57 protein-coding genes (1 of these 57 running past the window's edge) are annotated in these 55,769 nt (G+C 63.2%); 39 read left to right on the top strand and 18 right to left on the bottom strand.

The window, feature by feature from the left end; translation table 11 throughout:
* Positions 1–768, bottom strand: partial view of a GntR family transcriptional regulator gene (locus tag AC07FD_RS18305; protein WP_478350991.1) — the 5' portion only. Its footprint begins 135 nt before the window's first position; the window shows 768 of its 903 coding nt (coding positions 1–768); the start codon lies at positions 766–768; its stop codon lies off the left edge, out of view.
* Between the two features lie 228 nt (positions 769–996).
* Between AC07FD_RS18305 and AC07FD_RS18300 the strand changes: the two genes are divergently transcribed.
* The 6 genes from AC07FD_RS18300 (at position 997) to AC07FD_RS18275 (ending at position 8,746) form a co-directional block, all read left to right on the top strand.
* Positions 997–2,502: a UxaA family hydrolase gene (locus AC07FD_RS18300; protein ID WP_478350990.1), complete on the top strand. Its 1,506-nt coding sequence runs from the start codon at positions 997–999 to the stop codon at positions 2,500–2,502.
* A 147-nt stretch (positions 2,503–2,649) separates the two neighbouring features.
* A complete protein-coding gene (locus AC07FD_RS18295; protein WP_478350989.1) occupies positions 2,650–3,648 on the top strand; it encodes an aldo/keto reductase in 999 nt (332 codons plus the stop codon).
* 336 nt (positions 3,649–3,984) lie between these two features.
* Positions 3,985–4,977 (top strand): ABC transporter substrate-binding protein, encoded by a 993-nt coding sequence (locus AC07FD_RS18290; protein WP_457152183.1) that lies wholly within the window; start codon positions 3,985–3,987, stop codon positions 4,975–4,977.
* 159 nt (positions 4,978–5,136) lie between these two features.
* Positions 5,137–6,690, top strand: a complete 1,554-nt coding sequence (locus AC07FD_RS18285) for a sugar ABC transporter ATP-binding protein (RefSeq protein ID WP_478350988.1) — start codon at positions 5,137–5,139, stop codon at positions 6,688–6,690.
* Positions 6,687–7,655 (top strand): ABC transporter permease, encoded by a 969-nt coding sequence (locus AC07FD_RS18280; RefSeq protein ID WP_478350987.1) that lies wholly within the window; start codon positions 6,687–6,689, stop codon positions 7,653–7,655. The genes AC07FD_RS18285 and AC07FD_RS18280 overlap by 4 nt, the downstream gene beginning before the upstream one ends.
* A gap of 74 nt (positions 7,656–7,729) precedes the next feature.
* Positions 7,730–8,746, top strand: a complete 1,017-nt coding sequence (locus AC07FD_RS18275) for a zinc-binding alcohol dehydrogenase family protein (RefSeq protein WP_478350986.1) — start codon at positions 7,730–7,732, stop codon at positions 8,744–8,746.
* A gap of 101 nt (positions 8,747–8,847) precedes the next feature.
* On the opposite strand, the gene phnF is transcribed toward AC07FD_RS18275, so the two are convergent.
* Positions 8,848–9,597 carry a phosphonate metabolism transcriptional regulator PhnF gene (gene phnF, locus AC07FD_RS18270; protein ID WP_478350985.1) on the bottom strand — a complete coding sequence of 250 codons (750 nt, stop codon included), beginning with the start codon at positions 9,595–9,597 and terminating at the stop codon, positions 8,848–8,850.
* Between the two features lie 121 nt (positions 9,598–9,718).
* On the opposite strand from phnF, the gene phnG reads away from it, so the two are divergent.
* The 13 genes from phnG to phnE (AC07FD_RS18205) all read left to right on the top strand — a co-directional run bounded on the left by phnG (position 9,719) and on the right by phnE (AC07FD_RS18205) (position 20,895).
* Complete coding sequence (phnG, locus tag AC07FD_RS18265) at positions 9,719–10,180, top strand: phosphonate C-P lyase system protein PhnG (RefSeq protein ID WP_478350984.1); 462 nt, start codon at positions 9,719–9,721, stop codon at positions 10,178–10,180.
* A complete protein-coding gene (gene phnH / locus AC07FD_RS18260; RefSeq protein ID WP_478350983.1) occupies positions 10,180–10,791 on the top strand; it encodes a phosphonate C-P lyase system protein PhnH in 612 nt (203 codons plus the stop codon). Before phnG ends, phnH begins: the two co-directional genes overlap by 1 nt.
* A gap of 1 nt (position 10,792) precedes the next feature.
* Positions 10,793–11,905: a carbon-phosphorus lyase complex subunit gene (locus AC07FD_RS18255; RefSeq protein ID WP_478350982.1), complete on the top strand. Its 1,113-nt coding sequence runs from the start codon at positions 10,793–10,795 to the stop codon at positions 11,903–11,905.
* On the top strand, positions 11,902–12,822 hold the full coding sequence (locus AC07FD_RS18250) for an alpha-D-ribose 1-methylphosphonate 5-phosphate C-P-lyase PhnJ (protein WP_478350981.1): 921 nt from the start codon (positions 11,902–11,904) through the stop codon (positions 12,820–12,822). The genes AC07FD_RS18255 and AC07FD_RS18250 overlap by 4 nt, the downstream gene beginning before the upstream one ends.
* Positions 12,815–13,258 carry a hypothetical protein gene (locus tag AC07FD_RS18245; RefSeq protein WP_478350980.1) on the top strand — a complete coding sequence of 148 codons (444 nt, stop codon included), beginning with the start codon at positions 12,815–12,817 and terminating at the stop codon, positions 13,256–13,258. The genes AC07FD_RS18250 and AC07FD_RS18245 overlap by 8 nt, the downstream gene beginning before the upstream one ends.
* Positions 13,255–14,031 (top strand): phosphonate C-P lyase system protein PhnK, encoded by a 777-nt coding sequence (phnK, locus tag AC07FD_RS18240; protein ID WP_478350979.1) that lies wholly within the window; start codon positions 13,255–13,257, stop codon positions 14,029–14,031. Before AC07FD_RS18245 ends, phnK begins: the two co-directional genes overlap by 4 nt.
* Positions 14,032–14,253: 222 nt before the next feature.
* Positions 14,254–14,961, top strand: coding sequence for a phosphonate C-P lyase system protein PhnL (gene phnL / locus AC07FD_RS18235; protein ID WP_478350978.1), 708 nt, complete (start codon positions 14,254–14,256; stop codon positions 14,959–14,961).
* On the top strand, positions 14,958–15,575 hold the full coding sequence (locus AC07FD_RS18230; RefSeq protein WP_478350977.1) for a DapH/DapD/GlmU-related protein: 618 nt from the start codon (positions 14,958–14,960) through the stop codon (positions 15,573–15,575). Before phnL ends, AC07FD_RS18230 begins: the two co-directional genes overlap by 4 nt.
* Positions 15,576–15,661: 86 nt before the next feature.
* Positions 15,662–16,372: a DUF1868 domain-containing protein gene (locus AC07FD_RS18225; protein WP_478350976.1), complete on the top strand. Its 711-nt coding sequence runs from the start codon at positions 15,662–15,664 to the stop codon at positions 16,370–16,372.
* A gap of 134 nt (positions 16,373–16,506) precedes the next feature.
* Positions 16,507–17,355 (top strand): phosphonate ABC transporter ATP-binding protein, encoded by an 849-nt coding sequence (gene phnC / locus AC07FD_RS18220; protein ID WP_478350975.1) that lies wholly within the window; start codon positions 16,507–16,509, stop codon positions 17,353–17,355.
* Positions 17,356–17,503: 148 nt separating this feature from the next.
* Positions 17,504–18,412, top strand: coding sequence for a phosphonate ABC transporter substrate-binding protein (gene phnD, locus AC07FD_RS18215; protein WP_478350974.1), 909 nt, complete (start codon positions 17,504–17,506; stop codon positions 18,410–18,412).
* 55 nt (positions 18,413–18,467) lie between these two features.
* Positions 18,468–19,424 (top strand): phosphonate ABC transporter, permease protein PhnE, encoded by a 957-nt coding sequence (gene phnE / locus AC07FD_RS18210; protein WP_478350973.1) that lies wholly within the window; start codon positions 18,468–18,470, stop codon positions 19,422–19,424.
* A gap of 103 nt (positions 19,425–19,527) precedes the next feature.
* Complete coding sequence (phnE, locus tag AC07FD_RS18205; protein ID WP_478350972.1) at positions 19,528–20,895, top strand: phosphonate ABC transporter, permease protein PhnE; 1,368 nt, start codon at positions 19,528–19,530, stop codon at positions 20,893–20,895.
* 24 nt (positions 20,896–20,919) lie between these two features.
* Here phnE (AC07FD_RS18205) and AC07FD_RS18200 read toward each other — a convergent pair whose 3' ends face one another.
* The 3 genes from AC07FD_RS18200 to AC07FD_RS18190 form a co-directional block, all read right to left on the bottom strand.
* On the bottom strand, positions 20,920–21,771 hold the full coding sequence (locus AC07FD_RS18200) for a sugar phosphate isomerase/epimerase family protein (protein ID WP_478350971.1): 852 nt from the start codon (positions 21,769–21,771) through the stop codon (positions 20,920–20,922).
* A 39-nt stretch (positions 21,772–21,810) separates the two neighbouring features.
* Positions 21,811–22,998 (bottom strand): Gfo/Idh/MocA family protein, encoded by a 1,188-nt coding sequence (locus AC07FD_RS18195; protein WP_478350970.1) that lies wholly within the window; start codon positions 22,996–22,998, stop codon positions 21,811–21,813.
* A gap of 150 nt (positions 22,999–23,148) precedes the next feature.
* Positions 23,149–24,204: a sugar phosphate isomerase/epimerase family protein gene (locus tag AC07FD_RS18190; protein WP_478350969.1), complete on the bottom strand. Its 1,056-nt coding sequence runs from the start codon at positions 24,202–24,204 to the stop codon at positions 23,149–23,151.
* 400 nt (positions 24,205–24,604) lie between these two features.
* Here AC07FD_RS18190 and AC07FD_RS18185 point away from each other — a divergent pair, with 400 nt between their 5' ends.
* The 5 genes from AC07FD_RS18185 to AC07FD_RS18165 are packed head-to-tail and all read left to right on the top strand — an operon-like array spanning position 24,605 to position 28,859.
* The gene (locus AC07FD_RS18185) at positions 24,605–25,492 is read left to right on the top strand and encodes a sugar phosphate isomerase/epimerase family protein (protein WP_478350968.1); all 888 of its coding nucleotides are present in this window, start codon (positions 24,605–24,607) and stop codon (positions 25,490–25,492) included.
* A 60-nt stretch (positions 25,493–25,552) separates the two neighbouring features.
* Positions 25,553–26,722: a mandelate racemase/muconate lactonizing enzyme family protein gene (locus AC07FD_RS18180; protein ID WP_478350967.1), complete on the top strand. Its 1,170-nt coding sequence runs from the start codon at positions 25,553–25,555 to the stop codon at positions 26,720–26,722.
* 2 nt (positions 26,723–26,724) lie between these two features.
* Positions 26,725–27,441: a FadR/GntR family transcriptional regulator gene (locus AC07FD_RS18175; RefSeq protein ID WP_095084786.1), complete on the top strand. Its 717-nt coding sequence runs from the start codon at positions 26,725–26,727 to the stop codon at positions 27,439–27,441.
* A 5-nt stretch (positions 27,442–27,446) separates the two neighbouring features.
* Positions 27,447–28,427, top strand: a complete 981-nt coding sequence (locus AC07FD_RS18170) for a hydroxyacid dehydrogenase (protein WP_478350966.1) — start codon at positions 27,447–27,449, stop codon at positions 28,425–28,427.
* Between the two features lie 42 nt (positions 28,428–28,469).
* Complete coding sequence (locus tag AC07FD_RS18165) at positions 28,470–28,859, top strand: hypothetical protein (RefSeq protein WP_478350965.1); 390 nt, start codon at positions 28,470–28,472, stop codon at positions 28,857–28,859.
* Positions 28,860–28,872: 13 nt separating this feature from the next.
* Here the strand turns inward: AC07FD_RS18165 and AC07FD_RS18160 are convergent, their stop codons facing one another.
* The gene (locus AC07FD_RS18160; RefSeq protein ID WP_478350964.1) at positions 28,873–30,168 is read right to left on the bottom strand and encodes an amidase; all 1,296 of its coding nucleotides are present in this window, start codon (positions 30,166–30,168) and stop codon (positions 28,873–28,875) included.
* Between the two features lie 120 nt (positions 30,169–30,288).
* Between AC07FD_RS18160 and AC07FD_RS18155 the strand changes: the two genes are divergently transcribed.
* Complete coding sequence (locus AC07FD_RS18155; RefSeq protein ID WP_478350963.1) at positions 30,289–30,636, top strand: GFA family protein; 348 nt, start codon at positions 30,289–30,291, stop codon at positions 30,634–30,636.
* A gap of 55 nt (positions 30,637–30,691) precedes the next feature.
* Here AC07FD_RS18155 and AC07FD_RS18150 read toward each other — a convergent pair whose 3' ends face one another.
* Positions 30,692–31,600 carry an SDR family oxidoreductase gene (locus AC07FD_RS18150; protein WP_478350962.1) on the bottom strand — a complete coding sequence of 303 codons (909 nt, stop codon included), beginning with the start codon at positions 31,598–31,600 and terminating at the stop codon, positions 30,692–30,694.
* An 89-nt stretch (positions 31,601–31,689) separates the two neighbouring features.
* Between AC07FD_RS18150 and AC07FD_RS18145 the strand changes: the two genes are divergently transcribed.
* Positions 31,690–32,268 (top strand): TetR/AcrR family transcriptional regulator, encoded by a 579-nt coding sequence (locus AC07FD_RS18145; RefSeq protein WP_478350961.1) that lies wholly within the window; start codon positions 31,690–31,692, stop codon positions 32,266–32,268.
* A gap of 40 nt (positions 32,269–32,308) precedes the next feature.
* Here AC07FD_RS18145 and AC07FD_RS18140 read toward each other — a convergent pair whose 3' ends face one another.
* Positions 32,309–33,523 (bottom strand): MFS transporter, encoded by a 1,215-nt coding sequence (locus tag AC07FD_RS18140; protein WP_478350960.1) that lies wholly within the window; start codon positions 33,521–33,523, stop codon positions 32,309–32,311.
* Between the two features lie 184 nt (positions 33,524–33,707).
* Between AC07FD_RS18140 and AC07FD_RS18135 the strand changes: the two genes are divergently transcribed.
* The 3 genes from AC07FD_RS18135 (at position 33,708) to AC07FD_RS18125 (ending at position 36,357) form a co-directional block, all read left to right on the top strand.
* The gene (locus AC07FD_RS18135) at positions 33,708–34,694 is read left to right on the top strand and encodes an AraC family transcriptional regulator (protein WP_478350959.1); all 987 of its coding nucleotides are present in this window, start codon (positions 33,708–33,710) and stop codon (positions 34,692–34,694) included.
* Between the two features lie 59 nt (positions 34,695–34,753).
* Entirely contained in the window at positions 34,754–35,722 is a 969-nt protein-coding gene (locus tag AC07FD_RS18130) for an AraC family transcriptional regulator (protein ID WP_478350958.1), read from the top strand.
* A 203-nt stretch (positions 35,723–35,925) separates the two neighbouring features.
* Entirely contained in the window at positions 35,926–36,357 is a 432-nt protein-coding gene (locus AC07FD_RS18125) for a DUF4437 domain-containing protein (RefSeq protein WP_478350957.1), read from the top strand.
* A gap of 12 nt (positions 36,358–36,369) precedes the next feature.
* On the opposite strand, the gene AC07FD_RS18120 is transcribed toward AC07FD_RS18125, so the two are convergent.
* The 7 genes from AC07FD_RS18120 to AC07FD_RS18090 form a co-directional block, all read right to left on the bottom strand.
* Positions 36,370–37,455, bottom strand: coding sequence for an ABC transporter ATP-binding protein (locus AC07FD_RS18120; RefSeq protein ID WP_478350956.1), 1,086 nt, complete (start codon positions 37,453–37,455; stop codon positions 36,370–36,372).
* Positions 37,456–37,561: 106 nt separating this feature from the next.
* On the bottom strand, positions 37,562–38,665 hold the full coding sequence (locus tag AC07FD_RS18115) for an ABC transporter ATP-binding protein (RefSeq protein WP_478350955.1): 1,104 nt from the start codon (positions 38,663–38,665) through the stop codon (positions 37,562–37,564).
* Complete coding sequence (locus AC07FD_RS18110; protein WP_478350954.1) at positions 38,662–38,883, bottom strand: hypothetical protein; 222 nt, start codon at positions 38,881–38,883, stop codon at positions 38,662–38,664. Before AC07FD_RS18110 ends, AC07FD_RS18115 begins: the two co-directional genes overlap by 4 nt.
* The gene (locus AC07FD_RS18105; protein ID WP_478350953.1) at positions 38,880–39,839 is read right to left on the bottom strand and encodes a carbohydrate ABC transporter permease; all 960 of its coding nucleotides are present in this window, start codon (positions 39,837–39,839) and stop codon (positions 38,880–38,882) included. Before AC07FD_RS18105 ends, AC07FD_RS18110 begins: the two co-directional genes overlap by 4 nt.
* Before the next feature lies 1 nt (position 39,840).
* A complete protein-coding gene (locus AC07FD_RS18100) occupies positions 39,841–40,746 on the bottom strand; it encodes a carbohydrate ABC transporter permease (RefSeq protein ID WP_478350952.1) in 906 nt (301 codons plus the stop codon).
* A 68-nt stretch (positions 40,747–40,814) separates the two neighbouring features.
* Entirely contained in the window at positions 40,815–42,131 is a 1,317-nt protein-coding gene (locus AC07FD_RS18095; RefSeq protein ID WP_478350951.1) for an ABC transporter substrate-binding protein, read from the bottom strand.
* Positions 42,132–42,490: 359 nt separating this feature from the next.
* Positions 42,491–43,186 (bottom strand): TetR/AcrR family transcriptional regulator, encoded by a 696-nt coding sequence (locus AC07FD_RS18090; protein WP_478350950.1) that lies wholly within the window; start codon positions 43,184–43,186, stop codon positions 42,491–42,493.
* Between the two features lie 110 nt (positions 43,187–43,296).
* Here AC07FD_RS18090 and AC07FD_RS18085 point away from each other — a divergent pair, with 110 nt between their 5' ends.
* From AC07FD_RS18085 to AC07FD_RS18075, 3 genes are read left to right on the top strand one after another with little or no spacing between them, the layout of a single operon-like run.
* A complete protein-coding gene (locus AC07FD_RS18085; RefSeq protein ID WP_478350949.1) occupies positions 43,297–44,493 on the top strand; it encodes a Tm-1-like ATP-binding domain-containing protein in 1,197 nt (398 codons plus the stop codon).
* A 10-nt stretch (positions 44,494–44,503) separates the two neighbouring features.
* Positions 44,504–45,358 (top strand): phosphoenolpyruvate hydrolase family protein, encoded by an 855-nt coding sequence (locus AC07FD_RS18080; protein WP_478350948.1) that lies wholly within the window; start codon positions 44,504–44,506, stop codon positions 45,356–45,358.
* A gap of 3 nt (positions 45,359–45,361) precedes the next feature.
* Positions 45,362–45,781: a cupin domain-containing protein gene (locus AC07FD_RS18075; RefSeq protein ID WP_478350947.1), complete on the top strand. Its 420-nt coding sequence runs from the start codon at positions 45,362–45,364 to the stop codon at positions 45,779–45,781.
* Positions 45,782–45,808: 27 nt separating this feature from the next.
* On the opposite strand, the gene AC07FD_RS18070 is transcribed toward AC07FD_RS18075, so the two are convergent.
* Complete coding sequence (locus AC07FD_RS18070; protein WP_478350946.1) at positions 45,809–46,999, bottom strand: M24 family metallopeptidase; 1,191 nt, start codon at positions 46,997–46,999, stop codon at positions 45,809–45,811.
* A 371-nt stretch (positions 47,000–47,370) separates the two neighbouring features.
* Between AC07FD_RS18070 and AC07FD_RS18065 the strand changes: the two genes are divergently transcribed.
* From AC07FD_RS18065 to AC07FD_RS18040, 6 genes are all read left to right on the top strand, one after another.
* Positions 47,371–48,981 carry an ABC transporter substrate-binding protein gene (locus tag AC07FD_RS18065; RefSeq protein WP_478350945.1) on the top strand — a complete coding sequence of 537 codons (1,611 nt, stop codon included), beginning with the start codon at positions 47,371–47,373 and terminating at the stop codon, positions 48,979–48,981.
* 183 nt (positions 48,982–49,164) lie between these two features.
* Entirely contained in the window at positions 49,165–50,151 is a 987-nt protein-coding gene (locus AC07FD_RS18060; RefSeq protein ID WP_478350944.1) for an ABC transporter permease, read from the top strand.
* A complete protein-coding gene (locus AC07FD_RS18055; RefSeq protein ID WP_478350943.1) occupies positions 50,148–50,978 on the top strand; it encodes an ABC transporter permease in 831 nt (276 codons plus the stop codon). Before AC07FD_RS18060 ends, AC07FD_RS18055 begins: the two co-directional genes overlap by 4 nt.
* Positions 50,975–51,790, top strand: coding sequence for an ABC transporter ATP-binding protein (locus AC07FD_RS18050; RefSeq protein ID WP_478350942.1), 816 nt, complete (start codon positions 50,975–50,977; stop codon positions 51,788–51,790). Before AC07FD_RS18055 ends, AC07FD_RS18050 begins: the two co-directional genes overlap by 4 nt.
* Complete coding sequence (locus AC07FD_RS18045; RefSeq protein WP_478350941.1) at positions 51,787–52,563, top strand: ATP-binding cassette domain-containing protein; 777 nt, start codon at positions 51,787–51,789, stop codon at positions 52,561–52,563. The genes AC07FD_RS18050 and AC07FD_RS18045 overlap by 4 nt, the downstream gene beginning before the upstream one ends.
* Before the next feature lie 86 nt (positions 52,564–52,649).
* A complete protein-coding gene (locus tag AC07FD_RS18040; RefSeq protein ID WP_478350940.1) occupies positions 52,650–53,192 on the top strand; it encodes an L-2-amino-thiazoline-4-carboxylic acid hydrolase in 543 nt (180 codons plus the stop codon).
* Positions 53,193–53,267: 75 nt separating this feature from the next.
* On the opposite strand, the gene AC07FD_RS18035 is transcribed toward AC07FD_RS18040, so the two are convergent.
* Positions 53,268–53,879 (bottom strand): NAD(P)-dependent oxidoreductase, encoded by a 612-nt coding sequence (locus tag AC07FD_RS18035; RefSeq protein WP_478350939.1) that lies wholly within the window; start codon positions 53,877–53,879, stop codon positions 53,268–53,270.
* A gap of 40 nt (positions 53,880–53,919) precedes the next feature.
* Positions 53,920–54,552, bottom strand: coding sequence for a DsbA family protein (locus AC07FD_RS18030; protein ID WP_478350995.1), 633 nt, complete (start codon positions 54,550–54,552; stop codon positions 53,920–53,922).
* 142 nt (positions 54,553–54,694) lie between these two features.
* Between AC07FD_RS18030 and AC07FD_RS18025 the strand changes: the two genes are divergently transcribed.
* Positions 54,695–55,612, top strand: coding sequence for a LysR family transcriptional regulator (locus AC07FD_RS18025; RefSeq protein WP_478350938.1), 918 nt, complete (start codon positions 54,695–54,697; stop codon positions 55,610–55,612).
* Positions 55,613–55,769 lie beyond the last annotated feature (157 nt).

The raw sequence follows: 55,769 nt of genomic DNA, 5'->3' as shown, positions 1-55,769 counted from the left end.
CTCACCAATCGCGACCTCGTTGCGCTCGCGCTCCTGCGCCTTGTTCCATTGGTAGTGATAGTGGAAGATCATGGCGATGACGTCGTAGAAATCGACGATGAAGCGGTTGTGCGACGCCCGGTGGATGAGCCGGTGGAAGCGCTCGTCCAGCTCCGAGAATTCGTTGAAGCGGGTGGCGATTTCGCTGGCCAGCAGGCGATGCTCGTCTTCCAGGCGGTCGAGATCGGTCCAGACCGCGCTGTCCTGCGGCAGAGCGGCGAAGGCCGCCGCCGACCGCAGTTCGAACATCTCGCGGATTTCGGTCAGTTCCAGCGCGAAGGCACGGGTGAAGCCCTTCAGCACCCAATGGCTGTTGCGGCGCTTCTCGATCAGGCCGAAGCGGGAGAAGCGGATCAGGAACTCGCGCACGCTGGTGGTGCCGACGCCGATCTCGCGCGCCAGTTCGAGCTCGTTGATCTGCATGCCGGCCTCGGCGCCGCCGGCGAGCAGCCGTCGCATGAACGACCGCTCGATGATCTCGGCCAGCGTGTCGGTCTCTTCCTCGGGGAAGAAATCATCGGGACGCGGTTCGCGCAGCACCGTCTTGGCGCGCTTGTTCCAGGCGATTAGCCGGGTCTCTTCCATGCGCGCCAGGATGGTGCGGACGGTCGTCCGGCTGACACCAAGCAATGTACCCAGCTCCGGCTCCGAAGGCAGGCTGCGTGTTTCATCGAGCAGCCTGAGGCACCTGTTGTAGGCATCCTTGTAGACGTTGTTGCTCTTCGACATCCCTGACCCGTTGCACGCCGTCGCTTGCGGCTGCTGGCTTGAAGCGCAATATGACGTTCCGATGACCCCTGAAAAGCAAAATCGCTTTCGGAACACCCAAGGACATGCGGGACTCCCCAGCGAAAAAACAATTGACGCAAAACTGTTTTTTCACGATAAAAGACATTATCTTTTAACAGGCGCGTGTCAATCCGCCCGCGCATCCCAGGATCACCCAGGAAACCGCCCGTGAACGCCTCCAACAGCATTCTTCTGTCTCCCGCCGACAATGTGGCCGTCGCCAACGGCCGCATCGAGATCGGCACCACGCTGCCGGGCGGTGCCGTCGCCACTGCGCTGATCGAGCCCGGCCACAAGGTGGCGATCAAGCCGATCGCCACCGGCGAGGCCGTGGTGAAATACGCCCAGGCAATCGGCCGCGCGACACAGGACATAGCGCCGGGCGAGCATGTTCATTCGCACAATCTGGTTTTCGAATCCGGCCGTTTGCCCGTAGTGCCGCCGAGCGAGGCCGAGCACGCAACAGAAGCCGACCGCAGCCGCACCTTCATGGGTTATCGCCGCGCTGATGGTCGTGCGGGTACGCGCAACTTCATCGGCATCATCGCCAGCGTCAATTGCTCGGCCACGGTTTGCCATGCCATCGCGGACCAAGCCAACCGGACCCTGCTGCCGAAATATCCCGGCATCGACGGTTTCGTCCCGATCGTCCACGGCCAGGGCTGCGGCATGAGCGGCACCGGCGACGGCATGATGGTGCTGCATCGCACGCTCGCCGGCTATGCCCGCCATCCCAATTTCGGCGGTGTGCTGATGGTCGGGCTCGGCTGCGAGGTCAATCAGCTCACCCTCTATGGCCAGAAAGGCGCCGCCGCCGGCAAGCGCCACTTCAACATCCAGGACGCGGGTGGCTCGCGCAAATCGGTCGAAAAGGCGATGCTGGTGCTGGCCGAGATCGCGGAGGAAGTCGGCCAACTGAAGCGTGAGCCGATCCCGGTCAGTGAGATCGTCGTCGGCCTGCAATGCGGCGGCTCCGACGGCATGTCCGGCATTACGGCCAATCCGGCGCTGGGCGCAGCCGTCGATATCCTGGCCGGCGTCGGCGGCGTCGGCATCCTTTCCGAGACAACCGAGATTTATGGTGCCGAGCACCTGCTTGCCTATCGCGCGGCAACACCGGAGATCGCGCAGAAGCTCGACGGTTTCGTCAAGTGGTGGGAGGATCACGTCGCCAAGCATGGCGCCTCGATCGACAACAACCCCTCGCCCGGCAACAAGCGCGGCGGCCTCACCACCATCCTGGAGAAGTCGCTGGGCGCGGTCGCCAAGGGCGGCCAGACGCCGCTCAACGGCGTCTTCGGCTATGCCGAAAAGGTCACCGGCAACGGACTGGTGTTCATGGACACGCCCGGCTACGACCCGGTCTCGGCCACCGGACAGGTGGCGGGCGGCGCCAATGTCATCGTCTTCACCACCGGCCGCGGCTCGTGCTTCGGCTGCCGGCCGACGCCGTCGATCAAGGTCGCCAGCAACTCGACCATGTATCAAACCATGGAAGAGGATATGGACGTCAACTGCGGCGTCATCGCCTCGGGCGAGAAAACCATCGCCGGCATGGGCCGCGAGATCTTCGAACTGATCGTCGAGACGGCTTCCGGCCGCAAGACCAAGAGCGAGGATTTCGGCTACGGCGACAACGAGTTCGTGCCCTGGCATCTTGGTGCAACGCTCTAACCCGTTGTTTTTGCATAATTCCCAAGGGAAAGCGCTATGCGCTTTTCCCGGGAAAACCGTTACACGTCTTTCCTGGAATTGCTCTAGATTGAACTGACATCTGAAGGCTGCCAACCGGACAACGGTCGGCAACAGGGAGGTTTTCGCATGAACAAGCGCCGCATCGGTCAGACCGCGCTCGAGGTCACCGAGATCAGCTTTGGCGGCGCCGCGATCGGCGGCCTCTACCGTGCCTGTTCGCGCGAGTCGGCGATGGAGACGCTGCAAGGCGCTTGGGAGGCCGGCCTGCGCTATTTCGACACCGCACCCTTTTACGGTTTCGGCCTGTCGGAACGCCGTTTCGGCGACTTCCTTCGCTACAAGCCGCGCGATTCCTATGTGCTGTCGACCAAGGTCGGCCGCCTCTTCCGCCCGGTGCCGGACGACCATGTACCCGATCACTCCTATGTCGATCCGCTGCCGTTCGCGCTGGACTACGACTATTCCTATGACGGCATCATGCGTTCGGTCGATTTCAGCTATGCGCGGCTTGGCCTCAACAAGATCGACATCCTGTTCGTCCACGACATCGGCGCCTATACGCATGGCGTCGAGAAAACCAAACTGCATTTTCGCGAGTTTATGGATGGCGGCCTCAAGGCACTCGAAGAACTGAAGCGTTCCGGCGTCATTTCCGCCTATGGGCTTGGCGTCAACGAGGTCCAGATCTGCCTCGATGTGATGCGTCGCGCGCCACTTGATTGCATCCTGCTCGCCAGCCGCTATTCCTTGCTCGACCGCAGCGCCGAAGCGGAACTGCTGCCATTGTGCAGGGCACAACAGACGTCACTGGTCATCGGCGGCGTGTTCAACTCCGGCATCCTGGCGACCGGGCCTGTGCAAGGCGCGCATTTCGACTACCTGCCCGCCAACCACGATGTGCTGGACCGCGTCGGTGCGATGGAAAGGATCGCCACCGAGGGTGGCTATCCGCTGGCCGCTGCCGCGTTCCAGTTCGCCTTGCATGAACCCGCGGTCGCCACGGTGCTGACCGGCACCGCCAAGCTGGCAAACCTGACCCGCAACCTCGAATTGCTCGACGTCGACGTGCCCCAGACGGAATACGCCAGATACCGGCCCTATACGCTGGTGCAGGAGCTGGCGTGAAGCCCCCATCCACCCACCGTGAGAGGTGACCTGGGCTTCACATTCTTGCGATCCCATGAAAGAATGAACATTCCATATTGACTAACGAGTGGAATTAATATTCCATGGCTTCACAGAACGGAACGGGAGCGTTTGACGGCGGCAAGGGAGGAGTGGCGCGGTTATTTCCCCCTGCCAGACCTCGGCAGGGTTGACGCGGAACACCGCTTGCATCGGCTGGGCCGATGCACTATCAAAACACTGTAAATGTTTTTTATTGATAAAGTTCTGTTTGGGCCACGCCTATCCGGACGGAGCTTCCGTAACGTTCACCGGGCGACTTAGGGAGGATTCCTAATGAAATTCGTAACCAGCATTCTCAACCGCCGCGCCGTGATGACGCTGGCAGCAGCCTCGATGCTCGCCGGCGTCATGCATTCGGCGCCGGCTTCGGCGGCGGACGTGACCATTCCGATCATCGTCAAGGACACCACGTCCTTCTACTGGCAGATCGTTCTGGCCGGCGCCCGCAAGGCTGGCAAGGACCTGGGTGTCAACGTACCGGAACTCGGCGCCCAGGCTGAAACCGACGTCAACGGCCAGATCTCGATCCTCGAGAATGCCGTCGCCGGCAACCCGGCCGCCGTCGTCATCGCGCCGACCGAAGCCAAGGCGCTTGGCAAGCCGATCGACGAAGCCGCTGCCAAGGTCAAGGTTATCGGCATCGACTCCGGCGCCGACTCCAAGGCCTTCACCTCGTTCCTGACCACCGACAACGTGCAGGGTGGCCGCGTCGCCGCGGACGGTCTTGCAGCAGCCATCGGCGAAGCCAATGGCGGTAAGGTCGAGGGCAAGGTCGCGTTGATCACGGCACTTCCCGGTGCCGGCTCGCTGGAACAGCGCGCCCAGGGCTTCAAGGAACAGCTCAAGGCAAAATATCCGGGCCTCGAGCTCGTCGCCGACAAATATGCCGACGGCCAGGCCACCACCGGCCTCAACATCGCCACCGACCTGATCACCGCCAATCCGGACCTGAAGGGCATCTTCGCCTCCAACCTGATCATGGCGCAGGGCGTCGGCCAGGCGATCGCCGAGAACAAACTCGCCGGCAAGGTTGGGCTGATCGGCTTCGACAGCGACGAGAAGCTGATCAAGTTCCTCAATGACGGCGTCATTTCCGGCCTCGTCGTCCAGGACCCGTACCGGATGGGCTATGACGGCATCAAGACGGCGCTCGCCGCCTCGAAGGGCGAGAAGGTCGAGGCCAATGTCGACACCGGCGCCAACCTTGTCACCAAGGCCAACATGAAAGACCCGAAGATCGACGCGCTGCTCAACCCGAAGCTCTGAGCCACCGCATCCAAATCGTTTCCGGGGCCTCGCGCCCCGGAAACATCCACTGCCGGCACAAACGGCTTGGCAATCCACAAGCTTGAGCTAGGCTGCCTTTCGAGGCGCATCCTTGCCTTGCAAGCGTGCCAATCGTGAGGCCAATCTGGGAGGATTGTCATGACGTCGACGGCGCAGGACCTGCATCCGGCACCCGTGCTGGAACCAGGGCGGACCATCCTCCAATTGCGCGGGTTGGAGAAGCGCTACCCCGGCACCCACGCGCTGAAGCCGGTCAACCTCGCTTTCAAGTCCGGCGAGATCCACGCCATCGTCGGCGAGAACGGCGCCGGCAAATCAACGCTCATCAAGCTTCTCACCGGCGTCATGCCGCGCACCTCCGGAGAGGTGATCTGGGAGGGCCAGCCGGCAGCCTTGGCGACACCGCATGAGGCGATGGCACTCGGCATCAATGCCGTGCACCAGGAGGTCGTGCTCTGCCGTCACCTGACGGTGGCTGCCAACATGTTCCTCGGCGAGGAGAATTCGCGCTTCGGGATCCTGCAGCAACGCGCCATGGTCAAGGAAGCACAGAAGATCATCGACGATCTCGGCTTCGATCTGCCGGCGCATGTCGCGCTCGGCGACCTCACCATCGGCCAGCAGCAGCTGATCGCCGCCGCCCGCGCCACCGTGCGCGGCACCAAATTCCTGATCTTCGACGAGCCGACCGCCTACCTGACCCGCAAGGAGGCCGACCAGCTCTTCACCCTGATCCGCCGGCTGAAGGGCGAGGGCGTGACGATCATCTACATCAGCCACCGCATGGAGGAAGTGTTCGAGCTGGCCGATCGTGTTTCCGTGCTGCGCGACGGCACGCTGGTTGGTACCCGCAACATCGCCGAGACCAACGACGCGGAGCTGGTCAAGATGATGATCAACCGCTCGATCGAACAGATCTACCACAAGGAACATTTCACACCGGGCGCGGCGATCCTCGAATCCAGGAACCTTTCCGGCAAAGGCTTCGAGAATGTATCGATGACGGTCCGAGCCGGCGAAATCGTCGGGCTCTACGGCCTGATTGGCGCCGGGCGCAGCGAGTTCGTCACCACGCTTTACGGCCGCCACCGCAAATCGGCCGGCCAGATCCTGTGGGAAGGCAAGCCGGTCCAGATCAACTCCGAGCATGACGCGATCAAGCTTGGCATGGCGCTGGCGCCGGAAAGCCGTCGCGATCAGGGTCTGTGCCTCAACCTTTCGGTCGGCCTCAATCTCAACCTGCCGATCTACAAGCGCATCTCGAACAATCTGCTGATCTCCAATGCGCAGGAAAGGACCCAGGCCGACCGCCAGATCGCCGATCTCAGGATCAAGACGCCGACGCGCAGTGCACTGGCGTCCAGCCTGTCCGGTGGCAACCAGCAGAAGATCGTCATCGGCAAATGGCTGGCCCACGGCGCCAGGCTGTTCATCTTCGACGAGCCGACGGTCGGCGTCGACGTCGGCACCAAGGCCGAGATCTACCGCCTGTTCAGCGTATTGTTGTCGAAGGGAGCCGGCATCATCCTGATCTCGTCCTACCTGCCCGAGGTCTACGAACTGGCCGACACGCTGCACGTATTCCGCCGCGGCAAACTGGTGGCCACGCACGGGTTCCGCACCGCCGACCACGAGGAAATTCTCACACAGGCGCTCGCCGAGAAACAAGAAAAGCTGGGAGAACAGATATGAGCACCGAGGCGATTCCTGCCGAAAAACCGAAGCGCAACTACAATGCCCTGTTCGGGCTGACGCTGCTGGCGCTGCTGGTGCTGTTGTGGGTCATCCTGTCACTGTCGACATCCAGCTTTGCTTCGGCCAACAACATCTCGAACCTGCTGCGCCAGGGCTCGATGATCGCCATCCTGGCCGTCGGCCAGACCTTCGTCATCATCACCGGCGGCATCGATCTTTCGGTCGGCGCCGTGGTTGGCTTCGCCACCGTCATAGCCGCGATGCTGATCAATGCCGGCATCCCGGTCTTCCTCGCCATCCTCATCACCTTGCTGGTCGGCGTCGCCATTGGCCTGTTCCATGGCTTCGGCATCGTCAAGATGGGGCTGCCGCCCTTCATCATCACGCTGGCGACGCTGACGTCGTTGCGCGGCATCGGTCTTTTGATGACCAACGGCAATTCGATCTCGATCAACAACGATGCCTTTCAGGAGTTCTCGCGCAACTCCTTCCTCGGCGTCCCCAACCTGTTCTGGATGGTGATCCTGGTCGGCATTCCGGCCTACATCTTCCTCCATCACAGCCGTTGGGGCCGGTATTTGTTCTCGGTCGGCTCCAATGCCGAGGCCTCGCGCCTGTCCGGCGTCAATGTCCAGCGGACCATCTACATGGCTTACACACTGTCAGGTCTCTGCGCGGCGTTCGTCGGCGTGTTGCTGGCCTCACGCATCGGCATCGGCAACCCGACCCAGGCCGAGGGTTGGGAACTGCAGGCGATCGCGTCGTCGGTGATCGGCGGCACCTCGTTGTTCGGCGCGGTCGGCTCGGTGCACGGGCCGCTGCTCGGCGCCTTCATTCTGGCCACCATCAACAACGGCGCCAATCTCTTGAACGTCAACGCCTTCTGGCAGCGCATCATCACCGGCGCGCTGATCATCATCATCGTCTATTTCGACGGGCTGCGCCGCCGCGGTGGCAAGTGACAATAATTTGAGATCGATCGCCGGCCCTGTCACGAAAATGGGCCGGCGATTTTCATGACAAACTGGATTGAAGCATGAAAGCCGTCGTCTGCCGCTCGCCTGGTGAGCTCGTTCTGGAAGACCGTCCGGCGCCGAGCGCGCCACCTCCCGGCTGGGCGCTGGTGGCTGTCAGCCATGTCGGCATCTGCGGCACCGACTATCATATCTTCGAAGGCAAGCACCCATTCCTAGCCTATCCCCGCATCATGGGCCATGAAGTGTCGGGAACGATCATCGAGACCGGCGAAGGCGTTGAACTTTCCGCTGGCGAGCTGGTGGTCATCAATCCCTATCTTTCCTGCGGCAAGTGCATCGCCTGCCGGCACGGCAAGCCGAATTGCTGCGTCAGGATCGAGGTGCTCGGCGTCCATCGCGACGGGGCCATGTGCGAACGGATTCTGGTGCCGGCACAAAATCTCTATCCGGCAAACGGCCTGTCGCTGGCCGACGCCGCCGCTGTCGAGTTCCTGGCCATCGGCGCGCATGCAGTGCGGCGCGCAAGCGCCGATCCCGGCGCCCGCACGCTGGTCATCGGCGCCGGTCCGATCGGGCTCGGCACGGCCATCTTCGCCGGCATCGCCGGGCTTGACGTGACGCTGCTCGACATGAGCAGCGAAAGGCTTGCCTTTGCCGCAAACGAGCTCGGTTTCCAGACCCTCGACGGTTCGCGCGGCGCGGTGTCCGATCTGGTCGGGCAAGCGACCGCTGGCGAAGGCTTCGATGTGGTCTTCGACGCCACCGGAAACACCCAGTCGGTGCAGTCGGCCTTCGCCCATGTCGCGCATGGCGGAACACTGGTGCTGGTCAGTGTCGTCAAGGACGACATCACCTTCTCCGATCCGGAATTCCACAAGCGCGAGATGACCCTGATCGGCAGTCGCAATGCGTTGCCCGCCGACTTCAACCACGTCGCCGCCTCGATCCGCAACGGCGCCGTGCCATTGGCCAAGCTCGTCACCCACCGCACCACGCTGGCCGGCACGCCTCGCGATCTCGCGCGCTGGGCACATGCGAAATCCGGTCTGATCAAGGCTGTGATTGAGGTCGGATAGAAACAATTCCAGGAAAGTGTGAAGCGGTTTTCCGGGAAAAGCGCTTAGCGCTTTCCCTAAGGGAATTGCATTCGACAATCTAGGCAACCGGCAGTGTCGGCTCACAGCGCCGACAATTTGAGTTCGACCCGCTCGGCCGGGAACCGTGACTCGGAAAACTGGATCGGCTGGCCGTCGGGTGTGACGTTGACGGCGACCGTGACCAGCACGATGGCGCCGGGCTTCAGGTCGAGGTCGGCGAGGTCGGCGGCATCGGCATGGCGCGCTGACAGCATGGTCGATTGCCGCAGATAGTCGTCTATGCCGAAACGTGCCAGCGATGCGGTGATCGAGCCGGTTTCCGTCATGGCGGCATCGATGCCGGCAAAGCGCCTGGCCTCGAACCAGCCGGCAGCACGCGATACCGGGCGGCCATCGGCTTCGCCGCGTGTTTCCAGCCGGATCACATCAGTCCCCCTGGCAAGGCCAAGCCCCTCGGCGACGCGCTGGCTGGCCGGCTCGACCGACGCGGCAAGCAGGACGGTATGCCGTTCCGACGCCTGCCCCTGCAGGCCTGCCGAAAAGCGTGTGCGCGCGCCTATCGGATAGGACAGCCGCTTGCGCGACAGCACGAAGGTACCGCGCCCCTGCTCGGCCCGCAGCACCCCTTCCTGCACCAGGGCGGCAATGGCACTGCGCACCGTGTGGCGGTTGACGCCATAACGCTCGGCCAGCGCAACCTCCGGCGGCAGCGCTGCATTCTCGGCGAAATCGCCGATGGCGATCGCATGCAGGATCTTGTCGGCAATCTGCCGCCACAGCGAGACACCGCTACGACGCTCGATGCTGTCCACTGCCAGCTGTCCGACCATCAATTGCCCCCAGCGTTCTATCGCTTGTCATCCACCCGTCATGGACTCGCGTTAGATAATAGGTATTATTTGTATAGTTGTCTATATCAATAGACAAATTTAGCCAAGAGGAATATGGCTCATGCGAGGACAGGAAGCCCGCGACCAGGCCGAGCGCAAGGCCGCCATGGCAACACTGGCACAATCCAGCGGCGATAACATCGTCCGGCTCTGGAACGAGTCCGGGCTGCCTTCGGAAGCCGAGCTGCTGCGTGGGCCTGAAACCGGCCTGATCACCGTGCGCGGCCGCATCGGCGGTGGCGGCTCTCCGTTCAATGTCGGCGAAGCGACCGTTACCCGCGCCACTGTCCGGCTGCCGTCCGGACAGGTCGGCCATTGCTATGCGCTTGGCCGCGACAAGCAGAAGGTGAGGCTGGCGGCCGTAGCCGACGCGCTGTGGCAGGATCCGGCCCGTCGCGCCGAGGTCGAGACCGGGCTCATAGCGCCGCTGCGGTCGGCTCTGGCCGCGGCGCATGAACGGCGCCGCGCCGAGACGGCGGCAACGAAGGTGGATTTCTTCACCATGGTTCGCGGAGAAGACTGATGGACATCGCAGCGCAATCGATCGAAGGCGGTTTCGCCGATCCGGTCTTCAACGCCCAGACCGTGTTTCGCGCGGTCATGGACGCGATGGCGCGGCCGGGCAGCATGCAGCCCCTGCCGGCCTTCGCTCGCCCGCCGGTGCCGCTTTCGGCGACCGCCGGCGCCGTAGCGCTGGCGCTTTGCGACAACGACACCCCGCTCTGGCTCGATCCCGCTTTGCAGGCCTCCGCCGCGATCAAATCCTGGCTTGGTTTCCACACCGGTGCCCCTTTGGCCAACACACCGGCCGATGCACATTTCGCGCTCATTGCCGCGCCAGCAGAGATGATGGCGCTCGATGGTTTTTCGCAAGGTACCCAGGACTATCCCGACCGCTCCACCACGCTGATCCTGCAAGTCAGTGATCTCGTTTCGGGTGTCCCGCTGCTGCTCGAAGGCCCCGGCATCGAAACCAGTGCCACGATCGCGCCAGCGCCGATGCCGCGTCATTTCGTCGAACAGTGGAAGCAGAATATCAAGCGCTTTCCGCGTGGCGTCGACATCATCCTCGCCACATCAGACGGCGTCGCCTGCCTGCCGCGCACCACGCGCATCAAGACGATGGAGGCCTGAGATGTATGTCGCGGTAAAAGGTGGCGAGGCGGCCATTGCCAACGCCCACAGCCTGCTGGCCGACCGCCGGCGCGGCGACCGTTCGGTGCCCGCCCTTCGCCTCGACCAGATCGTCGAGCAGCTGGCGCTGGGCGTCGACCGGGTGATGAGCGAAGGCTCGCTCTACGACCGGGAGCTGGCCGCGCTTGCCATCGTCCAGGCGCGCGGCGACTTGATCGAGGCGATCTTCCTGGTGCGCGCCTACCGTACCACGTTGCCGCGCTTCGGCTATTCCAAGGCGATCGACACCGCCACCATGCTGGTCGAGCGGCGCGTTTCGGCGACCTACAAGGACCTGCCCGGCGGCCAGTTGCTCGGCCCGACCTTCGACTATACGCACCGGCTGCTCGATCCCGAGCTTGCCGCCGGCAGCGATGTTGCCGAGCCGCTGCAGCGCGAGACGGAAACGCAAGCCATGCCGCGCGTCTCGCCGATCCTTGCCCGCGAAGGGCTGATCGAGCCGGATGGCGAGATGCCGCAGGACCATGTCCCGGGCGACATCACGCGCGAGCCGCTGGAATTCCCGATGGCGCGCGACATCCGCCTGCAGGCGCTGTCACGCGGAGATGAGGGTTTTCTGCTGGCGCTCGGCTATTCCACCCAACGCGGCTATGCCCGCAACCATCCGTTCGTCGGCGAGATCCGCATCGGCGAGGTCGAACTGGAACTGGATGTGCCCGAACTCCCGTTCGCCGTGCCGCTCGGCAGCGTGCGGGTCACCGAATGCCAGATGGTCAACCAGTTCAAGGGCTCGGCCAAGGCGCCGCCGCAATTCACCCGCGGCTACGGCCTCGTCTTCGGCCAGAGCGAACGCAAGGCGATGGCGATGGCACTCTGCGACCGGGCGCTGCGCGCTTCGGAACTCGGCGAAGATGTCGTCGCCGCCGCGCAGGACGAGGAGTTCGTCATCTCGCATTCCGACAATGTCCAGGCGACCGGCTTCGTCGAGCACCTGAAGCTGCCGCACTATGTCGACTTCCAGGCCGAACTCGAGCTCGTGCGCCGCATGCGCGCCGAATATGACGCCCGCGAAAACCCGGTGAAGGCGGACGACAAGAGGGAGGCCGCGGAATGACCGCTCAACCGACGGACATCGCCACCTACAACTTCGCCTATCTCGACGAACAGACCAAGCGGATGATCCGCCGTGCGATCCTCAAGGGCATCGCCATCCCCGGCTATCAGGTGCCGTTCGCTTCGCGCGAGATGCCGATGCCCTATGGCTGGGGCACCGGCGGCGTCCAGGTCACCGCCTCGATCATCGGTCCCGACGATGTGCTGAAGGTCATCGACCAGGGCGCCGACGACACCACCAATGCGGTGTCGATCCGCGCCTTCTTCAAGAAGGTCGCCAACGTCGCGGTGACGACAGAGACGGCCAAGGCCACGATCATCCAGACCCGCCACCGCATCCCCGAGCATCCGCTGACCGCGGGCCAGGTGTTGGTCTACCAGGTGCCGATCCCCGAGCCGCTGCGCTTCCTCGAGCCGCGCGAGACCGAAACGCGGAAAATGCATGCGCTGGAGGAATATGGCCTGATGCATGTGAAGCTCTACGAGGACATCGCCAGGCACGGCCGCATCGCCACCACCTATGCCTATCCGGTCAAGGTCGAGGGTCGCTATGTGATGGACCCGTCGCCGACGCCGAAATTCGACAATCCCAAGATGCACCGCTCGCCGGCCTTGCAGTTGTTCGGCGCCGGCCGCGAAAAGCGCATCTATGCCTTGCCGCCGTTCACCGAAGTGGTCAGCCTCGACTTCGAGGACCACCCGTTCGAGGTGCAGACCTTCGACCACCCCTGCGCCCTGTGCGCGGCCGAGAACGTCTATCTCGACGAGGTCATCCTCGACGACCATGGCGGTCACATGTTCGTCTGCTCCGACACCGATCACTGCGAGAAGCGGCGTGAAGCGGGCCATCGCGGCCATCTGGCGGCCCTTGATGCCGGCGAGGGAAGTCATGCCCCCGGAGGCCTCTCCGATGGGTAGCTCCTTCGTCGAAGTTGATGAAAAGGGCTTCTGGATGAACGATGGCCTGCTGTGTCTTTGGCTGCGTTTGCTTGCGCTGCACGTCGAAGCCAATCCCGATCGGTCAGCACCGGAAATGATCGCCCGAGACAATTGGCTTTTTCAATCCGAGATACAGATTGTAGGGGCCGTTGTGACGGATTTGGACATCGTGGCGCATGACCAATCCGCGAAGCAAAAGGTCGCCAGCGCGATAAGCCGCCTTCTGAAGATACTGGAGATTCAGACAAAGGCGCTTGAGCCCGCCACGATCGAGCTTATTGGACTCGGCAACTGGTCGCGTCCAATCGAGACCCGTCGGATGATCGAAATCGGCAACGCATTTCTCGACCTGCTCGCCGGCAGAATCACGGCAGGAGCAGATAGTACCGAATTCATGCCAGGATCTCGCCCATGACCGACGAACCGCTGCTGCGCGTCTCGGCGCTTTCCAAATTCTACGGTTCGCGCGTCGGCTGCGACAACGTCTCCTTCGACCTGTGGCCTGGCGAAGTTCTGGCGGTCGTCGGCGAGTCCGGTTCCGGCAAGACGACCCTGCTCAACTGCCTGTCGACCCGACTGCTGCCGAGTTCCGGCACCGCCAGCTACCGCATGCGCGACGGCCAGTTCCGCGAGCTCTACCGGATGAGCGAGGCCGAGCGTCGCTTCCTGATGCGCACCGACTGGGGGTTTGTCCACCAGAACCCGGCTGACGGCCTGCGCATGACGGTGTCGGCCGGCGCCAATGTCGGCGAACGACTGATGGCGGTCGGCGACCGCCACTATGGAAAGATCCGCGCCACGGCCGTCGACTGGCTGTCGCACGTCGAGATCGACGAAGACCGCATCGACGACGAGCCGCGCGCCTTTTCCGGCGGCATGCGCCAGCGCCTGCAGATCGCCCGCAACCTCGTCACCGGGCCGCGGCTGGTGTTCATGGATGAGCCGACGGGCGGCCTCGACGTCTCGGTGCAGGCACGCCTGCTCGACCTGCTGCGCGGCCTGGTCACCGATCTTGGTCTCGCGGCCATCGTCGTCACCCACGACCTTGCCGTGGCGCGGCTTCTGTCGCAGCGCATGATGGTGATGAAGGACGGCCGCGTCGTCGAAAGCGGTCTCACCGACCGCGTGCTCGACGATCCCCGCGCGCCCTACACCCAGTTGCTCGTTTCCTCGATTTTGCAGGTGTGATGTGTTTGCGCTGAGTCACCCCCCTCTGGCCTGCCGGCCATCTCCCCCTCAAGGGGGGAGATTTGCAGCTTTTCTGCCTCGCCAATTCTGCAACGTTGGAGAATGGCGAAACCCGAAGCGACAGCCGATCTCCCCCCTTGAGGGGGAGATGGCCGGCAGGCCAGAGGGGGGTGCCTGGCACCACGCAAGATCACCATCGAATGCCGACCGGAGAACCTTCTGATGCCGACGCCCCTCGTTGTTTCCGACGTCGCCAAGAGCTTCACCATGCATCTGCGCGACGGCGTCAAATTGCCGGTCATTGCTGGCGTGTCTTTCTCGATCAGGGCTGGTGAATGCACCGTGCTCGGCGGCCCTTCCGGTGCCGGCAAGAGCTCGATTCTGAAGATGCTTTACGGTAACTACGCCGTCGACGAGGGCCAGATCATCGTCAAGCACGATGATGGGCTGATCGATCTCGCCACCGCCAGCCCGCGCACCGTGCTTGCCATACGCCGGCAAACGATCGGCTATGTCAGCCAGTTCCTGCGCACCGTGCCGCGCGTCTCGGCGTTGGATGTCGTCGCCGAACCACTGGTCGAGCGCGGCGAGGACCGCGAGAGCGCGCGCGGCAAGGCTCGCGCCTTGCTGGCGCAGCTCAACCTGCCGGAAAAACTCTGGGCGTTGCCGCCGGCAACCTTCTCCGGCGGCGAGCAACAGCGCGTCAACATCGCGCGCGGCTTCATCACCGAGCACCCGATCCTGCTGCTCGACGAACCGACCGCCTCGCTCGATGCCAGGAACCGCGACGTGGTGATCGAACTCATCGCCGCCAAGAAGGCCGCGGGCGTCGCCCTGCTCGGCATCTTCCACGACCACGACGTGCGCGAGGCCGTCGCCGACCGCATCATCGACGTGACCGCTTTCGCGCCCGGAAAAATCGCCGCATGACGAAAAAGTTGTCAGAGACGCCGCTGATCCACCCGACGGCGGACGTGCAGAACTCGACGCTTGGCCGCTGGACCGAGATCGCCGACCGAAGCCGGGTTTCCGAGAGCATCCTCGGCGACTATTCCTACTTGATGCAGGACTGCGCCGTCTGGTGCGCGACGATCGGCAAGTTTTCCAACATTGCAGCCAGCGTGCGCATCAATGCCACCAACCACCCGACATGGCGGCCGACGCTGCACCATTTCACCTATCGCGCTTCCGACTATTGGGACGACGCAGAGCACGAAAGTGAATTCTTCGCCCAGCGCCGCGCCAAGCGGGTCACCATCGGCCACGACACATGGCTTGGCCACGGCTCCACCATCCTGCCTGGCGTCACCGTCGGCGATGGCGCCGCGGTCGGTGCCGGTGCGGTCGTCTCGAAGGATGTCGCGCCCTACAACATCGTCGGCGGCGTGCCGGCCAGACCGATCCGTGAGCGTTTCGACCGCCGCACCGCCGAACGCTACCACGCGCTCGCCTGGTGGGACTGGGACCATGCCAAGCTGCGGACAGCACTGGATGATTTCCGGGAACTGTCGGCCGACGCCTTTCTGGAAAAATATGGCGGATAGGCCATCACATCATTGTCATGGGTGAGCCTGTTTCATATCCCTGACACATCGCCGGGGCACGACGCCATCTGCCCTGGAGATCGCAAATGCCTGTTTCTGTCAGACCCTCGCTCGCCGGATTCTTTGCCGGCTCCAATCCGAAGCCACCCGTTCATCTCGGCACGCGCTACGACATGTCGGGCAATTTCCTGATCGAGCCCGGCAACACGGTCGTCAGCCATCTCGTCAGCGGTTCGCCCTCCGAGGCTGTGGTGCTTGAGGTGCGCGACCGGATGCTGGCGATGCCCGATGCCGACCGGCTGGCCTTCACCCCCGTCTCCAGCCTGCACATGACGCTGTTCCAGGGCATCATCGAATATCGCCGCCGCTTGCCCTACTGGCCACATGACGTGCCGCTCGACACCAGCATCGACGCGATGACCCGCCTCTACCTGGAACGCCTGAAGGGTTTCAAGGGCTTCGGGCCGTTCAACATCAAGGTGGTCGAAATCGTACCGACCGGCCTCACCGTCGCCGGCGCGACCGACGAGGACGTGCGCATCATGGGCGCATGGCGCGATGCCTTGGCGGTGCCGTTCGGCTACCGGCATCCCGATCACGACAGCTACGTCTTCCACATCACCTTAGCCTATCCGATCCAGCGTCTGGCGGATGACAGGGCGGTCGCATGGCAGCAACTGTTCGATGACTCTCTCGCGCTTTTCGCGCGGCGGGCTCCGGCGATCGAGATCAAGGCGCCGGCCTTCTGCAGCTTCAGGGACATGGAGCATTTCGAGGAGTTGCAGGTGCTCGGCTGATCGACACCACCAGGCGCCTGACGCCGCGCCTGTGGGCGGTAACAAAACTGACATCAATCCGACACCGCAGGTTCATGGCGCTGCGCTAGCGAAGTTCTTAACAGACCTTCAACGCGACTGGACTGGAAACGACCATGTCAGCCACGCTCGAAATCCGCGGCGTCACCCGACGATTTGGCAAGAACACTGCCGTCAGCGATATCAACGTCTCGATCCCGCAGGGTCAGATGGTTGGCATTATCGGCCGTTCGGGTGCTGGCAAATCAACCCTTCTTCGCATGATCAATCGTCTCATCGATCCCAGCCAGGGATCGATTTTTTTTGACGGTACCGAGGTCTCCCAGTTGCGCGGTTCGCCGCTCCGGCGCTGGCAGCGCGACTGCGCCATGATCTTCCAGCAGTTCAACCTGGTGCCGCGCCTCGACGTGCTGACCAATGTGCTGCTCGGCAAGCTGAACCACCGTTCGACCCTGTCGAACCTGCTTGGCATGTTTTCCCGCGCCGAATGCGCCGAGGCGGTCGCCGCGCTCGAACGGCTCGACATCGCCCGCACCGCAATGCAGCCTGCCGGCACGTTGTCGGGCGGCCAGCAGCAGCGCGTCGCCATTGCCCGCGCCATGATGCAGCAGCCCAAGGTGATCCTCGCCGACGAGCCGATCGCTTCGCTCGACCCACTCAACGCCAAGGTGGTGATGGATTCGCTGCAGGACATCAATCTGCGCGAAGGCATCACCGTCGTCACCAATCTGCACACGCTGGACACTGCCCGCGCCTACTGCAACCGCATCATCGGCATGGCCGCCGGCAAGGTCGTCTTCGACGGCCCGCCGGAAGAGCTCAACCGCGAGGCCGTCCGCCTCGTCTATGGCGCCGACAGCAATGGCGGCGAAATCTCCGAGGCCATCACCTCGACCAGCATCGCCTACAAGCAAAAGATCACTGCATCCGCCGGACCGCTCGAGCCCGCATTCCCGGGATATTGAGTCCATGATCCCGAAAAGTGGAAACCGGTTTTCGGGAAAGATCATGGGTCAAGAAAGAGCGACCTGGATCGCCAGCCCGCGTCAAGGGCACCTGTCAGAATAACCAACGCTACCGGCGCGGGGCCGGAACCCACAGGAGAGATATCCAATGTTCAGGAAGATGGTTTTTAGCGCCGTTTCGGTGCTCGCCATGGCAACCAGCATGGCCCACGCCGCCGATATGAAGGAATTCCGCGTCGGCATCCTTGGCGGCGAGAACGAAACCGACCGGCTGCGCAACTACCAGTGCCTGGCCGACCATCTGAAGGCCGAATTTGGCTTCGAGAAGGTCTCGCTGTTCCCCGCCGCCGACTATGACGGGGTCATCCAGGGCCTGCTCGGCGGTACCCTCGACTTCGCCGAACTCGGCGCTTCCGGCTATGCCAGCATCGCCCTCAAGGACCCGAAGGCGGTAACCCCGATCCTCACCACCCAGCAGACCGACGGCGCCACCGGCTACTATTCGATCGGCCTGGCGCTCGAGTCTTCCGGCATCACCGACATCAAGTCGGCCAAGGGCAAGAAGCTCGGCTACGCCGATCCGGATTCGACCTCCGGCTATCTGATCCCGCTGACCCAGATCCCGAAGGACACTGGCGCTTCGAACGAAACCTTCTTCGCTTCGACCCAGTTCAATGGCGGCCACGAGAACAACGTTCTGGCCGTGCGTGACGGCAAGGTCGACGTCGCGGTGGACGATTCCTCGGGCATCGGCGATTTCAAGAACGGCTACACCTCCGGCACCTTCCACAAAGAAGTCGCCAAGGGCGCCGTCGACCCCAACGACTTCGTCGAAGTCTGGCGCTCGGGCCTGATCCCGAACGGCCCGCTGGTCGTGCGCACCGCGCTCGGCGACGACATGACCGCCAAGCTGACTGCCTTCTTCACGGCCCTGCCGGCCAAGGACAAGGCTTGCTTCGAGGGCGTCGAAGGCGGCGATTTCACCGGCTACGTTCCGGTGAAGGCGGACTTCTACAACGTCATCGTCGAAGCCCGTAAGGCGGCCATCGGCGGCTAACGGCAAAAATCAGAAGGGCGGTGTTCAAAACACCGCCCTTTCTGTTTGTCCGATCATGACCCCTTCCGTGACAGCCCCCTCCGCCGCCACCCATCAGATGGCCGATGCCTGGCGACGCCAGATATCGCTGCGCCGGCTCTATACGGTGCTTGGCGTCGGTTTGCTGCTTGCCGCGATGTTTGCGAGCATGTGGTTCGCCGACGAAGCCAATGCCGGGCACTTCTTCGACCGGCTGCCGCATATCCTGGATTTCCTGAGCTGGCTGATCCCCAAGGATTGGAACGACGTCTGGCGGGCGCTGTTCGACATTGCCTCGCCGCATGACACCGGCACCCAGGAATTCAACTTTCCGCTCGGCCGCGTCTATGTCTGGGGCGGCTTTTACATCCCTGAATATTTCGAGCTCATGCTGACCACGGTGAACGTGGCGCTGGTCTCTACGTTTATCGGCTTCACCTTCGCCGTGCCATTTTCCTTCATCGCCGCGCGCAATCTGACGCCGCATCCGGTGCTGAGGCTCGTCGTCAAGCGCTTCATGGAGCTGCTGCGCGCCTTTCCGGAGATCGTCATTGCTGGCCTCTTCGCCGCCATCGTCTCGACCGGTCCGATCGCTGCCATCATCGCCATCGGCCTGCATTCGATCGGCGCGCTCGGCAAGCTGTTCTATGAGATCAACGAGAACATCGACATGCGCGCCGAGGAAGGCCTGAGGGCGGTCGGCGCCAACTGGTTCGAGCGGGTGCGCTTCGCCGACCTGCCGCAGGTGCTGCCCAACTTCATGTCGTACACGCTGCTCCGCGTCGAGATCAATGTGCGCGCTTCGACCATCATTGGCGCCGTCGGCGGCGGCGGCATCGGCGAGGAATTGAAACTCTCGATCTCACGCGGCTTCGGCGCCAAGACACTGGCCCTGGTGCTGCTCTTGTTCACGACCATCTTCATTATCGACCAGTTCTCCGCCTGGCTGCGCCGCAAGCTGGTCGGCGAACAAGCCTTCCTGATGGGTGCTTAGCCATGATCCCGAAAAGTGGAATCCGGTTTTCGGAAAAGACCATGGCAAAATCAAAAGATAGAGCCCCATCCCGGTTCTATCGAGATGGATCAGGCTCTTGATCATGGCGACGATGACCGCCGACGAAATCCGGTCGATCGAGGAGCGCTACCCGCAAGTGTTCCGGCGGCCGACGTACAAGCGCTTTGCCCCGCTGTTCCTGTTCGTGGGCATCCTGCTCTACCTCATCTATGCCTTGTGGTTCTTCAGCCTGCCGCAAGTGCTGCGGGAATCGCACTGGGAACGCCTGCCGCTCTTCCTGACGCAGTGGATCAGCTACGACCTGCAGCCGGAATTTCGGCTCGACCAGCCCGAGATCACACCGAAATACCCGCGCTTTTCCGCGCTTGGCGAGAACCCGAATCCAGACTGGGTCATCAAGAACGCGGACGGCACCTTCAGCGTCTTGATCGACGGTCCGGACAAGTCCGTCACCTTCGACAAGACCAAGGCGACGATCGTGGCCAATGGCGTGACGGTGCCGGTGTCGCTGACCGGCGGCAAGCCGGTGATCTCGGGCCCGGTGCCGGACTGGATCACCGCTCATGACGACGAGGTGGTGGCCAAGATGGGCTTCGCCGGCGAAGTGCGCGTCACCGTCGACCGCGTCAAGGTCCGCAAGCGCTTCCTCGGCTGGGCAAATTTCGTCTTCGACACGCGCTCGCCCTTCTTCGGCAAGTCGGCCAGTGAAGTGGTCTCGCTCATCGTGTCCGGCCCCGAACTCAAGCCGGGCACCTCGAACCTCGCGCTGGCGGGAGACAATATCTGGAACAACGCCCAGTGGCAGCACGGCGACGTCTGGACGAAGTTGTTGCAGACCATCGTCATGGCCTTTCTCGGCACGCTGCTCGGTGGCATCGTCGCCTTCCCGCTTGCCTTCTTCGCCGCCCGCAACATCACGCCGAACGGGCTGCTCAGCCAGGTGCTCAAGCGTTTCTTCGACTTCATGCGTTCGGTCGACATGCTGATCTGGGCGCTGTTCTTCACCCGCGCCTTCGGCCCTGGCCCGCTGGCCGGCAGTGCCGCGATCTTCTTCACCGAGATCGGCACGCTGGGCAAAACCTATTCGGAAAGCCTCGAGAACATCGACGACAAGCCGCGCGAGGGCATCAAGTCGACAGGTGCCAACGGTTTGCTGGTGCAGCGCTATGGCGTGATGCCTGAAGTGATTCCGATCTTCATCAGCCAGACGCTCTACCAGTGGGAATCCAACACCCGCGGCGCCACCATCATCGGCGCCGTCGGCGCCGGTGGCATCGGCCTGAAATTGTGGGAAGCGATGCGCACCAACTCCAACTGGGCCAACGTCTTCTACATGGTGCTGCTGACGCTGGCCGTCGTGTTCATCTTCGACAACATATCCAACTTCCTGCGCCGCAGGCTGAGCCGGACCATCCACGACTACAACAGGATCCAGGCCGAGCAAAATTAGCGATCGCGGCGCTTCAGGCGCGCCCTATGCCGCTTTCTTCCACCCGTTCCTGATATGCTTGTAGCCGTCGCGATAGACGGCTTCCGGGCTCTCGGAAAAATCGCGCCACACCTTGGTCGCCGCCGCCAGGTCCTTGAGCGAACGGCCGAACGCCTCGATCGTCAGCCAGTCGTCATAACCACTCTTGCGGATGGCGGAGAATGTTTCCTTCCACGGGATATTGCCGCGCCCCGGCACGCCGCGATCGTTCTCCGAAATATGGATATGGACGACATTCCTGCGGTGTTTTGTATAGGCGCCGATCGGGTCGGCTTCCTCGATATTGGCATGGAACGTGTCGTACATCGCCTTGATGTGCGGCCGGTCGATGGCATCGATATGCTCGGACAGATCCGCCATCGTGTTGAGAAGATAGCATTCGAAGCGGTTCAACGCCTCGAGCCCGATGGTGACGCTCCTCTTGGCGGCATGATCGCCGATCGCGCGTTGCGAAGCGACCGAGCGCTTCTTTTCGGCGGCTGTCGGCCCTGAGCCGGAAAAGGCACCGAGCGTCGAATGCAGCGGGCCGCTCAGCGTGCTGGCGCCGAGCGCGTCGGCGCAGTCGATAGCCCATTTCATATAGTCGACGCCGGCCTTTCGGGTCGCGGCGTCGGCCGCGATCAGGTTCATCGCCGGATCGCCCATCGCTGACACGGCGGTCCGCTCCAGCCCGATACGGTCGAGCAACTCACCCAGTTTCTTGTAGTCGTCGGGCGTGCCGGCGAAGATCGGTATCTCGACGCCATCGAAGCCGGTTGCCTTGATGTCGCGGAGCAACGGCTCGTGTTTCTTCGACACCGCCGTCGTCCACAGGAACATGCACATGCCGATTTTCATCGACGCCCCTCCCCGGTGAATTCCCCTCGCCGGTCGAAGTTACAGTTTCGTCCAGGCCCCATTCTTCTTCGACGACTTCACGCAGGCCTCGATGAAGGCCATGCCCTCGACGCCGTCCTGAATGGTCGGAAAGACGACATCCTTTGCCGGCTTGCCGCCCTTCTTGCGCGCCGCGCGGATGGCGCGCGCGGCCTCCTGGTAGATGTTGGCAAAACCTTCGAGGTAGCCCTCGGGATGGCCCGGCGGAACCCGGCTGACACGCCCCGCCACCGGCAGCGCCCCGGCGCCGTTGCGGGTGATCAGTTGCTTCGGCTGGCCGAAGGGCGTGTACCAGAGATAGTTCGGGTCGGCCTGCACCCATTCCAGCCCGCCCTTGGAGCCATAGATGCGCAGCTTCAGCCCGTTCTCATGGCCCGGTGCTACCTGGCTGGCCCAGATCATGCCCTTGGCCGCATGCGTCTTGCCGGCCGGCTTGAAGCGCAGCATGACGTTGACATTGTCGTCGAGCAGCCTCCCCGGCACGAAGGCGTCGAGATCGGCCGATAGGGAATCGAGCTCCAGTCCCGAGACGAAGCGCGCCAGGTTGTAGGCGTGGGTACCGATGTCGCCCAGCGCGCCGCCTGCGCCTGCCTGCTTGGGATCGCCACGCCACGACGCTTGCTTCTGGCCGGTGGCGGCGAGGTCCTCGGTCAGCCAGTCCTGTGGATATTCGGACTGCACGATGCGGATGTCGCCGAGCACGCCCTTGGCCACCATCTCGCGCGCCTGCCGCACCATCGGATAAGCGGTGTAGTTGTGGGTGAGCACGAACACCTTGCCGGACTTCTCGACCACGGCGGCCAGCTTCTTGGCCTCTGCAAGCGTCGTCGCCAGCGGCTTGTCGCAGATGACGTGGATGCCGGCCTCGAGGAAGGCCTTGGCCGCCGGCACATGGACATTGTTGGGGGTGACGATGGCCACCGCCTCGATGCCGTCGGGCCGCTTGGCCTCGGCCTTGGCCATCTCGGCATAGGAGCCGTAGCTGCGATCCGGGTCGAGCCCGAGTTCGGCGGCCGAGGCCTTGGCGCGCGCCGGATCGGAGGACAGCGCACCGGCGACCAGCACGAAATCATTGTCCATGCGCGCCGCGATGCGGTGCACCGCGCCGATGAAGGCGCCTTGCCCGCCGCCGACCATGCCATAGCGGATCGGACCGCCTCCGGTTTCCGACTTCGATGCGCCGACCATGTCTTTTCTCCTCGTGTCTGAAATATCCCTGCCCCTTGACGGGAGGTCGATCCGCGCAACGGATCGGGTGGGTCGTAGAGGTAGAGCTCGGTTGAACTGACCCTACCCGGGCCCGTCTACCACCCTCCCTCGAGCGGGAGGGAAGCCGCGTTAAATCCCCATCATGCCGCGCAGCACTTTCTTGTCGGTGGTGCCGCCGGCAAAGTCGTCGAATGCCTTTTCCGTCACCCGGATGATGTGGTGCTGGATAAACGGTGCACCTTCTGCCGCGCCGTCTTCCGGGTGCTTCAGGCAGCATTCCCACTCCAGCACCGCCCAGGAATCGTAGTTGTACTGCGTCAGCTTGGAAAAGATGCCGCCAAAATCCACCTGTCCGTCGCCGAGCGAGCGGAAGCGGCCGGCGCGGTTGGTCCAGCTCTGATAGCCGGAATAGACGCCTTGCCTCCCGGTCGGGTTGAACTCGGCGTCCTTGACGTGGAACGCCTTGATGCGCTCGTGATAGATGTCGATGAATTCGAGATAGTCGAGTTGTTGCAGCAGGAAGTGCGACGGATCGTAATTGATGTTGCAGCGCTTGTGGCCGCCAACCGCGTCGAGGAACATCTCGAAGGTGGCACCGTCGAATACATCCTCGCCGGGATGGATTTCGTAGCCGACATCGACGCCATTTTCTTCATAGACGTCAAGGATCGGCTTCCAGCGCTTGCCGAGCTCCGAAAAAGCCTCCTCGATCAGGCCGGCCGGGCGCTGTGGCCACGGATAGAGGTAAGGGAAAGCCAGTGCTCCGGAGAAACTCACAGAGGCGTTCAGCCCGAGATTGCGCGAGGCCTTGGCGCCGAACTTCATCTGTTCGACCGCCCATTTCTGACGCGCCTTGGGATTGTTGTGCACCGAAGCCGGCGCAAAGCCATCGAACTGCGCATCATAGGCCGGATGCACCGCCACCAATTGCCCCTGCAGATGCGTCGACAGTTCTGTGATCTCGATGCCGGCGTCGGCACAGATGCCTTTCACCTCGTCGCAATAGGCCTTGGAAGATGCCGCCTTCTTGAGATCGAACAAGCGCGCGTCCCAGGTCGGGATCTGCACGCCCTTGTAACCAAGACCAGCCGCCCATTTGGTGATCGAAGCCAGTGAATTGAACGGCGCGGCGTCACCTGCAAACTGCGCCAGAAACAGTCCAGGGCCCTTCATGGTCGTCGGCATTGGCATCCTCCCTCATTTTCCTCGCGACCGAGCATAGCGCCGATTGGAAGCAGGGCCAGCCACTTTGGTCTTTTCACACCGGGCGCTTGTGCGCGCCGCTATTCTGGTATTACCAAATACGAAGATTTGGTCAAGTCTTGTAGTGCATCGCCCGAACCCCTGAGGCAGGCAAAAAAGGGATACATATCTCAATATAATCAATGAAATAATTCGGAGTGAGCGCAGCAGTCCGCCGCTTCTTGCCGTCCATGGGAAATTGCTGTAGACCTCGCTTCAGGCCCAATTGGTCGAACCAGTTTGCGAAAAAAGGCTGGGGATGCCTTGGGGATGAACCCTTGCGTCGCCTTCAGCGATGCATGTCGCAGGCGAACCATAAAGACGAATTTGGGAAGGACAGACCATGCACCTTTCGACGCACAACTGGATGCGCGCGGAACCGCTGGAGACGACGCTCAAGCGCATCAAGAAATTCGGCTATGAGTCGATCGAGATTTCCGGCGAGCCCGAGCAGTACAAGACCAAGGAGACGCGGGCGCTGCTGAAGGAGCATGGTATCCGCTGCTGGGGCGCGGTGACCTTGATGCTGGGCGAGCGCAACCTCGCCGCCAAGGACCAGGGCCAGCGCGAGCGTTCCGTGCAGTATGTCAAGGACGTGCTGACGATGATCAGCGAACTCGATGGCGAGATCATCACGCTGGTTCCGGCGACGGTCGGTAAGGTGGTGCCGGATGGCACCGAGGAAGAGGAATGGAAATGGGTTGTCGACGCGACCCGTGAATGCTTCAGCCACGCCAAGAAGGTCGGCGTCAAGATAGCCGTCGAACCGCTCAATCGCTTCGAAACCTATCTGTTCAATCGCGGCGCCCAGGCCCTAGCGCTGGCCGACGCGGTCAGCCCCGAATGCGGCGTCTGCCTCGACGCCTACCACATCCACATGGAGGAATTTAACGTCTATGACGCGATCCGGCAGGTCGGCAAGCGCCTGTTCGACTTCCATGTCGCCGACAACAACCGCTTTGCCGCCGGCCTCGGCCAGATCGACTGGCCGAAGATCGTCGCCACGCTGAAGGAGGTCGGCTACGACGGCGCGCTGACCAACGAGTTCGTCGCCCCGGTCGACCGCACGCCGGCCGCGCCCTATCCCGACATGGTCGAGCGCCATCCGGTCGACATTTCGCCCGAGCAGCTGAAGTTCATCCAGGATCACGGCTCCAGCGTTCTGACCGAGAAATTCTACACTGACCAGATGCGCATCACCGCAGAAAGGTTGCTGCCGCTGATCAAGTAGTCGACTGCCTGTTGGGAAATTGCCCTTTCGCCCTGACCGGCGGCAGGGCCGGGGAAGACCATGCGCATCAAGACCGTCCAAGCCTGGTGGATCCGCATCCCGATCGAAGCCGCTCGGCAACACCGCAGCGACTTCGGTCAGGTGACGACCTTTGACGCCGCCATCCTGCGCATCGAGACCGATGACGGGCTGGTCGGCTGGGGCGAAGGCAAAAACGCCGCCGGCAGCGCCGGCAGCTACGGGGCGCTTGTCCACATGCTGAACCATGAGGTCGGGCCGCAATTGATCGGCCGCGATCCGGCCGACATCGGCGTCATCTGGGAGATGCTCTACAACGGCGTTCGCCACGACAGCGCCGCCCGCGCCGGCCACGCCATGCCGCAACTGGCGCGGCGCGGCATGAGCATAGCGGCCATCAGCGCCGTCGATATCGCGCTCTGGGATATCCTGGGCAAATCGCTTGGCGTTCCGGTCTGGCGGCTCCTCGGCGGCCGCAAGCTCGATCGCATGCCGGCCTATGCGTCCGGAGGATGGGCGTCCGCCGACGCCATCGGCGAGCAATTGAAATCGTATATCGCCAAAGGCGGCTTCAAGGCCCTGAAGATGCGGGTCGGCGCCATGGACGGTGCCGCGCATATCTCCGCCGCCCGCGTCCGTGCCGCACGGCAGGCGCTCGGCCCCGATGTCGAATTGATGGTCGACGCCCACGGCACCTACACGGTGGCCGAAGCCAAGCGCTTCATCCACCTCGTCGACGATCTGAACCTCGCCTGGTTCGAGGAGCCGATCATCGCCGACGACAAGCCAGGCATGGCCGAAGTGCGGGCAAGCGGTGCCGTTCCGATCGCCACCGGCGAAAGTGAGGCGACGCGCTATGCCTTCCGCGACCTTGCCGTGCTGAAAGCCGCCGACATCTTCCAGCCCGATCCGGCCTTCTGCGGCGGCATCAGCGAAGCGATGAAGATCGGCACCATCGCCAGCGCCTTCAACCTGCGCTTTGCGCCGCATCTGTGGGCCGGCGCGCCCTGCTTCTTCGCCGGACTGCACATCTGTGCTGCTTCGCCGGCTAGTTTCACCGTCGAATATTCGCTCGGCGCCAACCCGATGATCCATGATCTGATCGAAGAGACTGTCGAAGCCAAGGACGGTATGATAGCGATCCCGGAAAAGCCGGGTCTGGGGTTCACCATTTCGGAGCGGCTCCTGGAGGCGCACGCGCAACGCGATTGACAATGAAAGAAAAGAACCTTCTCGCGGAACTCGCTGCCTACCTGTTCTCCCATTCGGACAAGGAGACCGGCCGAACGCCGTCGGAACGTGAGCTGGCGGAGCAGTTCGGCGTCAGCCGCGGCCAGATCCGCGAGGCGCTCGCCATCCTCGAAGCCATGCGCATCGTCGAGCGCAGGGCCAAGTCCGGCATCTACATCGACACCAAGCAGGCCAGCGTCGAGGCGATGGCGCTGTTCGCGCGCGCCGGCCTGCCGCTCGATCCGATCCAGATCTACGAGACGGTCGAATTGCGCAAGATCCATGAGATCAAGGCGGCCGAGCTTGCCTGTTCGCGCGCCACCGAAGAGAATTTCGAGCGTCTGCGCGAGATCCTGAAAGCTTCGGAAGAGCGCATCGCCGCAGGCGAGGGCCTGGCCAAGGAAGACCGCGAATTCCACCTTGAGATCGTACGCGCGACCAAGAACAGCGTCTTCCACAATGTCTGCAGCGTCTACTACATGATGGGCGAGCAGCGCCTGCCGATCTATTTCAACGATCCCGAGCGCAGCGTGCGCTCGCATGCCGAGCACATCCAGATCTACGAGGCGCTGCTGCGCCGCGACGGCAATCTCGCCCAGGCGCTGATGAGCGCTCATCTGCAGGGCGCCGAGAGCTACTGGAAGGGCCTGATCGAGGGCCATGGCGAGGAACCTCAAAGCCCGACGCTCGAAAGAGCCTGACCGACATGGCCCGCATCCTCACCACACACCCCCTGCATCCGCGCGCCTCGGCCATGCTGGCCGGCGCCGGCGAGCTTGTTGTCGCTTCTGCTCTCGACCCAGCGACGCTTGTTGCCGAGGCGAAAAACGCCGACATTGTCATCGTGCGCGCGCCTCTGCCGCCACAGCTCTTCGAGGGTGCAGGGAAGCTGAGGGCTGCAATCCGCCATGGCGCCGGGCTCGATATGATCCCGATGGAAGCAGCATTCGCGGCCGGCGTGCTGGTGGCGAATGTGCCGGCGGTCAACGCGCGCTCGGTTGCCGAACACGTCATGTTCGCGGCACTTGCCCTGCTTCGCCGCTTCCGCATCGTCGACCGCGACTTGCGCGCGAAAGGCTGGCTCGCCGGCCGCGAGCACGCCAATTCCAACAGCGAACTTGCCGGCAAGACGATCGGCATCGTCGGCCTTGGCGCCGTTGGCCAAGCCGTTGGCCATATCGCGGCGCATGGTTTCGACCTCAAGGTGGTGGCAACGACGCGCAGCATGCAGCCGGCGCCGGAGAAAGTCGGCTTCCTGTCCATCGGCGCCCTGGTCGAGCAGAGCGACATCATCGTTCTGTGCTGTCCGTTGACGCCGGAGACGCGCGGCTTGATCAATCACGAGCGGATCGCCTGCATGAGGCCCAATGCGCTGCTGATCAACGTATCGCGCGGACCGGTCGTCGATGACGACGCCCTGATCGAAGCCTTGCAGAAACGCCGCATCGGCGGTGCTGCACTCGATGTGTTTTCGACGCAGCCGCTGCCGCCAGATCATCCCTATTTCAGCTTCGACAATGTCATCATCACCCCGCACATGGCCGGCATCACCGAGGAATCGATGATGCGCATGGGCGTCGGCGCGGCCGGTGAAGCCTTGCTGGTGCTGGCCAACAAACTGCCGGTCAACCTGCGCAACCCCGAAGTGGTCGATCACTACCGCCGGCGGTTTCCTGCGAGCGTGTAACGCATCGCCGTTTCGCCTCATTTTCTGGCGAGGCTCGCTGCCATGTCCAGTCTTCGCTCCGCGCTGTTGTTTGTTGCCACCGCTTCGACAGCCGTCGTGCCGTCGCTTGCCACGGCGGAGAGCAGCTATGTCTACTGCGACAACGGGCTGCGCTGCTTCAAGGCACCCTGCCCGTCGAACAGCGCGCTCGACCTTGCCACCGGCACCATCATCAAGGGCGTGTCGATCGACAGCAGCGGATTGCCGCAGGCCGACAAGGCGATAACGGATCTTTCAGACGCGCTTTACGCCGGAAAGATCGTCGTCAGGGGATCGATCGAGCATCGCACGCAGACCATCACCGGCAAGGAGTACAGCCTGCCCTGGCTGGTTGCGACCGGCATCGTACGCACCGCCAAGGAAAGCGAACGCAAGCACTGTTCGTCGCACTGATACTCCGCGTCGATCAAGCGCCAAGCAGCGACTCTATTTCGGCAGCAATCCGCAACAGGCGCCGGTCATGGCCGTTGCGCGCCACCAGCATCAATCCTGCCGGGCGCACCATGCCCGGCATCGGCAGCGAGATCGCACAAAGGTCGAACTGGTTGGCAACCTGCGTGTTGCGCAGCAGTAGGCCTTCGGTGCGGTCGCGCAGTTCGGCATCGTCGACCATCGAAACGATGGTCGGCGCCGTCACCGGTGTGGTCGGCAGGGCCAGCACATCGACCGATGCCAGCCGCTCGTCCATGGCGGCCGCGAGCGCGGCGCGACGACGCATTGTCCTGATGTAAACTGGCGTCGGCAGCATAGCTGCCCGCGACAAAGGCCCGCTGACATGTGGGTCGACCGGCACCGATGCCCCCGTCGCCAACCAGTCGGCATGGATCTCCGCCCCTTCCATGGCAGCGATCGAACCGCGCTTGGTCGCCGCGCGCATCTCTCCAAGCAGATCGTCTATCGACAGATCCGCCACCCCTGCACCCGCCAGTTCGACCTTGCGAAGGCATCGATCGAACGCGGTCGCCACCTCGCCTTGCGTTTCTTCGAATAGGACGCCGCGCGGGATGCCTACGCGAAGCCCCGCGAGGGAGATCGACGTCAGCGCTGCCGCTTCCTCGCCGGCCATCACGGCGTCGGCGGCGGCGCACTGGGCGACGGTTCGGGCAAGCGGCCCGATCGAGTCCAGCGTGCCGGACAACGGGAAAGCGCCGGTGAGAGGCACCCGCCTAGCGGTCGGCTTGAAGCCGACGACACCGTTGAGCGCTGCCGGAATGCGTATCGAACCACCGGTGTCGGAACCGATGGAGATTTCGCTCGTCCCCTCGCCGACGGAAACGCCGGCACCCGAGGAGGAACCACCAGGAATGCGGCTGGGATCGGTGGCATTCCCGGGCGTGCCGTAATGCTGGTTGTCACCGATCGCGGTGAACGCGAATTCGGTCATGTTGGTCTTGCCGACGATCACCGCGCCGGCCTGCCGCAACCGGCCAACGATGGCGGCGTCGCGCAGCGCAGGTGCAGCGGTCCTGAGCATGAGCGAGCCGGCCGTGGTAGGTTCGCCTGCGACATCGAACAGATCCTTGATCGAGACAATGGTGCCGTCGAGCGACCCCAGCGTCACACCGGTTCGTTTGCGGGCATCGCTGGCGTCAACCGCGGCCCGCGCGGCTTCGGCATAAAGCTTCGTGAACACATGTTCTTCGCCGGCACGGGCGGCGAGGCGCGCGAGGATGGTTTCGAGATGGTCACGGGCTGATTGCATTTCAGTGTCGGACTCCGGACGCCTTGAACGTCTTAAGAGGTAGCGGCCGGCACATGGCCTGCCGAGACTTAACCCGGCACAGGCGGTTTTGCACCCTGTCGAAAGCGAGGAAAGTATCCGATGCTCTACAAAGGCAGTTGTCACTGCGGCAAGGTCGCCTTCGAGTTCGAAGCCGAGCTGACCGGCGCCGTGCGGTGCAATTGCTCGATCTGCTCGCGCAAGGGTGCCCTGTTGTGTGCCATCCCGCACGAGACCTTGCAGGTTCTGGCCTGGGGCGATGACTTGGGCATCTACACATTCGGCAACCATGCCATCGCGCACCGCTTCTGCCGCACCTGTGGAGTCCACCCCTTCGCTGAGGATGTCGGCGAAGGCAGTCAACGCAGCGCCTACGTCAACATGCATTGCGTTTCGGATCTGGACCTTTCGAGCTTGCCAGTCTTCGAGTTCGACGGGCGTTCCGCCTGAAGCAATTGCAAAACTACCGCGGCTTTCCCGACGGAATTGCAACAACCGGATTGCCCTATCTATAGCCCGTTGCATCGGCCGGCTTGCCGGCGTCCTGGACCTCCGGCACATAACGCCAGGCATCGGGCCGCGAACCGTCGAGATCGGTAAAGCCGTAGACCTGCGCCAGCCCGCCGCTGGACAGCGACTGCCCGTTCCAGCGCGAACGATCCGGATCCGCCGCCAAGGCCGCAACGGCCCGGCCGACGAAGCGCGGCGTCTCGGATATGACGAAATGCGGCACCTTGGCGGTGGCGTCGCGCCAATTGTCCTCGCTCACGCCAAAAGCCTCCAGCATCATCTCCGAACGCAGCCATCCGGGCGTCAGCGAGATCGACGTGGCACCGTGTGCCGCAAGATCCTCGGCGTGAGCCCATGCCATGCGCGTTACAGCAATCTTGGCGAGGTCGTAGAAGGGCGACAGGCGGTAGTGGTCTGCATTGTATTCGGCGGTCCCGTCGGTGACTTCGACGAGCAGCCCGCCCGGACGTTCGATGAGCAATGGCAACGCATGGTGCGCGGTAATCAGATGCGTATCGATGCCTAGCCGCAGCATGCGCAGGCCGTTCTCCAGATTGTGATCCCAGACCGGCTTGTTCCACTCGAACAGCTTCTCGCCGCCCCAGATATCGTTGACCAATATGTCGAGGCGGCCCTGTTCGGCGCGGATACGCTCGACCAGTCTGCGCACCTCGTCGGCCACCAGATGATCTACTTGTACGGCGATACCCTTGCCGCCGTTCGCGCAGACCAGTTCCGCCGTCTCCTCTATGGTTTCGGGTCGCGCATAGTCCGACTGATGGGCGCGCGTGGTGCGCCCGGTGACATAGACGGTGGCGCCGGCAGCGCCCAGTTCAACCGCAATGCCTCGCCCGGCACCACGCGTCCCGCCGGCGACCAGGGCAACTTTTCCTTGCAACCTCATTGAACTCTCCCAAGAAGATTCATCGATCGGCTGGCATGCGCCGCCAGCATCATATATAAATGATCATTCAGTTATATTAGGATGTCAAGATGACCCGGCCAAAAACCCAGTCCGACGAGCAGGTGCTGGAAACCGCGAACCGCTTGATCCACGAGCATGGTCCGGAGGCGCTCACTTTCGAACGCCTGGCAAAGGCCTGTGGTCTCTCCGGCGCAACGCTGGTGCAGCGCTTCAAGACCAAGGCACAGCTTAAGCAGCGCACATTGATGCACGCCTGGGACGGTTTAGACGCCAAGACAAGGGTGCTGGCAGCCGGTGCGGCAAGAACCCCGGCCGGCGCAATCGGATTCCTGGTGGCGCTGTCGCAGGGTTACGGCGGTATCGAATCCTATGCCGAAGGCCTGCTTGTCCTGCGCGAGGATCTGCGCGATCCCGTGCTCAGGGCGCGGGGTGCGGCCTGGAAGGCATCCTTGTGCACTGTTCTTGCGGACTGCTTTGCCGAAAGCCCTGACCCGCCTAGCGATATCGGCCTGCTGATGGCGTCGCATTGGCAAGGCTCGTTGCTGTGGTGGAGCTTTGACCCGGCGACCGACGTGGCTGCCTATATCGCCGACAGCCTCAACCGCTTCGTCGCTGCCATCGCAACGGCAGCGGCCCGAAAACCGTGATGGTTCTCGGGCCGTTGTCTGTGTGCTCCAACGGGAGGGGCTACTCGGCGCCCTTCGGACCGCGCACCAACACCACGATCGCCGCCAGCAATGTCGCCGTGCCGCAATAGGCGAAGGCGCTGGCCACGCCGGCATGGTCGACCAGCAGGCCACCGAAGACAGCACCGAGCGCAATCGCCACCTGGAACGTCGCCACCATCAGCCCGCCTGCGCTTTCTGCCTGATCGGGCGCGGCCCGCACCAGCCAGCTCTGCAGCCCGACCGGCACCGCGCCGAAGGCAAAGCCCCACGCCGCAACCGCGGCGGCAGCGACCGTGGGCGAGGCACCGAAAACCAGCATCGAGGCAGCCGCCGCCGCAATCAGCAAGGGCGCCAGCGCAACGGCTGCCTTGAGGTTGCGTTCGGCCAGGATGCCGCCAGCGACATTGCCGAAGAAGCCACCAACGCCATAGGCCAGAAGCACCAGCGAGATCGTCTCGATGTCGAGCACCGGGACCTTCTCGAGGAAAGGGCGCACGTAGGTGAAGCCGGCAAAGTGTCCCGAGGCAACGAGCAGCACGACCAGCAGTGCCACCCTGATGGAGGGGCGCTCGAGCACATCGAGCAAGGTACGGAAGCTTGCCACGCCCACGGGTGGCAGCTTCGGAATGGTGGCCACCTGCACCAGCAGCGCCAGAGCGCCGACGACAGTGGCGATCATGAAGGCGGTCCGCCAGCCCCAGATGTCACCGACATAGGCGCCGATCGGCGCTGCGCAGACCGTCGCCAGCGAAACGCCGGTCAGGATGATCGACATGGCGCGCGGCATCAGCCGCATCGGTACCAGCCGCAGCGCCATCGCCGCCGACATCGCCCAGAAGCCGCCAAGTGCTACGCCGAGGACGACGCGGGCAAGCAGAAGCACGGTAAGCGATGAGGCGAAAGTGGCCAGCAGGTTGGAGAGGATCAGGAACATCGTCAGCATCCACATCACCAGCCTGCGGTCCATGCGCCTGGTGATGATGGCCATGGTCGGGGCGGCAATGGCGCCGACGATGGCGGTCGCCGTCACCGCTTGTCCGGCCACGCCTTCGGTGACGCCGAGGTCGCGCGCCATTGGCGTCAGCAGGCTGGCCGGCAGGAACTCGGCGGTAACGAGGCCGAAAACTCCAAGCGCCAGCGAGACCACGGCGCCCCATGCCGGCTCGGTTCGTTCATCAGAATCTGCAGGATTCAGAAGTGTGGCGTCGATGACGCCTGTCGCGGGTTCGGCCATGGTCAGTCTCCGATCTGTTTGCAGCGCCACATAGGGAACGACCGACCGGGACTCCACCCGTTACATGCCTTGCCATCTCGGCTTGGCTATGTGGCCGGTCTTCGATCTTGTTTGCAGCGCAGCATTTGGCTGCAACGCAACATAGGGAGTGACCGCCTGGAGTTTCCATGCTAGAAACCCCATTATGTTTGACCATTCGTCCAAAATCCCGATCACTGGCGACCCGCTGACAGACATATTGCGCGGCCTGCGTCTCGATGGCGTCGAATACGGTCGCTGCGAAATGAAGGAGCCGTGGGGGATCCAGTTCCCGGCTCAACCCGGGGCGCGGTTTCATTTCATCGGCCGCAGAGGCTGCTGGCTGAAGCAGCCGTCCGGCGAATGGGTGGAGCTGAATGCCGGCGATGCGGTGCTGCTGCCGCGCGGTGCGGCGCATGTGCTGGCCAGCGAACCCGGCGCCCAGGCCTGGCCGATCCACGGCTACGAACTCGAAGAGGTCTGCAAGGACGTCTACTGCACGTCGAACGCAGAGATGTGCGGCAAGGACTGCCAACCGGGAACGCTGCTGTTCTGCGCCAGCATGTATTTCAACCTCGATGGCCTGCATCCCCTGCTCGGCATGATGCCGGACGTGATGCGCACGCACGAGCTAGAGGCCTACGAACCGGGGATTCCGCATTTGCTGGACTCGATGGCACGCGAAGTGACGATGGAGCGCGTCGGCTCCGGCGGCATCATGGCGCGGCTGGCTGACGTGCTTGCCGCCACCGTCATCCGCTCATGGGTCGAACGCGGCTGCGGCGACTCGTCCGGCTGGATAGCGGCGGTCAGGGACCGCGAGATCGGGCGCGTGCTGGCCGCCATCCATCTCGAACCGAACCACGACTGGACTGTCGAGTCGCTGGCCAGGATGATGGGCGCCTCTCGGTCGGGATTTGCCGAGCGGTTCGCCACCATCGTCGGAGAAACGCCGGCTAAATATGTCACCCAGGTCAGAATGCACCAGGCGCGGCAGTGGCTGGTCCGCGACCGGATGAAGATCTCCGTCGTTGCCGCGCGTCTCGGCTATGAATCGGATGCCGCCTTCAGCCGTGCCTTCAAGCGAGTCATCGGCTCTGCGCCCAGCCATCTTCGCGCCGAAGAGCAGGCCGATATCCATCAGGCCGGCTAACGTAGGTTGGCCCGTACGGCGGCCGTGACTGGCTGATCATTCCAGGCTAGGAAATCCGCATGGATTTCAGCTCATCCAGGAACATCTTGCCGGCCTCGAGCGGTCCGCTGACCGACTTGCTGCGCGGATTGCGGCTGGACGGCGTCGACTATGGCCGCTGCGAACTTGGCGAGCCGTGGGGCGTGTTGTTTCCAGCCCAGAAGGCGGCGCGATTTCACTTCATCGGCCGCCGCGGATGCTGGCTGTTTTCGCCATCCGGGGAATGGTTGAACCTGAAGGCCGGCGATGCATTGCTTTTGCCGCGCGGCGCCGAGCATGTCCTTGCCAGCGCGCCAGGTGTCCATGCCGTGCCGATCGAGAGTTACAGCATCGAGCCTTTGCAGGACAACGTCTTCAATGTCTCGAATGGAGGCCGCGGCCCGAAGACGTTGCTGTTTTGCGGCAGCATGCACTTTAATCTGGGCGGATCGCACCCTTTGCTGGGCATGATGCCGGAAATGATGCGCGCCCACGAACTGATGGCGGGTGAGCCAGGCATTCCGCATTTGCTGGAAGCCATGGCAAGCGAAGTCACTCTAAACCGACCGGGCTCTGGCGGCATGCTGGCGCGGCTTGCCGACGTGTTGGCCGCTTCCATCATCCGTTCATGGGTAGAGAACAGTGGCAGCGACACCACCGGCTGGATCGCGGCGATCAGGGATCGTGACATTGGCCGCGTGCTGGTCGCCATTCATCTGCAGCCCGACAGGAACTGGACGGTAGAGGCCCTCGCGAGAGAGATGGGCGCCTCACGTTCGGCTTTCGCCGAACGCTTCACCACCATCGTCCGCGAGACACCGGCAAGATATGTTGCCCGCGTACGCATGCATCAGGCACGGCAATGGCTGACGGACGATCGGATGCGAGTATCGGTGGTCGCCGCTCGACTGGGTTACGATTCCGAAGCGTCGTTCAGCCGGGCGTTCAAGCGGATCGTCGGCATCGCGCCCAGCCATCTGCGCACCAATGGCACCTCTGAAGAGGGTTGAGGCTATGCCGAAGCAATTCCAGGAAAAGTGTGAAGCGGTTTTCCGCCCGGAATTGCGTCAAAGCAAACAAACCCCGGCTAGCCGGATTGGATGAATTGCCAAGCCTTCCGGACGCAATGTCATTGCCGGGCTGACTGCATGCAATAGCTTGCCATTGCACAGCAATGAGGGGCCGACGGCAAGTCGGCCCAGGAGGAGAGCCGATGTCAAATCATCTGAAGGTCCTGGCGCTGGCCGCCATGCTCGTGGTCTCTGGGCGCGCCTTTGCCATTGAGGACAGCTACGTGCCGACCGACAAGATTCCCTATGTCGCCGAGGCCCCGGACCAGCCGCAGCGCCTCGGCGCGCTTTGGGGCGACCGCGCCAAGGGCCCGGCGGGAACATTGCTGAAAGTCCCGGGCAACTGGCGCGCCCCTGTTCACGCGCACACCGCCGACTATCGCGCGGTGGTGATCCAGGGGCTGTGGGCGCATTGGCAGATGGATGGCGGCGAAGCGACCAAGGTCGTGCTGCCTCCCGGGTCCTACTGGACCCAGAAGGCCGATGAGATGCATGACGACGCCTGCCTGTCTGACACCGAATGCGTGATCCTGCTGATCAACGACACGCCATATGAGACCTACCTGCCAAAATAGCGAGGTTGCGGCCTATGACGCGTGGCGCAAATTGACGCCGCTGCCCTTGTCGAACAGCACCACCTTGTCGGGGTTCCAGGCAAAGCGCACCGGCTGCTCGATGGCCACATCGGTCCTGGCCGGCACCGTGGCGCGCAGCATCGCGTCGCCGACGCGCAGCGTCAGGATCTTTTCGACGCCATGGTTCTCGACGTCGTGGACGTGCGCCTCGACCGGCGCGCCGCTCTCGAGATAGACGTCCTCGGGCCGAATGCCGAAGACGAGCGGGCGGCCGTCGGTCGCCGCACTCGCCTTGGCTCCCCCTGAAAAAGGCAGTTCGAAATTCAGCGGCGCCATCACCGCGCGGCCGTTCACCAGCTTGCCGTCGATGAGGTTCATCGGCGGCGAGCCGACGAAGCTCGCCACATAGGTGTCGCGCGGATTGTTGTAGATCTCGTACGGCGTGCCGGTCTGGACGATGCGGCCATGGTTGAGCACGCCGACCTTGTCGCCCATCGACATCGCCTCGATCTGGTCGTGGGTGACGAACAGGAAGGTGGCGCCGAGCTGTATTTGCAGGTTCTTGAGCTCCGTGCGCAGCGCCTCGCGCAGTTTGGCGTCGAGCGCCGACAGCGGCTCGTCCATCAGGAACACGCGCGGCTTGCGCACGATGGCACGGCCGATCGACACGCGCTGCATCTCGCCGCCTGACAGCTTGTCGGTCTTGCGGTCGAGCAGGTGCTCGATCCTGAGCGTTCGGGCGGCGCGGTCGACGCGGTCCTTGATCTCGGCGTCGGGCAGCCGGCGGATCTTCGGCTTCAGCGGGAATTCGAGATTCTCCCGCACCGTGTAGCGCGGATAGAGCGAATATTGCTGCAGCACCAGCGCCACGTCGCGCTCTGCCGCACCCCAGTCGGCGACATCGACGCCGTCGATGAAGACCTGGCCTTCGCTAGGCTTCTCCAGCCCGGCGATCAGCCGCAGCGTCGTCGTCTTGCCGGCGCCCGTCTCGCCGAGCAACACGAAGAACTCGCCATCGGCAATGTCGAGATCGAGCCCGGTCAGGGCGGTGTGATTGCCGAATGTCTTCGAGATGTTCTTGAGCTGGATATGGGCCATTGTCAGTTGTCTCGATGCTTTGCGAGGACGATCTGCCCTCCGCCATGGCTCCGGGCGTTCGACTGTTCGAAAAACCAAACTGTTGGCTTTTCGCGGCCTGCGGCCGTCACAGCCTCACCCCCAGCGACTTGCCGCTTGCCGTGTCGAAGAAATGCGCCTGAGCCGGATCGATCCGGGCGAACACCTTCTCGCCTGGACCGCTGACGAAGCCGCTCTTGGTGCGGGCGCGCAGCATCTTGGAGCCGACCTTGAGGTCGACGATGTCGAAGGAGCCGAGTGGCTCGACGATCTGCGTCTCGACCGGCAGGAACCCGTCAGCCGCGTCGCGACGGATGAGGACGCCTTCGGGCCGGATGCCGAGGGAGAGCTGCCCGCCGGCATGGCCATTGAGCTTCGACAGTAGCGCCCGCGGGAATTCAAAGCCGGCGACAGCCCCGCCGACCGAGACCGAAACCGAGGACGCCGTCTCGGCCACCGCCGCGTCGGCGACATTCATCACCGGACTGCCGACGAATTGCGCCACGAACAGGTTGGCTGGGTGCGAATAGACCTCGTCCGGCGTTCCCACCTGCTGCAGCACGCCTTCATGCATGATGACGATGCGGTCGGCGAGGCTCATCGCCTCGATCTGGTCGTGCGTGACATAGATCGTGGTCGACCCCTGCTTGATGTGCAGCCGCTTGATCTCGGCCCGCATCTCCTCGCGCAGCTTGGCGTCGAGCGCACCGATCGGCTCGTCCATCAGCATCGCCTTCGGCCGCCGCACCAGCGCCCGGCCGATGGCCACGCGCTGCATGTCGCCGCCCGAAAGAGCCGACGGTTTCTTGACGAGCAGGTCTGATATCTGCAGCGTCTTGGCGACCGAGCGCACCTCCGAGTCGATCTCGGCCTTGCTCTTGCGTGTCGCGCGCAGCGGGAACGCGATGTTTTCGTAGACGTTCATATGCGGGTAGAGCGAGAACGACTGGAAGACCATGGCGATGTCGCGGTCGGCGGCCTTCAAATGCTGGATCGGTTTGCCGTCGATGAGGATGTCGCCCTCGTCGATCGTTTCCAGCCCGGCGACGGCGCGCAAGGTCGTCGTCTTGCCGCAGCCCGACTGGCCGAGCAGGACGATGAACTCGTTGTCGCTGATCTTCAGGTTGAGGTCCTTGATGACCTGGACGGCGCCGAAGAATTTCTGGACGCCGCGAAGCTCGATCTGGGTCAATGCTGTGCTCCCGGATTTCGCATCTGTCCCGTGTCCGCCTCTTCCTCCGGCGCGATCTTCGAGGTGATGTTGAAGCCGATCAGTCCGATCAGGATGATGGTCAGCCCATAGCTGTGCAGCAGCATGTTCCAGGGCTGGCAGAGCGCGATGATGCCAAGCACCATCAGCACCTGGCTGCCGGGTTCCAGATATTTCTGATTGATGGCGCGAAAGCTCATTTACGGATCGCTCCGAAGGACATGCCGCGCAACAGATGGTTGCGAAGCAGGAAGGTGAAGATCGCGACCGGCAGCAGGAACAGGAAGGTCCCTGCGGCGATCACCGACCAGTCCGGCAGGCCGGAGCCGACCTGGCTTGGGATGAAGGGCGGTGCTGTCTGGGCGCGGCGGCTGGTCATGATCAGCGCGAAGGCATATTCGTTCCACGCCGTGATAAAGCAGAAGACGGCGGTAGCGGCGATGCCGGTTGCGGCCTCGGGCAGCACGATCTTGAAGAACGCCTCCATGCGCGTATAGCCATCGACCAGGGCTGCCTCTTCATACTCTTTCGGGATCTCATCCATGAAGCCCTTCATCAGCCACACCGAGAAGGACAGGTTGAAGGCGGTGTAGAGGATGATCAGGCCGACATGGGTATCGTTCAGCCCGACCGCCCGGTACATCAGGAACATCGGGATGGCGACGACCACCGGCGGCAGCATGCGTGTCGACAGGATGAAGAAGAGCAGATCCGCCTCTCCCTTCACCTTGAAGCGCGAGAAGCCGTAGGCGGTGAAGGTGCCCATGCCGACCGCCAGCACCGTCGAGGTGATGGCCACGATCAACGAGTTCAGGAAGCGGCTCGGATACCCCGACCACTGCACCTGGCCCTTGCCGTCACGCACGATCTTTTCACCGCCGTCGAAGACGACGCGCTCCCACCAGGGAGCGGCTGCGTACTCCTCCGGCGACGCCGGGTTGCGCATCTGCGAACGCTTGGCGAACAGCTTGACGAAGGGCGATATCTCCGGCCGGAAGACGATCGTCGGCGGAATGGTGGTGGCGAGATTGCGTGGCTTGAACGCCGTCGAGGCAATCCAGTAGATCGGCGCCAGGAAGATGATCGTCACCACCAGGACGGCGACGATGGCGACACGGTTGAAGCCGATTTCGGAAGAAGTGCGCACGGCAGCCATCTCAGCGCTCCTTCACCTTGTTGAGGTATTTGACGTAGATGTTGGTGATGGCCAGCACCATGATCAGCACGATATAGGCGAGTGCGCAGGAGCGCCCGGTCTGCCATTCCTGGAACGCCATCTTGTAAAGCCGGATCGAGATCAGCTCGGCCGTCGGCTGGCTGGTCAGGATGTAGGCAAGATCGAAGGTCTTGAATGCCTCCATGGTGCGGAAGATGACCGCGATCATCAGGATCGGCGCGACCAGCGGCAGCGTGATGCGAAAGAATGTGTAGAACGGTCCGGCGCGATCGATCGCGGCGGCTTCGTAGAGATGCTTCGGCACCGCCGACAGACCGGCAAGCGACAACAGCATGACGAAGGGCGACCACATCCAGATATCGGTCAGCGCGACGGCATAGAGCGCCATCTTCGGATCCGACAGCCATTCGAAGGTGCCGAGCCCGAGTGCATAGTTGATGATACCGAAGGAAGGGTCGTAGAGCAGCTTCCAGAACAGGCCGACGACGGCCATCGACAGCATCATCGGCAACAGTAGCAGCGTCGTCAGCAACCCCTTTAGCGGGATGTCGCGATTGAGCAGCATCGCCACGCCGAAACCGACCAGCAGCTGGCCGGAGACCGAGACGATGACGTACTTCGCGGTGATGGCGAAGTTGGACCAGACATAGGGATCGTTGAGCAGGTCGCGATAGTTCTGCAGCCCGACGAAATTCGCCGGGGCGTTGGTCGACGCCCGGAAATCGGTGAAGGAGTATCCCAGCGAATAGATCAGCGGAAAGATGTTGAAGACGATCAGGAACAGGACCGTCGGGATGATGAAGAGGTTGCGGATCGAAATGTCGCTCAGGCCGCGCGCGGCCGCTCTTGAAGACCTGTCCAGCGTGGTGATCATCGTGGTCGCCAAGACCCTGCTCCCGTTTGCAGAAAAGGAAACGGAGGAGGCACCAACGCCCCCTCCGTGAGGCATGATTGTTACTGACCGCGGCCGTACTTCTTGAAGGTCGCGTTCCAGTCGCCCGCGAGAGCGTCCAGCGTTTCCTTGGCGGTGCCTTCGCCGCCGATCATGTAGGGATAGACGCGCTGGTTGAGCTGCTGCAGCAGTTCCGCATATTCCGGCACCGCCCAGAAGTCCTTCACCTTGAACATGGTCTCGTAGAAGGCCTTGTTGTAGGGCGTTGCGTTCTGGAATTCAGGCGACTTGAGCACGGCGGCACTGCAGGTGTAGCCGCCAAGCGCCGCCCACTTCTTCTGGGTCTCGTCCTTGATGAACCATTCAAGGAACTTGATCGACTCGTCCTGCTTCTGCGAGTAGGACACGATCGAGATGCCTTGCCCACCGAGCGCGGCGAACTGGTCGCCGTTGGGGCCGGGTGGATTGGCAAAGAAGCCGGTGTTCTTGGCGTTCGGATTCGACGCTTCGTTGATCAGCGACGGGAAGAACGCAAAGTAGTTCATGCTCATAGCGGCCAGGCCTTCGGTGATCGCCTGGTTGTCTTCGACGAAGAACGACTTGGCCCAGCCTGGAGGCGTGAACTTGTAAAGCTCCTTGTAGGCGTCGAGCGCTGCGACCGCCTTGTCGGAGTTGATGAAGCCATCGACCTTGTAGGTCGAATAATCACCCAGTTCGCCACCGTAGGAGAACAGCGCGTTCTCGAAGCCCATCGCCATCGCGTCGTACGAATTGTCTGTGTAGATGGCGATGCCGTATTTTTTCTGATCCGGCCGGTAGAAGAACTCGGCGATGTCGCGCAGCGCCTTGAAATCCTTCGGCACGTCGAGATCGTAACCGTACTTGGCCTTGAAGGCTTCCTTTTCCTTCGGATCCTCGAACCAGTCTTTGCGATAAGACCAGCCGACCGCGTCGCCTTCAAGCGGGATGGCCCAGTACTTGCTGCTGCCGCCCGGATATTCGGCGTAGTACTTCACCGTCGCCGGTGCCATCACGTCGCCGACCTTGTTCTTGTTGAAGAAGTCAGTCAGGTCGACATAGTGGCCACCGGTCGAGCCGGCACCGAGCCATTGCGAGTCGCCGACGACCATATCATAGGCGTCGCCATGGGCGTTGAACTCGGTAAAGGCCTTGGTCTGGAAGTCGGGCCAAGGCGTGGTCTCCACAGTGATCTTGACGCCGGTTTCCTTCTCGTACTCGTTGCCGAGCTCCTGCAGATAGTTGGCCGGATCCCATTCAGCCCAGAAGATGGTGAGCGACTTTTCCTGCGCGTAGACGGATGTCCCGCAGGCAAGCGTTAAGCCGATACCAGCAAGTACGCTGGTCACAAACTTGCGCATAATGATTTCCTCCCTTGTGCGCATTCTACCTTGTCATGCGAGCCGACAACGGGGCCGGCCCTGGTAGTTCCTCCCGTGATCGCACCCTTCCGGTTTCGGACCTCCTCGCCCTGCCGGAAAATGGATCGCAGCCCTCACTTTCGATCCGCTTTTCTGATCCAATCTGGTATTACCAATTTTGCATGCTCGTCAAGTCCTATCTTGGCATCTCGACTTGGCCATTGCTATCGGATTTCAGCTTTATCTGCCTGTTTTCCCATGATTTTCCTACTCAGTGATACGCGCGGGTATTGTCCGACCCTCTGCACTGCGGTTAATATTGGTAGTCGGCATGCAAATCTGGTCGAACCAGATAGGGATTATTTTACGACCACCACCTGATCGCTCCTGTCTCCTCCACCCGTCGATTCCGCGATCGCCGCGCGCACCAGCGCCCCGGCTGCCCATTGCGCGACCGACCTCGTCCTGCGACTGTCCAGCCCCCAGATATCCTTAAGCACGATTAGCACCTCGACGCCGAAGATCAGCGACAGCGCCTGCGCCAGCCGCCTGAAGTCGCGAGGCGGCAAGCGGCCCTTGAGTGGCGCGATCGCCTCCTTCAGCAAGTCGATGCGATGCCCTCGGGTAAAAGCCGGCTCGCCACCCAGCGTGCCGGCCTGGCGCCTCGCCCACTGATCGAGCGACAGCTTCAGAGCCGCCTTGAATGTCGCCTCGAAGGCCTCGATGCGCGGCATGGCGGTGTCGAACAGGTCGGCGACCCGACGCTCGGCATCGGCGTAGGTCGATTGCCAGGTGAGGATTGGGCCGAGCCCCTCGTCGACGACAGCCTTCACCAGCGCCGCCTGGCTCGGGAAATAGCGATAGGCGGTCGCGCGGGAGACTTCTGCCGCTTCGGCAACCTCGCTGACCGACGGCGTGACGCCCGCCTGCATCAGCCTTGTCGCCGTCTCCAGCATCAGCCGTTTCGTGCGCGCGCGCGGTCCACGCTCTAGCGCCTGGCCGCTTCCCCGCTCGGCGTCCTCGCTTGCTGTGGATTGTTGACGTGAGACATCCATATCAATACGATACGCGCGTCTCAAAAATTTGCAATGACCTTCGCATCGTCGAGCGGCCTGGCAATGAGCGGAGGGGCGCAGCATTGCGCCTTCCTGGATTGGGGAACGCAATGAAGCGTATCTATGTAGTGGGCACCGCAGACACCAAGGGCGAGGAACTTGCCTTCCTGGCGGATGCGATCGCTGCCACGGGCGCCGTCGTTTCCCGCGTCGATGTCGGGACGCGCGACGCGACCATCGCCGTGGACATCACCGCGAAGGACATTGCCGGCCACCACCCCGGCGGTCGTGACGCGGTGCTCGGCGGCAATGACCGTGGCGCCGCGGTCGCCGCCATGGGCATCGCCTTCGCCCGCTTTGTCCAATCGCGAAAAGACATTGCCGCCATGATCGGTATTGGCGGCGGCGGCGGCACCTCGATCATCACGTCGGGCATGCGCGCGCTGCCGCTCGGCCTGCCGAAGATCATGGTCTCGACGCTCGCCTCCGGCGACACCGCGCCCTATGTCGATGTCTCCGACATCGTCATGATGCCATCGGTGACCGACATGGCCGGGCTGAACCGGCTTTCCCGTGTCGTCCTGCACAACGCCGCCCAGGCCATATCCGGCATGGCGGCCAGGCCGGCGCCGCCGGCCGATGGCAAACCGTCGATCGGCCTCACCATGTTCGGCGTTACCACGCCTTGCGTGACCGCCATCGCCGACCAGCTTCGCTCGACCTATGACTGCATGGTCTTCCACGCCACCGGCACCGGCGGCCGCAGCATGGAGAAGCTGGCCGACAGCGGCCTGCTGTCGGGGGTGATCGACATCACCACGACGGAGGTCTGCGACCTGCTGTTCGGCGGCGTGCTGCCGGCGACCGCGGATCGTTTCGGCGCGATCGCCCGCACCGGGCTGCCCTATGTCGGCTCGGTCGGCGCGCTCGACATGGTCAACTTCTGGGCGCCGTCGACGATCCCGGAACATTATCGCGGACGGTTGGTGTACGAACACAATCCGAACGTCACGCTGATGCGCACCACGGCGCAGGAATGCCGCGCAATCGGCGAATGGATCGGCACCAGGCTCGCCCTCTGCGAGGGGCCGGTGCATGTCCTCATTCCGGAAAAAGGTGTCTCGGCGCTCGACATCGAAGGCGGTGCTTTCTTCGATCCAGAGGCCGACGCCGTTCTGTTCGAAGCCATCGAGCGCACCATCCAGCCGAACGACATGCGCCGCGTGACGCGCCTGCCGCAGCACATCAACGACCCCGAATTCGCCAAGGCCGCCGTTGCGGCCTTTCTCGACATCGCCAGACAGTGAGATCCAAGACATGCCCGCCATACCGCGCAAGGACATACTGAAGAAGTTCAGGGCAATGATCGAAAAGGGCGTGCCGATCGTCGGCGGCGGCGCCGGCACCGGCCTGTCGGCCAAGGCCGAGGAGGCCGGCGGCATCGACCTCATCATCATCTACAATTCCGGCCGCTACCGCATGGCCGGGCGTGGCTCGGCCGCCGGCCTGCTCGCCTATGGCAATGCCAACGAGATCGTCAAGGAGATGGCCTATGAGGTGCTGCCGGTGGTCAAGAAGACGCCGGTGCTGGCCGGCGTCAACGGCACCGACCCGTTCGTCATCATGCCGCTGCTTCTCGCCGAGCTGAAGACGATGGGCTTTTCCGGCGTGCAGAACTTTCCCACCATCGGCTTGTTCGACGGTCAGATGCGGCAAAGCTTCGAGGAGACCGGCATGGGTTTTGGGCTCGAGGTCGAGATGATCGCCGAGGCGCACAAGCTCGACCTGCTGACCACGCCCTATGTCTTCAACCCCGACGAGGCCCGCGCCATGACAAAAGCCGGCGCCGACATCGTCGTCGCCCATATGGGGGTGACGACCGGCGGCTCGATCGGCGCCACCTCGGCCAAGTCGCTCGACGATTGCGTTGCCGAGATCGATGCAATTGCCAACGTGGCCCGTTCGGTGCGCAAGGATGTCATCCTGCTTTGCCATGGCGGGCCGATCTCGATGCCGGATGACGCGCGCTATATCCTCGACCGCTGCAAGGGCCTGCACGGCTTCTATGGCGCAAGCTCGATGGAACGGCTGCCGGCGGAAGCCGCGATCGCCAAACAGACGGCTGATTTCAAGGCCGTCTCGCTTCATGACCAGAAGAAAAAGAAGGGATGAGAGATGACCGACAAGAGCAAGATGTTTGTCTACCCCAAGGACGTCAGCGCCTTCGGCTTCGACTGGGGCAGGCTGGCGCTGACCGTGGCGCCCGAGGTGAATGGCGCAACCCGCTTTTCCGGCGGCGTCGTCGACCTGCCCTCCGGCAAGGGCCACACACGCCACAACCATCCGGGCGCTGAGGAAATCATCTTCGTCATCTCAGGCAACGGCGAGCAGATGGTTGAGGACGAGAAGGGCAATCCGGTGGTCGAGAAGGTCGGCCCCGGCTGCACCATCTATGTGCCGGAAAGCCGCTTTCACTCGACGCTCAACACCGGCGATGGGCCGATGCAGCTTTTCGTCGTTTATTCCCCAGCCGGACCGGAACTGGTGCTGCGCGAGCTGCCGGATTTCAGGCTGCTGCCGGCGGGCGACAAATAGGTTTTCCGGACAGCACCTGCCATCCGCCTATGAAGCGCCACCCCTGTTCCATCCGCGGCCACGGTCGCCGAACATCACATAGCCAGTGTCGGTGACGGCAACCGTGTCTTCCAGCTTGATGAACCCCCGTGTCGGGTGCAGCATGGTCGTCTCGACTGATAGCACCATGTTCTTTTCCAGCGGCTTGGCCGCGTAGGTGCCTTCATAGGTCACCGGATGGTTGGTCATCAGGAACGGCGCTTCGTGTGTGATCAGTCCCATGCCGTGGGCGAAGAAATCCGCATAGGCCGCGACCTTCGAGGCCTTCAGCACACCCTCGGCGTGTGAAATCATGTCGCCGCCCAGCGTGCCGGCCCTGACCTTGGAGAACGCCGCCTGTTGCACCGTCTCGACCTCAGCCAGCAGGTCTTCGAGTTCGGCATCTGGTTCGCCCAGAATGCCCATCCGGCAGAGGTCGCCGATATAGCCGTGATAGTTGCCGCCGGAATCGATCGACAGCACCTCGCCCTTCTTCCACGCCTGCGGTGAAGCGGCGCGGTTATGGCTGGAGCCCAGCGTCAGCAGGCAATATTCGAAATGCGCGCCGCGATTGGTCTCTTCGCGCCGAAGCTGCTCGATGATGTCGGTCTTGGTCGTGCCTTCGCCTGCCCAGGCGATTGTGGCCAGCATGGAATCGGTGATCAGTTCGGAAGCGGTGCGCAGCTTCTCCAGCTCTGCATCGGTCTTGATGGCGCGCATGCTCTCCAGCATGGCTGTCGCATCGATCAACTTGGCGTCCGGCAATGCCTTGCGGATCAGCGTGTAAGCATCCGACGGCAGGAAGCTCGGCTCGATGCCGATGCGGGCGCCCGTTTTGCCGATCTTCCGCAGGTGCTCGACGGCGAGGTTGGCTGCGTCGAGCGTGCCCCAGCAGGCGGCGTGCAGGGTCGGTGTCCAGAATGGGTTGTTCTGGTGCTCGGCGCCTTCCATGCGGTTGCCGATATAGGCGGCATGGTCGGGTCCGCCCTTCTCATAGACGACGACAGGCAAATAGCGACTGTGGCCGATGGCATCCATGGCGGCGAAGAAGATGAACTTGTAGCCGCCCAGCAGATACTGCGTGTTGTGCTTGGAGGTCGCCAGCAGCACATCGATGCCTGCCTCCTCCATCAGCCGGTCGACCCTTGCCTGGTCGAACGGGATATTGCTGACGGCACTCTTGCCCTGAGCAATGTTCATCTCTCTCTCCCTGAATTGCCCGAGATCGCCGGCCGTTTGCTCCCGATCCCTTGGCTGTGGATCAAATCTGCACCATTTCGCTCGCTCTGGTCTAGCCAGAAACACGCGAAATGGCCTGCTTCAAACTCACCATATCGTTATGTCAGCGCATTCAACAAAATCTGGTCCTACCAGATCGATCGAATTGAACCGCTCCTCCAAACTGGTCCAGCGGACGAAAATTTCAAAGCCAAGCAAGGATGCGCCAATTCCGTCTCTGGCGAAACCCTCGGCAAGGCTCATAATCGCCACCGCAAGGACGCTGGCGGGCTCGCCGGCGTCCGAGGGGATTGGCGCACCCGGTTGGGTTGCGGAGAGGACGGAGTTCGATCATGTCAGGTTTCACGATTTCCAGACGCCAGATGCTTGCCAGCTCGGCAATGCTGCTGGCCTCCACCGCCATGCCGACATTCGGCTGGGCGCAGACGCCGAAGAAGGGTGGGCGCCTGGTGCTTGCCGCCGATTCAGAGCCGCGCAACCTCAACCCGGCGATCGTCGCCTCCAACGGCGTCTTTTTCATCTCCAGCAAGATCGTCGAAACGCTGGCTGAAGCCTCCTTCGACGGCAAGGACGGGCTTGCGCCGCGGCTGGCCTTGAGCTGGGAAGGCGCTGCCAACGGGCTCTCCGTCACGTTCAAACTGCGCGATGGCGTCAAATGGCATGACGGCAAGCCGTTCACCTCGGCCGATGTCGCCTTCTCGGCATTGCAGGTATGGAAGCCTCTGCAGAATCTCGGTCGCACCGTGTTCAAGGATCTCGCTGCCGTCGACACACCGGATGATCTCACCGCCGTGTTCAAATTCGCCAAGCCGACCCCATTCCAGCTGATCCGCAACGCGCTGCCGGCACTGAGCAGCGTCGTGCCGAAGCACATCTACGAGGTGGGCAAGATCGAGGACAACCCGGCCAACAACGCGCCGATCGGCACCGGGCCGTTCAAATTCGGCGAATACAAGGCTGGCCAGTACTACCGTCTGACGAAGAACACGGATTACTGGGGCAAGGACGAGCCCTATCTCGACGAGATCATCTATCAGGTGCTGCCCGACCGCACGTCGGCGGCGAGTGCACTGGAAGCCGAAGAGATCCAGCTCGCCGCCTTTTCCGCCGTGCCGCTGGCTGACCTCGACCGCATCTCCAAGGTGCCGGGCCTCAAGGTGATCTCCAAGGGCTATGAGGGGCTGACCTATCAGCTCGTCGTCGAGATCAACCATCGCCGCAAGGAACTGGCCGACCTCAAGGTGCGCCAGGCGATCGCGCATGCCATCGACAAGGATTTCGTCGTCAAGACGGTGTTCCTCGGCTATGCCGCCACCGCAACCGGTCCGGTGCCAAAGAACGATCCGCAATTCTACACCGCCGACGTGCCGACCTATGCCTTCGACGTCGCCAAGGGCAACGCGCTGCTCGACGAGGCCGGTTACAAGAAGGGCGCCGACGGCAATCGCTTCTCGCTGAAGCTTTTGCCGGCGCCCTATTTCAACGAGACCAAGCAGTTCGGCGACTATCTGCGCCAGGCACTCGCCGCCATCGGCATCGACGCCCAGCTGGTCAACAACGACTCGGCCGCGCACATCAAGGCCGTCTACACCGACCACGCCTTCGACCTTGCGGTCGGCCCGCCGGTGTTCCGCGGCGACCCGGCGATCTCGACCACCATCCTGGTGCAGAGCGGCATTCCAGACGGCGTGCCGTTCTCCAACCAGGGTGGCTACAAGAACGATGCGCTCGATGCGCTGATCGCCAAGGCATCCGAGACGCTCGACACCGCTGCCCGCACCGACCTCTACAAGGAATTCCAGAAACAGGTGGCCGCCGACCTGCCGCTGATCAACGTCGCCGAATGGAGCTTCATCAGCGTCGCGCGCGACACCGTCGGCAACATTGCCAACAACCCGCGCTGGGCGGTGTCGAACTGGGCGGACACCTATCTGGAATCGTGACACAGTCGCGCGGATGAAAGTTCGCGGCGAAACTGTCGTAGATGCACGGACAGACGTCGAGCTCGACGATACCCCCCCCTGTCCTGCGGGACATCTCCCCCTCAAGGGGGGAGATTGGCTGGCCGCGCCGCCCAGGCGCGGCATATTTATTAGGCGGCTCAGTGACCAGCCATCGGGGCCACCGTGACCCGCGCCCTCATCCTCCTCCGTCGTCGCCTGGTCGGCAGCATCTTCGTGCTGCTGATCGTCATTGTCGGCACCTTCCTGCTGCTCGAAGCAGCACCCGGCGACGCGGTCGACGCCTACATCGTCTCCACCGGCGGCGACGCCGGTATGATCGAACTGCTGCGTCATCGCTGGGGCCTCGATCAGTCGGAGCTGACACGGCTGGCCAACTATCTCTGGGCGCTGCTGCATCTCGATCTCGGACAGTCGGTGACGTTCTCCCGGCCGATCCGCGACGTGATCCTCGAGCGGCTGCCCACCACACTGCTGCTGATGGTCAGCGCCACCGCACTCTCTTTCGGGCTGGGCTCGGCACTCGGCGTCTACGCAGGCGCCAGACCGGGCAGTTTTCGCGACCGCTTGCTGTCGATCGGCTCGCTGGCGCTCTATGCCGTGCCTGGTTTCTGGCTCGGCCTGGTGCTGATTGTCGTCTTTGCCGTCGACCTGCGCTGGTTGCCGATCGGCGGCATCGAAACCCTGGCGTCGGACAAGACCGGCCTCGACCGTGCCGCTGACATCGCCATCCACCTCATCCTGCCGGTTTCGGCGCTGGGCTTCATCTATCTGGCGCTCTATCTGCGCATGATGCGTGCCGGCATGGCAGAAGTCTGGCGGCAAGATTTTGTGCTGGCCGCCCGCGCCAAGGGGCTGTCCCGCCGCCGCATCGTCCTCGCCCACGTCGCCCGCAACGCACTCTTGCCACTGGTCACCATGCTCGGGCTGCAATCGGCGCAAATGCTCGGCGGTAGCGTCGTCATCGAGAGCGTCTTTTCCGTGCCCGGCCTCGGCCGGCTGGCGCAGGAAGCGGTGGCCGCGCGGGACACTCCCCTACTGCTCGGGATTATTCTCACCAGCGCCGTCCTGGTCATCGTCATCAACCTGCTCGTCGACATCGCTTATGCCTTTCTCGATCCGCGCGTCGGCGCCGGCGAGGCCGGCGCATGAGACCGCTCCGCCGTTTTCTGCGCACACCCGAGGCTGTCGCCGGCGCCATCCTCCTGGCGGCGCTGATTGCCATGGCGCTGTCGGCAGCGCTGCTGTTTCCCGGTGACCCGCAAGCCATCGCCGGACCAGCGCTGCTGCCGCCATTTCAGGACTGGTCGCTGCCGCTCGGCACCGACCGGCTTGGCCGTGACGTGCTGGCCGAGCTGTTCCACGGCGCCCGCACCTCGCTCGCCGTCGGGCTGGCGGCAGCGGCGGCGGCGCTCGCCATCGGCTCCGTGGTTGGCACGCTGGCCGGCTTTGCCGGTGGCCTCGTCGACGAGGCGCTGATGCGCATCACCGACGCTTTCCAGACCGTGCCGAGCTTCCTGCTGGCGCTGGCGTTCGTCAGCGTCGTTGGACCGTCGCTCGGCATCGTTGTGATTGCTATCGCGCTCGGCACCTGGACCGGCCCCGCGCGTGTCGCCCGCGCCGAGGTCCTCTCCATTCGGGAGCGCGATTATGTTGCCGGTGCCAGGGTCATCGGCATGCATCCGCTGGCGATCGCCTTTCGCGAGGTGCTGCCCAACGCCTTGCCGCCGGTGCTGGCCATGTCCTCGGTGATCGTCGCCGCCGCGATCCTCACCGAGGCAGCCTTGTCCTTCCTTGGCCTGGGCGATCCCAACAGGGTGACCTGGGGCGGCATGATCGCCGAAGGCCGCGCCGTGCTGCGCACCGCGCCCTTCCTGTCGATCGTCCCGGGCATTGCACTGGTGCTGACGGTACTGGGTGTCTATCTCGCCGGTGAAGGCATCGTCGAAACGACTGCCGTAAGACGAGGCCTGTCGTGACCACACTGGCTTCGATCCGCGACCTGACGGTGACCTACCGCCGCGACGGCAACGAGGTCGCTGCGCTGAAGACTATCAACCTCGACATCGTCGCTGGCGAACGCCTGGCCATCATCGGCGAAAGCGGTTCGGGCAAGAGCACGCTGGCATTGGCGATTGCCGGGCTGATGCCGCGGTCTTCCCGGATTGAAGGCCGCATTGACTGGCTCTTGCCATCGTCGCCATCCTCTGGTGCCAAGGCGCCCCTCGGCGGCCGCGACTCCGGCTTCGTCTTCCAGGATCCGTCCGCCAGCCTCGATCCCGTCATGACTGTCGGCAAGCAGATCGCGGAAGTGGCATACACCCATCTCGGCCTGACATGGCCGCAGGCGTACGCGAAGGCAAAGAGCCTGCTTGAACGCGTCCGCCTGCCGGACCCGGACTCGGCCCTACAGGCCTTTCCGCATCAACTCTCCGGCGGCCAGAAGCAGCGAGTGGCGATCGCCGCCGCGATCGCGGCGGGTCCGAAATTGCTGATCGCCGACGAAGCGACCAGCGCGCTCGACACCATCGTGCAAGCCGAGATGGTCGCTTTGATCCGGCGGCTGGTGGCAGAGGACGGCATGACGCTGCTGTTCATCAGCCACGACATCGCGCTGGCGGCCGAGCTTGCCGAACGGATTGCCGTATTCCGTCATGGTGAACTGCTCGAGCTCGGAATGACGGCAGAGATCGTTGGTGCTCCAACCCAAGCCTATACGCGCACGCTGCTCGATGCCCATATCGGCCTCGACGCCGCGCCGCTGCTCAACCGAGCCGGGCTCGACGCATGAGCTTGCTCACGGTTTCCAACCTCACCAAGAGGTACCGTCGCGGCAGCAAGACCATCGCTGCCGTCGACGATGTCTCCTTTCATATCGACCCCGGCGAAACGCTGGCGCTGGCAGGACCGTCCGGCAGCGGCAAATCGACGATCGCGCGGCTGGTGCTGCGGCTGATCGAACCGGATGCAGGCCGTATCGAATTCGAAGGCAATGATTTCCTGGCTTTGAGTGGCGCAGCACTCCGGGCGCGACGCGCCCGCCTGCAGATGGTGTTCCAGGACCCGCTTGCCGCCTTCAACCCGCGCGCCACGGTGGCGCGTGTGCTCGACGACCCCTTGCGTATCCATGGCATCGCCGCCCGCGCCGAGCGCCCGCGCCGCATCGCCGCCTTGCTGGAGCGCGTCGGGCTGACCGCAGATCTCGCCCCGCGCGCCATCCATGAAATCTCCGGCGGCCAGAGGCAGCGCGTCGCCATCGCTCGCGCCATCGCGACAAAGCCGTCGCTGATCGTGCTCGACGAAGCGGTGTCGGCGCTCGATGTCTCGGTGCGTGGGCAGATCCTTGAATTGCTGCTCGACCTGCAACGCCAGGAACGGATCGCCTATCTCTTCATTTCACATGATCTCGGCGTCGTCCGGGCGATCGCCCATCGCGTCGTCCTCCTCGAAGCCGGCCAGCTTGCCGAGAGCGGCGATGCCCGGACCGTCATCGACGCGCCGCAATCTAGCATCGGCAAGGCACTGGTGGCGGCCGCGCCAAGATTGAACAGAACCCGACCATGACCCCGAACCGAAGGACCGCGCCGGCGAAAAGTGGGATCCGGTTTTCGGGACAAGATCATGGTCAAACAACAAATCAGGACCCCAACATGACCGACCCCGAAGCCAGAGCCGAAAGACTGTCGCGCGAACTCGATTCCGCCTTTCGCAACCGCGCCGATCTTTATCGTCTGTTCCTCGAAGAACTGACTGGAGAGCTTGGCGCAGAACGAGCCGAAGCGATCATGATCCGCGCCATCGAACAGCGCGGCAAGGAAGTGGCCGCAGCCGCCTTCGCCAGCTTCGGCGCCAACGATGCACGCGCGATCGGCGAAGCCTTCCTGGCCATCAGCCCTGACGGCGGTCGCATGTATCCGACCGATGTCGAACGCAGCGATAACCGCATTGCCTTCAAGGTCAAACGCTGCCCGCTGAAGGACGCCTGGGTCGAGGCCGGGCTCAGTGACGAGAAACTTGCCACGCTCTGCCGTATTGCCGGCGCCTTCGACCGCGGCCTGTTCGAGGCAACCGGTGTGCGTTTCGACAACGTCACCTGGACGCCGGGCCACGGCTCCGGCTGCTGCCACATCGCGCTGACCAACAGGGCCGGCGATCAGGAGGCAGACGATACTCGACGCGCCTCATCGAACTGATGGACGTCGGCAACGCCGACGCTGTTAGAAAGAAGCCTGACAAGATCGGCCGGGCTTGGTTGAACCTTCGTTCGATCAGTAGCCGACGGTGAAGCGCTCCCTGATGTGGGCCGGCTTTTCGATCTCGTCGACCATGACGATGGCGTAGTCCTCGAACGAAATGCTGCTGCCTTTGTCCGAAGCGAGAAGCGTGTCCTTGCCGAGACGGAATTGGCCGGTGCGCTCCCCAGGAACGAACATGGCGGACGGCGACAGGAACGTCCAGTCGAGGTCACCGACGGTCTTCAACCTGTCCAGGAAGTCGGCGCCCTTCTGCGCTTCAGCCTTGTAGATCGCTGGGAATTCCGGCGTATCGACCAGACGCTTGCCGGGTGCGACTTCGAGACTGCCGGCACCGCCGACAATGAGATAGCGCTTCACGCCGGAGGCGCGCACGGCAGCGATCAGCGCGTCGGCATCGCTGTCCAGAAAATGCACGGCGCTGATCACCACATCATGGCCGCGGATCAGGTTGGCGAGGCCTTCCTTGTCGAAGACATCGCCCTTCCTGGCTGTCACGCCCGGCAGCGCCGCGATCCTTTCCGGGTTACGGGCAATGCCGGTGACCGTGTGGCCGCGATCGGAGAGTTCCCTGAGAAGGCGCGAACCGACAGCGCCTGATGCGCCGATGAGAGCGACTTTTGCCATGTCTTTTCCGTTTCCTTGTTGGAGATTGCTGGTGGATGGATCATGCCGCGATGTGGGCGACGAGATTGTCGAAGCTGCCGAACAGTGCATTCGATCCGATGAGCCGGGGCGCGTCGTTGCGCATGACCGCCAGAGCGGGCACGCCATCGGCATGCAGGCGCTGGAACAGCGCGCGGCCACGGCCGACCAACTCGCGGTGGGCCGTCATCAGCTCTTCCGTCGGCGTCTTCAGCAGGTCGCCGGCGCTCCTCATGCCGGCGGCGGCGAGCACCTGGGCAACGCCGTCGATCACGATATCGCGGCCGTCGACATAGCGCGCCCGCTGGATCGTCTTCAGCGCGAAAAGTCTACGGCCGGGATCTACCAGGCCGGCAGCACTGATGCCGAGTGTGGCGGCGTGCGAGTCCAGCAAGGTGCCGCGGACATTGAGGACGTTGTATTGATAGGCCTGCGTGAACTTCTGTCCGGTGAGCCGCTCGATGCGCTGATCGTTCGCCCAGGCGTGGGCGGCAAAACCTTCATCCATCGGACGCGCGCCGGCACCCGAGAACAAGCCGGTCGGCAGCAGCTCGACGCACACGCCACCGGCCGACAGGCTGTCCAGCATCGGGGTGGCGCCATAGCACCAGCCGCAGAGCGGATCGAAGAGGTAGGTCACTTCTGAATTGCTCAAGATCGCTGCCATCCTTGGTGCGGAAATGCCGGCCACCGACCGGTCGAATGTGTTGGCGCATCCATGACCGGCGACAGCCTTGCGATAAACAGCGTCCAATAATACAAACTGTCTGATCTGATCAGACAAAAAGGCTGTCGCTTTGGCCGAACTTCTGAACCTCAATCGGCTCGCCTACTTCACCACGGTGATGGAAACCGGCTCGTTCACCGCAGCGGCTGACCGGCTTGGTGTCGCCAAGGCCGTCGTCAGTCACCAGATCGGCAAGCTCGAGGAGGAACTGGGCGCAACGCTGCTTCAGCGCACCACACGGCGCGTCACGCCAACCGAAGAAGGTCGCCTCTTTTATGATCGCGCGATGATCATCCTGCGGGAGGCAGAGGCGGCCTATGGCGAAATCTCGCACGGAGCGGTCGAGCCGAGCGGGACGCTGAGGCTAACCGCGCCGCTCGACTACGGCACCAAGATCGTGGCCCCGGTCATGGCCGCCTATCTGAAGACCTATCCGCATATGCGCGTCGAGGCGATCTTCGATGACGCGGTGAGCAATCTGGTGGACGAGCAGATCGATCTCGGCATCCGCGTCGGCTGGCTCGCCGATTCCTCCAACCAGGCGCGCCGCCTGGGCACGATACGGCAGACCGTGGTGGCGAACCCCGCCTTCGCGGCAAGCCTGCCGCCCGACGTCAGCCCGCGCCAGGCAAGATCGTTGGCCTGGGTCGGCAACGCCCAGCTGCGCGGCATCGGCCAATGGCTGTTTTCCAGGGATGGTGAAACGGTTTTGACCGAACTCAATCTGATCATCATGTGCGACAAGAGCCCCGCCGCCCTTGCCTGCGTGCTCGCCGGCATCGGACTGGGCGTATTTCCCGACTACAGCGTCAGCGATGATATCGCCGAGGGACGGCTGGTGCCGGTGTTTACCGACTGGAGCTTACCCACCGGCGGCATCCATGCCGTCTTTCCGCCGGCCCGGTTCCGGCCCGCCAAGGTGCGCGCCTTCGTCGACTTGCTCGCGGCGGCCGAGAAAAACCGATCGCGCGGCCGCACCATGTCGTGACGCCTATACGGCGACGTGTTGCAGGACGCTGCAACAGATGGGCAATTTCCGCCGCATGGAAACGTCAGAGACAACTTACATTGATGGGAGAATCGACGGCGAGGCGTCCCAAAGCGCAATGCCCGCCGGCTGCTGCCTGACGGGCGTTTGTGATTTG

The sequence above is a fragment of the Mesorhizobium waitakense genome (genome assembly GCF_056431085.1).
The sequence above is the reverse complement of the archived record's forward strand: the minus strand, read 5'-3'. Positions and strand labels throughout refer to the sequence as shown.

Bases quoted from the DNA above. Each gene is read 5' to 3' on its own strand.
- AC07FD_RS18295 (WP_478350989.1), top strand. From the start codon at position 2,650: ATGAACAAGCGCCGCATCGGTCAGACCGCGCTCGAGGTCACCGAGATC.
- AC07FD_RS18290 (WP_457152183.1), top strand. From the start codon at position 3,985: ATGAAATTCGTAACCAGCATTCTCAACCGCCGCGCCGTGATGACGCTG.
- AC07FD_RS18285 (WP_478350988.1), top strand. From the start codon at position 5,137: ATGACGTCGACGGCGCAGGACCTGCATCCGGCACCCGTGCTGGAACCA.
- AC07FD_RS18280 (WP_478350987.1), top strand. From the start codon at position 6,687: ATGAGCACCGAGGCGATTCCTGCCGAAAAACCGAAGCGCAACTACAAT.
- AC07FD_RS18275 (WP_478350986.1), top strand. From the start codon at position 7,730: ATGAAAGCCGTCGTCTGCCGCTCGCCTGGTGAGCTCGTTCTGGAAGAC.
- phnF (WP_478350985.1), bottom strand. From the start codon at position 9,597: ATGGTCGGACAGCTGGCAGTGGACAGCATCGAGCGTCGTAGCGGTGTC.
- phnG (WP_478350984.1), top strand. From the start codon at position 9,719: ATGCGAGGACAGGAAGCCCGCGACCAGGCCGAGCGCAAGGCCGCCATG.
- phnH (WP_478350983.1), top strand. From the start codon at position 10,180: ATGGACATCGCAGCGCAATCGATCGAAGGCGGTTTCGCCGATCCGGTC.
- AC07FD_RS18255 (WP_478350982.1), top strand. From the start codon at position 10,793: ATGTATGTCGCGGTAAAAGGTGGCGAGGCGGCCATTGCCAACGCCCAC.
- AC07FD_RS18250 (WP_478350981.1), top strand. From the start codon at position 11,902: ATGACCGCTCAACCGACGGACATCGCCACCTACAACTTCGCCTATCTC.
- AC07FD_RS18245 (WP_478350980.1), top strand. From the start codon at position 12,815: ATGGGTAGCTCCTTCGTCGAAGTTGATGAAAAGGGCTTCTGGATGAAC.
- phnK (WP_478350979.1), top strand. From the start codon at position 13,255: ATGACCGACGAACCGCTGCTGCGCGTCTCGGCGCTTTCCAAATTCTAC.
- phnL (WP_478350978.1), top strand. From the start codon at position 14,254: ATGCCGACGCCCCTCGTTGTTTCCGACGTCGCCAAGAGCTTCACCATG.
- AC07FD_RS18230 (WP_478350977.1), top strand. From the start codon at position 14,958: ATGACGAAAAAGTTGTCAGAGACGCCGCTGATCCACCCGACGGCGGAC.
- AC07FD_RS18225 (WP_478350976.1), top strand. From the start codon at position 15,662: ATGCCTGTTTCTGTCAGACCCTCGCTCGCCGGATTCTTTGCCGGCTCC.
- phnC (WP_478350975.1), top strand. From the start codon at position 16,507: ATGTCAGCCACGCTCGAAATCCGCGGCGTCACCCGACGATTTGGCAAG.
- phnD (WP_478350974.1), top strand. From the start codon at position 17,504: ATGTTCAGGAAGATGGTTTTTAGCGCCGTTTCGGTGCTCGCCATGGCA.
- phnE (WP_478350973.1), top strand. From the start codon at position 18,468: ATGACCCCTTCCGTGACAGCCCCCTCCGCCGCCACCCATCAGATGGCC.
- phnE (WP_478350972.1), top strand. From the start codon at position 19,528: ATGGCGACGATGACCGCCGACGAAATCCGGTCGATCGAGGAGCGCTAC.
- AC07FD_RS18200 (WP_478350971.1), bottom strand. From the start codon at position 21,771: ATGAAAATCGGCATGTGCATGTTCCTGTGGACGACGGCGGTGTCGAAG.
- AC07FD_RS18195 (WP_478350970.1), bottom strand. From the start codon at position 22,998: ATGGTCGGCGCATCGAAGTCGGAAACCGGAGGCGGTCCGATCCGCTAT.
- AC07FD_RS18190 (WP_478350969.1), bottom strand. From the start codon at position 24,204: ATGCCGACGACCATGAAGGGCCCTGGACTGTTTCTGGCGCAGTTTGCA.
- AC07FD_RS18185 (WP_478350968.1), top strand. From the start codon at position 24,605: ATGCACCTTTCGACGCACAACTGGATGCGCGCGGAACCGCTGGAGACG.
- AC07FD_RS18180 (WP_478350967.1), top strand. From the start codon at position 25,553: ATGCGCATCAAGACCGTCCAAGCCTGGTGGATCCGCATCCCGATCGAA.
- AC07FD_RS18175 (WP_095084786.1), top strand. From the start codon at position 26,725: ATGAAAGAAAAGAACCTTCTCGCGGAACTCGCTGCCTACCTGTTCTCC.
- AC07FD_RS18170 (WP_478350966.1), top strand. From the start codon at position 27,447: ATGGCCCGCATCCTCACCACACACCCCCTGCATCCGCGCGCCTCGGCC.
- AC07FD_RS18165 (WP_478350965.1), top strand. From the start codon at position 28,470: ATGTCCAGTCTTCGCTCCGCGCTGTTGTTTGTTGCCACCGCTTCGACA.
- AC07FD_RS18160 (WP_478350964.1), bottom strand. From the start codon at position 30,168: ATGCAATCAGCCCGTGACCATCTCGAAACCATCCTCGCGCGCCTCGCC.
- AC07FD_RS18155 (WP_478350963.1), top strand. From the start codon at position 30,289: ATGCTCTACAAAGGCAGTTGTCACTGCGGCAAGGTCGCCTTCGAGTTC.
- AC07FD_RS18150 (WP_478350962.1), bottom strand. From the start codon at position 31,600: ATGAGGTTGCAAGGAAAAGTTGCCCTGGTCGCCGGCGGGACGCGTGGT.
- AC07FD_RS18145 (WP_478350961.1), top strand. From the start codon at position 31,690: ATGACCCGGCCAAAAACCCAGTCCGACGAGCAGGTGCTGGAAACCGCG.
- AC07FD_RS18140 (WP_478350960.1), bottom strand. From the start codon at position 33,523: ATGGCCGAACCCGCGACAGGCGTCATCGACGCCACACTTCTGAATCCT.
- AC07FD_RS18135 (WP_478350959.1), top strand. From the start codon at position 33,708: ATGTTTGACCATTCGTCCAAAATCCCGATCACTGGCGACCCGCTGACA.
- AC07FD_RS18130 (WP_478350958.1), top strand. From the start codon at position 34,754: ATGGATTTCAGCTCATCCAGGAACATCTTGCCGGCCTCGAGCGGTCCG.
- AC07FD_RS18125 (WP_478350957.1), top strand. From the start codon at position 35,926: ATGTCAAATCATCTGAAGGTCCTGGCGCTGGCCGCCATGCTCGTGGTC.
- AC07FD_RS18120 (WP_478350956.1), bottom strand. From the start codon at position 37,455: ATGGCCCATATCCAGCTCAAGAACATCTCGAAGACATTCGGCAATCAC.
- AC07FD_RS18110 (WP_478350954.1), bottom strand. From the start codon at position 38,883: ATGAGCTTTCGCGCCATCAATCAGAAATATCTGGAACCCGGCAGCCAG.
- AC07FD_RS18105 (WP_478350953.1), bottom strand. From the start codon at position 39,839: ATGGCTGCCGTGCGCACTTCTTCCGAAATCGGCTTCAACCGTGTCGCC.
- AC07FD_RS18095 (WP_478350951.1), bottom strand. From the start codon at position 42,131: ATGCGCAAGTTTGTGACCAGCGTACTTGCTGGTATCGGCTTAACGCTT.
- AC07FD_RS18090 (WP_478350950.1), bottom strand. From the start codon at position 43,186: ATGGATGTCTCACGTCAACAATCCACAGCAAGCGAGGACGCCGAGCGG.
- AC07FD_RS18085 (WP_478350949.1), top strand. From the start codon at position 43,297: ATGAAGCGTATCTATGTAGTGGGCACCGCAGACACCAAGGGCGAGGAA.
- AC07FD_RS18080 (WP_478350948.1), top strand. From the start codon at position 44,504: ATGCCCGCCATACCGCGCAAGGACATACTGAAGAAGTTCAGGGCAATG.
- AC07FD_RS18075 (WP_478350947.1), top strand. From the start codon at position 45,362: ATGACCGACAAGAGCAAGATGTTTGTCTACCCCAAGGACGTCAGCGCC.
- AC07FD_RS18070 (WP_478350946.1), bottom strand. From the start codon at position 46,999: ATGAACATTGCTCAGGGCAAGAGTGCCGTCAGCAATATCCCGTTCGAC.
- AC07FD_RS18065 (WP_478350945.1), top strand. From the start codon at position 47,371: ATGTCAGGTTTCACGATTTCCAGACGCCAGATGCTTGCCAGCTCGGCA.
- AC07FD_RS18055 (WP_478350943.1), top strand. From the start codon at position 50,148: ATGAGACCGCTCCGCCGTTTTCTGCGCACACCCGAGGCTGTCGCCGGC.
- AC07FD_RS18045 (WP_478350941.1), top strand. From the start codon at position 51,787: ATGAGCTTGCTCACGGTTTCCAACCTCACCAAGAGGTACCGTCGCGGC.
- AC07FD_RS18040 (WP_478350940.1), top strand. From the start codon at position 52,650: ATGACCGACCCCGAAGCCAGAGCCGAAAGACTGTCGCGCGAACTCGAT.
- AC07FD_RS18035 (WP_478350939.1), bottom strand. From the start codon at position 53,879: ATGGCAAAAGTCGCTCTCATCGGCGCATCAGGCGCTGTCGGTTCGCGC.